Genomic DNA, 56,938 nt, shown 5'->3' with positions numbered 1-56,938 from the left:
TCAAAGGTCGCAGTTGGATGATTTGCTGCGTCGAAGAAGTCAGCTGATTGTAAGTGACCAGTTAGTTTTCCATGCATTTCTGAACCAGCTTCCAAGTCATGCACTTCAAGATTAGTAATATCAAAGGTAATTTTACCACCTGTAATATTTTCACCATTCACTGCAATCATGCCTTCAGTCACTGGAATGATTCCGTTGTGCTGTCCAGTTGGTTTGTAGCCTTTCCATCCGATGGCAGTAGCTGATTTGTCAATTGAAAGTGTAGTGCCTTCTGTAGCTGCTACTTCTTGAGCTTCAGTGGTTTCTACTGTCTCGCCAGATTTGCCACATGCAAATGTCAGCATGGCAGCCGCTAGAATAAATCCTGATAATTTAATAGTTTTCATTGTTGTGAGTTTGTTTTCAAAATTATGTGTATATACATGCAAACTCAAAGTTTGCTAAAAAGTTCAATACTCAAAAGAAAAAGCTAAACTTTGTTTGAGATTGTTTAGAAATAGAAATTTGAAAGACGTAAAGTAACTATGGCATTACTATTAGAGGTAAATGGAAAAAGCCCTTCCCAAGGCGATGGATGTTGGTTGGCACCTAATGCTACTATAGTGGGTGATGTACAGATGGGAGATAATTGTACGGTGTGGTTCAATGCTGTCGTGCGAGGAGATGTCCATGAAATCCGTATAGGAAACGACACAAATATCCAGGATGGCGCAATAATCCACTGTACGTATCAAAAAGCTGGGACTTATATCGGAAATCAGGTTTCTATTGCACACAATGCCATCGTTCATGGCTGCACGATTCATGACCGGGTTTTGATAGGAATGGGAGCGATAGTAATGGATGGAGCCGTAGTTCATTCTGGCGCTGTCATAGCCGCTGGTGCTGTGGTTTTGGCCAATACAATCGTAGAGGCCAATTCGATTTATGCGGGCATGCCTGCTAAAAAAGTAAAAAATACCGGAGCTGAAATGGAAGAAGTAATATCAAGGACTGCCAAGAACTACCCCATGTATGCCAGTTGGTTTGCAAACTAAATTTGACACTTTAAGTGCAAAAAAAATGCAGTTTGCCTTTTAATTTTGTGCTAGAATCATATAAATTGAACTATATTCATTTTTGTAGATTACTTTTTTATGAAAACTATTTTTAAAAAACTGGATAAATCGTCCTATTTATTGCTGCTATTCGCACTGTTTATTCTCTTTAATTTCCTTCTAATTTATTTCATGCCTAAGGATTATGCATTGGACATACGGTTTGCTTATTCAGCCAGTGAGGCATTCGGAGTGCTCAATAGCATGGGGCAAAATCTTCGGAAAAAGTATCTTTTAGTCATTTGGCTGCTGGATACACCTTATCTGGTAGTTTATTTATTGTTGTTGGTTGGGTTGATTCGTAAACTGTGGAAAAATAAAGTCCTGATTTATTTGCCACTTGCTATTGTACTTTTGGATTTTTTTGAAAACCTAATGGTAACTGGTCTATTGCTAAGCTTTCCTTCCGAAAACATGGTCTTAGCATATCTCGCTTCATTTTTCACCACTACTAAATGGGTATGCGTGGCGCTTTGTGTAGTTTTTTTACTTACTGGCCTAGTGAAAAATTATGTGCTTAAAAATCAACCAGATCTGGATCTAAATGGTTGATCTGGCATTTTTTTATTGATAAGCTAACCTCGCTTGCTTTTCTTTTCAGGAAATTTTGACTAGTATTTGAAACGGAGAGAAAACCTCTGATTTTTCACTGATAGTTGAAATTTTATTTATGCACGAAGAATATTTAAAGTGGTTTTCTCCCCATCTGCAGCGGGACGTAGAAATGTTGGTGTTTGGACATGCAGGATACCCTGTGGTGATTTTCCCAACTTCCAAAGGTTCTTTTCACGAAAACCGTGACATGGGTCTGATAAAATCCGCCCAATGGTACATTGACCAAGGACTGATCAAAATTTATTGCCCAATCAGCAATGATGCAGACAGTTTTTACAATAAGAATATCCACCCTCATCAGCGCATCCAAAATCATGTAGCCTATGACAAAATGATTTGCCATGAGATCGTAGAGCGAATCCGGTTAAATACTGCCGTGGCAAAAGTGGTGATGGCTGGCTGTAGTTTTGGAGGGTATCATGCTGCCAATTTTGCGTTTCGGCATCCGGGCTACGTCAGCCACATGTTTAGTATGTCGGGAGCTTTTGACATACGGAACTTCATGGATGGATACCAACATGATGATATCTTTTACAATAATCCTCTGGAATACCTTCCTGGGCTTAATGATCAGGAGCTTTGGAAAATGGACATTGTTCTAGGGACTTCCAATTGGGATATATGCTTCGATGCCAATATCAAACTACATGATACGCTCAGAGCCAAAAATGTAAGCCACTGGTTCGATGTTCGCCAAAACCGACAGCATGATTGGGATGTCTGGAAGGAGATGTTTCCTCATTATCTCAGTAGAATTAAGTTTAACTAGATTAGCTAATAATAAATATTTGATATGAAGAAAATCGGAATACTTTTCGGAATGGAGGACACTTTTCCTCAGGCTTTTATTGACAGAGTTAATCAGAAAGCTGAAAAAGGAATATTCGCTGAAGCAGTGCAGATAGACAAAGTGATTCAAAATCAATTGACAGAATACGCTGTGATTATCGATAGGATTTCTCAGGATGTTCCATTTTATCGGGCGTATTTGAAGAACGCAGCTTTGACAGGTACCGCGGTGATCAACAACCCGTTTTGGTGGAGTGCAGATGATAAATTCTTCAACAATGCCCTCGCAGATACATTAGGTGTACCACTTCCTAAAACGGTGATTCTTCCCTCTGCAAAGCATCCTGATGATACCACTTCCAAATCATTTAGAAATCTCGTGGCTCCATTGGACTGGGAAGGCATCTTTAATTATGTGGGTTTTCCTGCCTATATGAAGCCCTATGCTGGTGGAGGTTGGAAAAATGTCTATAGATTGGAGGATAAGGAAGAATTCTTCAGAACGCACCCAGAGACAGGTCAGCTAGTGATGATGCTCCAAGAGGAAATTGTGTTTGAAGAATATTTCAGAGTGTATTGTCTGGGTGGAAAAGCAGTGAAAATCATGCCTTACGAACCTCGAAATCCACATCATTTGCGCTATGTAGTAGATGGACCACCTGCCTCAAAGAAATTATTGGCAACAGTGAAGGATTACACTTTACGACTTTGTAAAGGACTGGGGTATGATTTCAATACGGTAGAATTTGCTGTGAAGGATGGAGTTCCTTATGCGATTGATTTTGGAAATCCAGCCCCTGATGCAGATGTGAACTCAGTGGGAGCAGAAAACTTTGAATGGGTAGTGGAGGAAGCTGCAAAAATGGCAATAAGCTACGCTAAAGCCCAGAAGCCAGGCAAAATGAACCTAACCTGGGGGACTTTTATGAGGGATTCGGTGACTGATTCCAAGAGGTTTTAAAACTTTTAGCTTAACGATTTACTATGGCTTCATCACTGAAAAAGCTCCCGAAATTCACACTTGGAGTAGAAGAGGAATATCAGATTATAGATCCTGAGACAAGAGATCTACGCTCACACATGTCCAAAATCGTGGAGGGCGGGAAAATCACTCTTAAGGAGCAGGTGAAAGCCGAAATGCATCAGTCTGTGGTAGAGGTAGGGACCAATGTCTGTGAAAATGTGGCACAAGCAAGAGCTGAAGTGGGAAGTCTCCGCAATAAAATCTCTGAGTTGGCGGCAAAGCAGGATTTGGTGGTAGGAGCGGCAAGTACACATCCATTTGCGCGGTGGCAGGATCAGGAGATTACTGATGATCCTCGATATCATGTGATTGTGGATGAATTAAAAGACATCGCTAGATCAAATCTGATTTTTGGACTTCATGTGCATGTGGGAATTGACAGCCGGGAAATCGCCATTCAGCTGATGAATCAGGCTTGTTATTTTCTTCCGCACATTTATGCGTTGACTACAAATTCCCCTTTCTGGGAAGGTAGAAATACGGGCTTTAAAGCATTCAGGGCTAAGATTTTTGCCAAATTCCCGAGGACTGGATTACCGGAATATTTTGATTCGGTACAGTCGTATGATAATTATCTGGAGACTTTGGTGAAAACCAACTGCATAGACAATCCCAAGAAAATATGGTGGGATCTGAGAATTCATCCATTTTTCAGCACGATTGAATTCCGCATTTGTGATATGTGCCTCACGGTTGATGAGACCATTTGTATTGTCGCTTTGATCCAAGCTGTAGTCGCCAAATTGTACAGATTGCTCTTGAGTAATACCAGTTTTAATATTTACAGAATTGCGCTGATCCGCGAAAACAAGTTTCGAGCGGCAAGAAATGGAATTGAGGGTAAACTCATTGATTTTGGAAGGAAAATAGAAGTGCCTACTTCAGAGCTCATTATGGAACTTCTGGACTTTATAGATGATGTGGTGGATGAATTGGATAGTCGTCCAGAAATCGATTATGTGCATCAAATCCTCAAAAATGGCACAGGTGCAGATCAGCAATTGGCGGTTTTTGATCAAACTCAGGATCTGAAAAAAGTCGTTGATATGATCACTTCAAAGTTTACAGAAGGGATTTAAGGGCTTTTATTACCTTTGCGGGCAAATAATAACATTCAGGCAACGTGGGAAAGAAAAAATTGAACTTGGCGATCTTAGATATGTATGATAGCGAGCCAAATCAGGGGATGCGTTGTATCAAAGATATTGTCGCAAGATTCGAGAGTCAGGTGACGTACAAAATATTTGATGTAAGAGGCAAAGCCGAAATACCTGAAATCCGGGATTATGATCTCTTTATTTCCACCGGTGGACCAGGAAATCCAATGGATGGAGATGGGAATTGGGACTTAAAATATTTTGACTTTTTGGATCAAATTTGGATCTGGAACCAAAATTTCAATCACAAAAAACACATTCTATTCATTTGTCATTCCTTTCAGATGGCCTGCAGGCATTTTGGATTGGGGACGCTCACTAAGCGGAAATCTACTTCTTTTGGAGTAATGTCCGTGCATAAGACAGCAGATGGACACAAGGATTCCCTGCTGCAAAACTTAGCTAATCCATTTTGGGCCGTGGACTCTAGAGATTATCAGGTCGTTCAGCCTGATTTGAAGAAATTCAAAGTGCTAGGTGCTAAAATAATAGCGCTGGAAAAAATTAGAGACCATGTGGAATATGAGCGTGCAATCATGGCAATTCGCTTTTCGCCCGAGATGGTCGGGACCCAGTTTCACCCAGAAGCAGATCCGGTGAGTTTTCTAGCTCATTTGAAAAAAGCCGAAGTGAAAGAGAAAATTGTTTCCCTAATTGGAAAGACAAAGTTTCGAAAAATGCTGGAATACATGACAGATGAGGACAAAATCTACAAAACAAATGAGACGTTGATTCCCAATTTTATAGAACAATCAATTCAACAAATAAAAGCTTCTAAAAATCTTACTTTAATTTAAAACACGATGATTGAATCCCGCAGAGCTAAATTCAATAAGGAATTTTCTGAAAAGAACTATCAGAATTTCCTCGCAGACATAGCAGCGGACTTCAATTATGCGCCAACTTTCAGAGTAGCAGAAACTCCGTTTTTCATCCCGAATGAGCTCAAAAAGCAGTTAGAAGAAGCTTGCGCGGAAGTCTGTGACTTCGTAATAAAACCGGACTTCAAAGCGATCACGCAACGTGCAATTGACTTGAATACAGCAGTTCCCAATGAAGACGCACATACCCAGTTTATGGCAATAGACTTCGGGGTCTGCGAGGAAAATGGACAGATCGTACCCAAACTCATAGAGGTTCAAGGTTTCCCCTCCATCTTTAATTTCCAATTCAATCTTTATCAAAAGTTTCAAAATCAGTATCCATTTATCGCTGAGTTAACTCCTTATTTGTCCGGGATGGATGGGGAAGCTTATTTGGAAAAATTCAAAGAAGTAGTGTTCAATGGGCACGATACATCGGAAGTGATTTTGCTGGAGATAGAGCCGGAAAAACAGAATACCAAGATTGACTTTTACTATTGCCGCAGGGATTTGGGAATTTCAGTTGTCTGTGTTACAGATGTGATAAAAGAAGGGAATCAGTTATTTTATAAAGATGAATCTGGAGCCAAAATCCGGATCAAACGGATTTACAATCGGGTGATTTTTGATGAGCTGGATCTTAGAAAGGATTTGAAACTGCAGTTTAGTTTCCAAGATAAATTGGATGTGGAGTGGGCTGGGCATCCAAACTGGTACACCAGAATTTCGAAGTTTATCTTGCCTTACCTGCAAGGGAAGTACTTTATCGAAACCAAGTTGCTGAGTGACTTGGATGAGATTCCAAAGGACCTGGAGAATTATGTCCTGAAGCCTTTGTTTTCCTTTTCGGGCTCGGGAGTGATTTTCAATGTGAAAAAAGCTGATATCGATCAAGTCAAAGACAAGGATCTTTATATCCTACAGAAAAAAGTAGCTTATGCTCCAGTGATTCAATCTCCTGACGGCAAGGTAAAAGTGGAAGTAAGGATTTTGGTATTGTGGCCAGAAAAAGATGAAAAACCGACATTGGTAGGTAATCTGGCTAGACTAAGTCGTGGAGAGATGATCGGAGTGAAATTCAATAAGGACAAAGATTGGGTGGGAGGGTCAATTGGTCTTTTTGAGAGATAATGAAAAGAAAAGACAAACAAAAAAAGGCAGTGATTTCTCTTTGCCTTTTTCTAATTCCGTATTCTATTGTTTCCAAACTGCTGGGTCTTTTCTCCATTCCGAAAGAGACTCTAGGGTATCATCTGTAATATATTTTCTCTGAACGGCCATCGGGAGCATTGCTTCGTAGTGACTTAAACAGATAAGTTTCACTCCGGCGCTGTCGAAGTTTTGCTTTGCCACATCAAATCCGTAGCTGAAAATGGCTACCATCCCCAGTACCTCAAATCCTTCGTCTAGCAAGTCTTGCGTTGCTTTGAGAGAACTTCCCCCTGTAGAGACTAGATCTTCTACCACAACTACCTTTTGACCCGGAACGACCTTTCCTTCTATCATATTCTCCATGCCATGACCTTTTGCCTTGGATCTTACATAGATGAAGGGTAAGTCTAGATCATTTGCCAGCAAAGCTCCCTGAGGGATCCCTGCGGTAGCTACTCCGGCGATAGCTTCCACGGTTGGGAAATAATGCTGAATGCTTCTGATCAATTGTTCTTTGATCATCGTGCGAACCTTTGGAAAAGAAAGTGAGAGCCTGTTGTCACAATAAATCGGTGATTTCCATCCTGATGCCCAGGTAAAGGGTTTTTCAGGCTGAAGTCTGATCGCCTGGATTTCCAATAATTTATCAGCTACTTCAGCAGCTACATTCGCGTCTAAAATTTCCATGAAGCAAAAATAAGAGATAAACTTAGCCCAAGGTTGTAGCAAGTGAAAAAAATATGCACTTTTGACTTATTCCAAACACCCCAAAACCTTTGATTCATCATGAGAATCTTTGTGAATGACAAACCCTTTGATCTGATAAGCTACGAAGAACTGAATCCTTCTAAGTCTTACGAAACAGTCTATTTTCAGATGGAGGAGCTTCCAGCGCATTTGCCTTGGAAGGACGATGTGCTTTTTCATGAGCCTTCTCATGATCTGATCATTAGGTTGCTGTATATGCTTCGCACCAGAAAGCTAAAAGACCTGGATTCGATCACTTTAGTGACCAAGGATAAAGCTGCATTGAAGAAGTTTGTGAAAAGCCGCTTTTCAATAATTAAGGCTGCTGGTGGGGTGGTTACCAAAAAAGATAAAATGCTCCTCATTTTCCGCCTTGGAAAGTGGGATTTTCCCAAAGGGAAATTTGAAAAAGGAGAGACGCCTAAGCAATGCGCCGTACGTGAAGTGGAAGAGGAGTGCGCGGTGACAGTGAAAGCAGGCAAAAAAATCTGCAATACTTGGCATACTTACACTCAGGATAGAAAGAGCATCCTGAAGAAGACCTACTGGTTTGAGATGGATTGTATCAGTGATGCGGATATGACCCCTCAAAAAGAAGAGGGAATAGACGATATCCGATGGTTTTATGAGGCTGATGCAAAAATCGCTTTGATCAATTCTTATCCCTCAATGCGGTTTCTTTTCAAGCAGTTTATAAAAAGTCATCTGAAGCCTCAGACATTGTAAGGCAGAAATTCAGTCACGTCTCCGCCAAAGCGATGAACTTCCCGGATAATAGTAGAGCTGATCGCAGCATACCTCGGTGAGGTAATTAGGAATACCGTCTCCAATTCAGCATTCAGGTACCTATTCATTTGGCTGATCGTGTTCTCATATTCAAAATCAGTAGTATTTCTCAATCCTCTGATCAGAAACTTTGCATCATGTTTTTTGGCAAGGGTAGAAGTAAGCTCGTTATAGACAATGACTTTTACCCCAGCGGTTTTTTCATACACACTTTCCACCTTTTTCACCATATCATCAATCTCAAAATACCTTGATTTCTTGGTGGAGTTATAGCCAATCCCGATGATCACTTCATCAAACAGATTAAGGCTTCTCATCACGATGTCATGATGCCCAAGGGTGTAAGGGTCAAAGGAACCAGGGAAAATGGCGATTTTTTTCATGTCTAATTGTATTTGTTCACGGGCCTTTTGAGAGTTTGTCGTTTAGTCGAATTGCCAATTAGTTTCAAAAAGATTTACTGATTTCAGGTGTTTGAATCCATGCGTGTAGTTTTGATTGGCATGAGGACTGAGAAGGCGGAAATTATAGAAATAGGTTTTGCCCCATTCCTCGGTAATACCACTTTCTACAGTAGCACCAAAAAGACTAATGCGTACGTGATTCCTGTCAAATTTCAGTTGCTCAATAAAGATGAGCGCATACTTCAGGATGTCTTCTTTGGAATCTATGGAAAACAGATTGAAAGCTGCAAGTTCTTGATTGGAAAAGGCCGCTGTATAAATTTGGTTTCCAAAAATGCTGATCAAGATTTCCTGTCCGATCAAGTTAAACCGTTCTTTGAATAGGTAAGACAAAAAGCAGACAGAGCCGTGATGAAAGGTTAATTCTGAAAAACGTGCCTGTAGAGTTTTTTTCATTTTCCCGGCTATCCCTGACACTACTTGCAGGTTATTGCTATCCAGAGGTGTGTTGAAATAGCTTGTATTAGCTTGCTGTTCGCTTGCAAACGCCAAGTACGTAGTTTCTTGACCTGGGTGAAATAAAACTCCCGGAACGAGGCTGAATTCTGGCTGATGTAAGTAAACCGTAGCAGGAATGTCATTTTTCAATAAATGATCTGATACGACCAACTGTTCTAAGGAATTCCTGTCGAAATTCAAATATTCGTGGATACAAATATTTGTCTGATTCTTATCCTTCGCAAAGATGAACAGGGAATCAGGATACAAAAAAAGTGATAGGTTTGATGCATCTTCTACATCAAACCTATCACTTTTGAATACTTTAAGGTTACTTTCCAAAATAGGAGGTTTTATTTCCAGTTACCTTCTGTAGAGGCATCTGTTCTCGAACCTACTTTCAAGGCTTTTTCGTTATTGTTCAGTCTTCTATCCGGATTGATTGGGGCAGGATCTCTAATCTCGAAAACAGAGATTTCATAGGAGTTTCTTTCCACTTTATCTGCGAAGAATTCAAATTGCTTTCCTCCAGAACCTGGAACTACCACTAGTGCATCAAGATTGAAATCAGGGTATTTTCTTTCATTGAACAATGAATCGATCACTGGTACAGATCCCAACGTATCGAATTCTACTGTAACTTCTTCTGCACCGTAATCCAGGATTTTAGTAGTCTCAGTTCGTTGTACAAGCCAGATTTTACCAGTTTGGATGAAGTTCTTTAGTTCAGTCCAGTTCTCAGCATATCTTCCGTTGGAAGCTTGAAATGCGAGTTCTGCATCTCTTAGCATTTGTAATTTTTCAATGATTGCAGCTTCGGTGAGCGCAATTCTTTTTTCTTGCTCAACAACGTCGTCAACACCTTTCCAGAGAAGGTAGCCAAGACCGATTGCCACTACTAAGAAGACCAAGGATAGTACTTTTGATAAATTCATTTGATAAATTTTTAAGAATCTGGGTAAGGTTGAAGGTTATAAATCGTGCTATTTTAGAGAATTATTTCCAAAATTAAAATATCCTCGCAACAATACTAAGTCCTCTAGTGATTTTATTCCCCAAAAGATTTGATGAAGGGCTTCATTAGGCAATGACTGGATTTCATTTAGGCTCATCCATTTGATTTCTTCGATAATTTGAGAATCAGGATAAAGTTCAGGATCCGTTCCTAGTGTTAATTTCCCTCCAATTTTTTCCACGAGAAAGAAATGTTCCATCGCGTGAAGTGGTGCTGCCAGGTATTCGTTAACGAAAAGATAGGCTTTTACTTCTACATTTAGGCCTGTTTCCTCAGAAAACTCCCGCTTTAAGTTTTCCGGAGCGCTAAATCCAAAATGCATTCCGCCACCCGGTACAGACCATAAAATTTTGCCGTTGCCCATTAAATGTTTGATCATCAGGATTTTTTCTCCTTCGATCAGAATGCCATTTACGCGCGACCGGAGTTGATTTCCAAACTTTGCTTCGATTTCCTTGCTGATTTTGTCTTTTGGCATTTACATTCGTTTGTATGAGTAAAGATAAGGAGTCAATGCCGAGGCCTTCGACCTTGCTGAGTAAATATTTCCCATTCGAGCCCACGTCCGGTCAGGCAGCTTTTTTCTCCAAGATGGACTACTTTCTCCTGATGGAGCCAGAGAAAAAGCCAACGTTCGTGTTGCGTGGCTATGCTGGTACGGGAAAGACTTCTGTTATTTCTGCGTTGGTGAAAGCGCTTCCCAAATTGTCCATGCGCTCGCTTTTGCTTGCACCTACAGGACGAGCTGCCAAAGTAATGAGTAACTACTCCGGGCGTGCTGCTTACACCATACATAAGATAATTTACAAGCCAAAAGCTGAAGACGGAAGTTTTGGTGGAGGCTTTATCCTCCAAAAAAATTATTACAAGGACACGGTCTTTATTATAGATGAGTCATCCATGCTTGCAGATGATGGTGGGATGTCTGGCAATTTGCTGGGTGATCTGATCAGTTTTGTATTCCATGGGACGAATAATCGCTTGATCTTGGTAGGAGATACTGCACAACTTCCGCCTGTAGGATCTGAATTTAGTCCGGCGCTCGAAGCTGATTACTTATTGAGGCATTTTAGACTGAATGCTGACTTTATTGAATTGACGGAAGTGATGCGTCAGCGGTTGGAGTCGGGTATTTTATTTAATGCCACCAATCTGAGACATCAGTTGCAGCTTGAAAAGCAGGAGATCCAGATAAGCACCAGTCAATTTAAGGATATGTTCAAAATGACCGGTGAGCGGCTGGAAGATGGGCTAAGGTATGCCTACGATAAGTTTGAAACGGAGAATACCACGATCATCACCCGATCCAATAAAGCTGCGGTGCAGTACAACCTGTACATCCGTCGAACCATACACTTTTTCGAGGATGAAATCAGTTCTGGGGATTTGCTGATGATAGTGAAGAATAATTACACCTACATGGCCGAGTCTGAGAAGGTGAACTTTCTAGCCAATGGAGATATGGCGGAAGTAATGAAAATCCGGAATTTCGAGGAGTTTTATGGTCTTCGATTTGCTACCTTGGAGCTTCGTTTGTTAGATTACCCGGATGAACCTCATTTTGAGGCAAAGGTGATTCTGGATACACTATATTCTCCCAGCCCCTCTTTGACGCGTGAGCAGTACAGAAGCCTGTATCAGCAGGTGTCTGAAGATTATGCGGATGTTGCCAGCAAAGTGGAGCGGAAGGAACTGATCAGGAAGGACCCTTTTCTAAATGCCCTGCAGATAAAGTTTGCTTATGCGCTTACTTGCCATAAAGCCCAAGGGGGACAATGGAAAGCAGTTTTTGTGGATCAGGGATTTTTGCCAGAAAATAAAGTGGATAAAGATTTTACCCGTTGGCTCTATACTGCCATGACTAGAGCTACTGAGGAATTGTATCTTGTGAATTTCGCCCCTACTTTCTTTGTGAAACCAAAAGGGGTGGAGGATTCAGAGTTTTAGATGTGTAGTGAGAGGTGAGTGGTAAGGAGTTTTGAGGTCTGGAGAAGCTGGATTTCCAAAAAAATAAACATAAATATGCGGAATGATGCCAGTAGCCATATTCTCCTATGTTTATTGGCTAGAAGACCGATGACGGATGACCGAAGTAGCCTCAATTCTAATGTTGACCAAATCCTATAATGCTTTAGTCTCAATACTGGCAGAAAAGCGGATTTACATAAGAATAAAAAACTTAAAGCTATGGTCTCTGTGTGTCCTTTGTGCGCTCTGTGGATAAAAATCAGCACATCAAACGCCTTTGGCAAGGTATTTTCGATATAATCTGGAAATAAGGCATCTATTAGGATTGGATTGCGTTATTTTGAAGTTGATACAAAAAATTGAATATTTGAAGACCAAAAAATACTAGCCATGAAAAAATTAGGATTTCTATTAACCGTCTTTGCTTTGGTGTTTGCATTTAATGCCAATGCTCAGGAACAAAGTGGTGCAGCAATCACTTTCAAAGAAAAATCTTTCGATTTTGGAGATATCACTCAGGGAGACAAAGTTTCCCACACCTTTGAGCTTACAAACTCCGGTACAGCTCCGCTTGTAATTTCCAATGTGGCCGTAACCTGTGGTTGTACTGCTACTAGCTGGCCGAAGGAGCCGATAGCTCCGGGTAAATCTTCTGAAATCAAAGTTTCATTCAACTCAGCCGGTAAAATGGGCAAGCAGAATTCTGTGATAAGAATCTACTCCAACGCAGCTGAGCCTATAGAAAAAGTATCACTGATTTCTAACGTACTTCCGAAGACGAAGTAATCGGTTACGAACTAACTTCAAGTGAGGCCTCCTGAGAAATCGGGAGGCTTTTTTTCATTTCTGGAAAAGAACCTGTCCTGAGTAATTTGAGGTTAGTAAAGAGAGCAGAGAAATATCCACGATCTCTTAAACAATGCTATTTTTTGATCCGATCAAAAATCTCTTTGGCTACGATTTTTGCACCTTTTGGGGACCAATGTGAGTCATCGTAGTAGTATATATCTGATTCTTCAGGTAGTTTTCGGGAAAAAATAGTGTGAATATCAATGTTTTGGTATTCTTTTTCAGCATTTTCATAAGTTGAATAAAAAGTAGGTTTTATATAGCGGGCACTGTCTTCTATGTAAGGATAATATAAATCGTACTTATCAGGACTGACGAGTACTATTAATTCAATGTTTTTCTTCTTCAGTAAATCGCTTAATTTATTCAATACACTAATGCTATTCATAGTCATTGATGAATCATTTTTAACTTTCATTTTCCTTAGGTCATTCTTATAAAAAAGTAAGTTATCAGGATTGTTTAAAAATAATTTTGGATTGCTTGACTTTACTTTATAAGTATTGGAAGAAAGTGGCCTGTCCATAAATAAGTAAAGAAAGTTATTCAAAGGCATTTTCAAAGTAGCATCAGAAAAGAACTGTAAATTTTTATTTGGACTTATAGCTATGTTCTCATTTTGGTTGTTTGATAATTGCGGAGTGTTCTTTGATTTGTAAAAATTAATACTTGTAGCCTTAGCATTAAAATCAATGCTTTGGGTTCGGACATTAAAGTCTCTTTCTATAGATTGCAACACTACATATTTTGGTTTCATATGCCCAAAAAAATCAGCATTCATCAAAGATACCAAGGTTTGTATAGGATTCCCTCCAGAAATATCCCTGTCAACATGCACCACTGAAACACCCATGTTTGCAAGGAAATTTTTGTACCCTACATTTTCCTGTTCTGAGAAGGAATCACCAATAATCATTACATCCGTATTTACTATTTCAGAAGCTAAATTGATCTCGGATAAAAGTGTGTACTTCCTAGGTAGATTATATTGGTTGTTAATAACGCTTGATGGAGAAGGATTAGTGTAGAAATATCCCATGCGTGCTAAATCTCCTTCTGCTCCTCTTTGATCATAAACCATTAGATTAAACGCATATAATGCGAGAAACGGAATAATAAAAAAGCATGTGTTTATTATAAACTTCTTCATGATCTAAAATTGAAAATAAATAAACTGCTGCTTGTTTTGTCCAAGCCAGAAGAGTGAAATGATGATAGCAAAATATAGTATCTGCCTTACAGGCCGGCTCCATTTCAATCCTAACTTTTCTAGCGCAAATTGATCTGCACGCGCTCTCCATTCAATTCCCAGAAATACTAAAACAAGAAGAAATAATCTGAATGCAGGACCGATTCCCGGAAATTTTGGCACTGTGAATAGGGAAGGTGAAAAGATTTCAGAGATGTATGTTATGGCGTGTGGGACACTCTCAGCCCTGAAAAATATCCAAGCGAATACAGTCAACCCAAAGGTTAGTACCATCTTCGCAAGTTCTTTTAGAGTTGGGAAATACCTTCCTTCAGCTACTACATTCAAGTTCTTTCTGTTATTCTTGGTCAGTAAGAGAGGTAGAAAATATACTGCATTCAATGCTCCCCATACGATAAATGTCCAATTAGCACCATGCCAAAAGCCGCTTATTATAAAAATAGCAAATGTATTTCTCACCTGCATCCACTTGTTTCCCCGGCTACCACCAAGCGGTATATATACATAGTCTCTGAACCAAGTGGACAATGAAATATGCCACCGTCTCCAAAACTCTGCCATATCTCGGGAGAAATATGGGAAAGCAAAGTTTTGTTTTAAATCAAAACCAAATAAACGAGATGTCCCTATTGCGATATCTGAATAGCCAGAGAAATCTCCATAAATCTGAAATGTGAAAAATATAGCGCCAAAAACTAATGTACTACCTGAGTATTCTGATGAGTTATTGAATATTAAATTTGCAAATTCAGCACAGTTGTCAGCAATGACAATCTTCTTAAATAGCCCCCAAAGTATTTGACGCATTCCATCGACTGCCTTAGTATAGTCGAATTCTCTTTTTTTATAAAACTGAGGTAAAAGGTTTGTAGCTCTTTCTATTGGTCCGGCAACTAACTGCGGAAAAAAACATACAAATGCCGAGAATGCTATGAAGTCTTTGGTGGGTTCTAATTTTCTTCTGTAGATATCTATGGTATAGCTTAAAGTCTGAAAGGTATAGAAGCTTATACCTACAGGAAGAATAATGTTTAGAGAGGTGGCTTGTATAGCTATGCCAAAGAATGAAAAGGTAGATATAAAATTCTCAAGAAAGAAATTGTGATATTTAAAAAAACCAAGAAATCCAAGATTAGTTATTATACTTATCCAAAGTAGAAACTTTCTCTTTGTTTTGTTTTCTTCTGATCCTAGGTGACGTCCTATGGTATAATCTACAAGGGTACTAAAGAGTATCAGGGATAGAAACCTCCAATCCCACCAACCATAGAATAACAAGCTGGCAGATACTAATAAGAAATTTTGTGATTTTAAATTTTTGTTTACTACAAACCAATATAATATAAAAACTATCGGTAGAAATATTGCAAAGTCTATTGAATTAAAAAGCATCTATTGTAAATTCATACTTGTTTGAGTGTTTGTTGTTTTTTTTGAAGTAATAGATTATAATTTCTGGTTAAAACTCGTTGGAAAACCATTCCTGTGACTCTTGATGTCTGAGCTGTTTCTAGTGGCAAAAGCTGTAGATTCAATTATTCCTGAGCCTTCTGCTAAGAAAGTCAGTTCTGATGCGTAAGTGTCCAAAAGTCAGATAATTGGTTGTACAGCTTAAGGAGTTTTACCTTTTCTTTTTCAATTTTGTCCTTACTTCAAGTGTGCAAATATCTGAAATAAATTTGGATTGATTTGAGTATCAGGAATTAGGTTTTAGTTATTCCGAATTATGGATATCCACTTTCTTACCAGTAGCGAGAGAAGTTATGGGTTAAGGTTTCTTTCTACGTGCTGTGGGCAGTGGACTGTTGTCCGTGGACGATTATCCGCTACTATCCAGCCAATTTCTTTAACTAATGGCATCATTGCGGATAATCATATTAGTTATTTCCTTTTTCTTTAAGTCCATTTTAAAAGCTCATCCTGTAGATAATTTACTTCAGAATATGAATTCCAATCAAATGCTGAAAACCAAAAAGCCTCTTGAATTGATTTTCAAGAGGCTTTTAGTGAATAGGAAGTATGAAAAGGCTCAACTAATTCCAAACAGTTTTCAAGCAAATTTTATTCAGCTGACACAAGAACTACTGGAGGAGTATTAGTGGGTGGGTTAATATCAAAAGGTTCGGATGATGATTCCGGCACGGAGACATTTGAGAATAAATTCAATGATGATCTATTTATCTCAGCTGCATTTCTAATTAAGATAGTGACGCGAGGCAAATCTGAACTTGAGCCATCTGTACGGCTATTTACCGCCAATACATCAAAGGCCACAATCCCAAGATTGTCTCCTTGTAAATTCCCTTCGATTGGATCGTAATTAATAGAGATATCACTGTCATACACCACTGCATAGATTGTCTGACCAACCAACATTTTTAAACCCATGGCTCTTAAAGGAATCACATTGGGGATTTCGTCAAGCAAAACTTCCGGATCATCTCCCGAAGAACCTAATCCTGGTCCCGGTGTCAGGTAATTTTGGAGGCCAATAGCAGTGGGGCCTGCGTTTATCCAGCTAGTTGGTATAGAAGTAGGGGCAAACCAGCCTTCATCGCCCACCTGTCCAGAAAAAAGATCCAACCTTCTCCCTACGTTGTCTTGAAAATACTTCAGCGTTTGCCGCTGTCCAATTCTGGCGATTTGATCATTGACATCTGTTTCAGAGAAATTATTGGGTTCGTTTCCATTATCTATACTCTCTTCATCGAGCAGGAGAAACACAATTTCCGAATTGTCTAAGGGCTCGTCATCACCTCCATCCGGGTTGCTGTCATCATCGGTACAGGATATTAAACTAAAAAGAAGCAGAGAGGCTATAAAACCTGATTTCTGTAGAAGGAATTTCATAGGGCGAAAATTTAAGTAAAACGAATATATAACTGTAAAAACGGCTTTTTGTTGTACTGGAGATGAGCTGTTATTGAGTATCCGTAGATAGACGGAAGATAATGGCTTTATGATGGCTTAGAATTACTAAGTGATCCTAAACTCCATAAAAAATATCCACTCAAGCTCTATTTCCCAATTCAGATATCAAATCAAGTTCCGGGAACTTTCGGGAGATCAAGCCTAGCGATAGCGTAAATATCCAACCAGGCTAGGTGTGAAGTATGATCTTATAATCCTTACCAGGCTTTATTAGCTGAACGCTGGTGGCTGTCTGTTCGGATAGCGCTAGTTATTTTCTAATCTCTTCTTATTGGTTTTGCGCACTATTTCTTTCTGAAATTCCCTATTAGTCGGTAGAATATATAAATATGGCTTAATAGAGCCGCCAGTCCATAAGTAACAAACATCAACCAAATAAAGCCCAAGTTATGGTCATAGAGTTTCAGGGAGAAGAACTTTGGAAATGCTGTAAGTAGATCCGCAAATCCAAATAGGTTGAAAATCCACACCAATGGAATGGCATATTTCCACTTATTTTTTAAACTGAACGCCGTTACAATTGCCAAAATAGCCGTTGCAAAATCCCAAATACCCACTTGCATTAGAAAATCAGCTGGAAAACCATCATAAAACTGCTCCTTTGCCATGAAAGAAAGTCCTAAGTATCTAAAGGAATTTAAAAAAACAAAGGGCATTAATGCCTCATAAATGGAGAGGTTCGCTAATCGGGGCTGAATCCACCATTTGAAAGCTAGTAGGAAAGCGGTTGTGCCTGTGATAGCCTGCAAATTGATAATTGCAAAATTGTCCATTTTTTTATTGATTATAAGTTGATTTTTGAAACCCTTTTATAGCATAAATACCTGAAATAATGCTGATCCCTATCCTTATCCAATGCGAAATAATCCAACCATTCAGTTTACTGGTGGCTGTTATAGCGTCATATTTTAATGCCATAAAATCCAGGTTCATAGGCAGATGATAGATGGAAGTCTGAATAATGGTCACAGTTAAACCCCAAAAAACAATTCGCCAATACTTTCGGCTTTCTGATTTTTTATCGCTTTTCAAAAACACAAAAAGACTTCCTAACCAAGCTGGCAAAAGCGTTACTGCTGTTGGAGCTAAAAGCAGCGGAAAATCTATAGCGAAGAATTTCATAAATTCTTTCGGTTCAAGCGATTGCCAATAAATGGCGTGACTTAAACCGATGTTGAGCATATTTCCTGCAAATGCTGCTATGCCAAGGATAGCTATGGTTGATATTGTTTGTCTCATAGTTTTACCTTTTTGGAATGGGTTGTTTATTTAATTGCTTAAATACAAACCTTGGTGCGAATCGGCTCATCATTTTGAGCTGGGTAGAAATCCCTGGTGTAATTTCTACCTTGCTGTTTATATACCCCTTCCAGAATGCTTCGGCTAATTTCTCTGGTGGCATTGGTTTCAAATTATCGTCTTCAGCAATATCTGCTCCGTGTGCCAATGGCGTATCTACCACAGGAGGCAATAGTTCCAATACTTTAATATTGTGAGGCTTTAAGTGAAGTCGTATGCTTCTTGTCCAAAAATGTAAAGCAGATTTTGTAGCAGAATAAACCGGTGCTTGTGCAAATGGGACATAAGCCAAACCCGAAGAAACATTGACAATAACGGCTTCTTTACTTTGCTTTAATTGTGGTAAAAAGTAATGAACCAGACGAATGGGCGAATTGAAGTTTATATCAATTTCAGCAAACTGTTTTGTTAAGTCATTTGCTTCATTGCCTGTGTCAAGCAAATGCATGATGCCTGCATTGTTGATGAGTACATCTATTCCACCTAATTGATCTTGAATATCATCTGCCAACATTCTAACCTCTGCGTCATCAGTTACATCACTTTGAAAAACATGAAGTAGAGGGTTATCAGATTTTGCTTTTTCAAGTTTGGAAAGATTTCTGCCTGTGATAATAACCGTGTTGTTATTTTCCAAAAACTTTTTGGCTAGCGCAAGCCCAATGCCTGAACTTCCACCTGTGATCAATACTTTTTGATTGGATTGTTTCATAGTAACTAATGGATTTAAAGTGAACCTGCATTTAAAAGTTTGGTATGAAACCAAAGCATCAAAGTGGTTGGAATCAATTCTATAGCTATCAGGAAAATAAGAAAAGGAGTTGCGGGATAATTGACCAATGCGGCTGCTCTGACGAGACCACCAATGATAAGGGCTATCATCAAAAATCGAAACAAAGCTGTTTCTGATGGATTCCAAGCCACATAGAAAAACGCCAGCGATGTAGCCATCCAGATGGCTGCCACGTAGCGATGGTTATTGTCAGTCATGGGATCTGTGATGGCAGGATTGAATTTTGCTGTTGTGCCCATATAGCCCGTGGCAGCGGATATTAAGCCATAGATTATCAGGAAAATGCGAATAAATAATAACATAATTAGGTGGTTTTCGGAGTTGGTTTGAGAAAGCAATAGGCTGCAATAAGAATGGGAATGGCGAAGGGGATATGTTGTAAAACATCCGTTGTGCTAGCGTTGGGAACAAAACTGCCCCATACAAACATATCCACCGCAATCACCAAAAAGAGGGTGACTACATGGAAATAACCTGCCAATCTAAATTGACGAAAAGAGATGGCTAATAAAACAAAAATGGGAGGTAGAAAATCACCAATCGCTTTGAAAATGGCGGTGATTTTGGAAAATCGGATCGCAGCTTCCGAATCTGCAATAATGGAAAATGACCCTTCAGCAGCGGCAGGATGCGCAAGCCAAAAAATACCAATACCAATCAGCATTACAGCCGAGACCAAACTGGCCCAGATGCCCGTTTTAATTTGTCTGGGTTGATTTTTACCTAGTAATGTAAATGCCATTCCTCGTCTCTTTTCTTTGTTAGACAAGAGAGGTTGGAATGTGTAAAGACTTTGAAGAACTTATTTTCAGTTTAAATTCAATCTGGTTTTCCAGTTGACGTCTTCCAATAGCTTGACGAGAAAGTTTTTCTTGTCAAAAGTTGTTTTGAAGCTGTGATCCTGATGTAGCTCGGAATATTTCAGTTCTGCATCATCCACCAAAAAATCAGCGTCAGGTTCCAATTGTTCCTTGAAAGTTGAGTACTCTTTTCGGTTAAAAAGCAGGTTTTTGGCATCTATCATGCCATTAGCTGTGGCAAAGGTTACTTTTTTATGACACCTGCAAGGGTTGGCTTTGTTTACCAATCCGCATTTGTTTTGCATAAAATTATACAAGTCTTTTCGGGCTTTGCTCAATTTCATTCTGTAGTTGTCCTTGCTTATTTCCATGATCTCTGAGCCCACATGGTGGTCGGCGCGAAAAATATCGCCGATTATGTAGATAAGCCGCTGCTCTTTGGTCAGGCATAGAAGCATTCCCGAAAGACATTGTAGTCTTACTTCACGTATTTCTTCGCGTCTTTGCTCTTGTTCTTCCATTGAAATAACTACGCTTGGTGCTGCATCCAACATAGTTCCGAGCTCATCAAACTTGGAAGCAAACTGAGCGCTTGGCTTTTTTTGACTGTTCAGAAAATGATTTTTGGCTATTCTATACGCCCAAGTAGTAAAAGAGCTTTCTTGCTTAAACGAGCTTAAACTTGAAATGACTTTTATCAAAGTTTCTTGGGTCAAGTCTTCTGCATCCGAAATATTTCCTGTCAGCTTCCAAGCAAGGTTATAAATAAATGGTTGATGCCTTTCCACAAGAGTTGTTAAAGCGGATTTCTTCCCGTCCAAAATTTGTTGGATGAGTTCTTTGTCAGATTGTTCTGACTGTTTTGTGCTTTTGAATGGGTTCATTAGTACAGTTTTAGATTAGCATTGCCAGGTTGCACCTATTACAATTTGGTGATTTGGAAGCACTTTATTCTGTTTAGCAGGATATTTCTTAAAGCACGGATTTATGTTTTACCGATTTACCTGCTATTGCATATTCTGCCAGGCAAGTCACGACACCATTCATTCATCAGGAACTTGGAATTCCAATCCTGGAAAAGAAGTCAAGGATTCTAGAAACCCACAATCCAAGAAATTGTCCTTGCTGCCAGAAAACCCCCCTTCCAAAACGGATATAGAAAGGCTGGAAAATCTCTCACCGAATGACTTTTTGAACCTGCTGAACAAATTCGAAGAGACTTTTTGACCTATTAGAAATTACAAAAACCCCTAAAATCCTGACTCAATTTCCATAAGAACCTCTCCGGTTCTCCCGATACGCTGCGCTATCGGGACTGGCGGTGCATCAGCGTCCCGCATAGCTATCGGGATCATCGTTCGTGCTACGCACGCGACGAAAACCTAGTTGTTGGCGTTAGTTTTTACTTTACTTTAATAGGTGTAATTGTGTAGCCAAGTTCCGTTAATTGATTGATCAATCCGCATCCGTACATTAAATGACTTAATCCAACCACAATAAAACAATTCTTCTTTTCAATTAAATCTTCAATTTGCTTCATCCACTTGTCGTTTCTATCAGTCAGTATAAGTGCATTTCTACAAGGTGTATTCAATTGGTAATCCATATCCATTTGTGAATACCAATTTGTTTCTTCACAGTCGTTTATATTTTGGGTGCTGATTTTTTCAATGATGTTAGAAAGTCTCCTTTTATGGTTTTTTCGGGGCATTCCTTCTACGTCTTTGTTGATTAATTTTATTTGTTCTTCTGTCGTTTCCAGTCCGTAAAGTTCTATGTTTTGGCCAACGGCCTTCGTGGCTATATAATCATCCAAAGAAAGAGAAGTGTCATCAGCGCTTTTGTTTATACAGACTTGTTGTTTGAAATGTCGGTTAAGAAAAACATACATCTCAGTCGGTGTTATTTTGTTAAAGTCAGTGGGGCTTGTTGCAAAAAGGTTTTTGATGTAGGATAATTCTTCCTTGCTTAAATAATTCTGCCATTGTGTGATTTCGGTTCTACGGTTGATAATATCCTCTGCCGTTTCTCCGGGAATAGTTAAGTTTTCCTTTATCACTAGGTCACTCGATGCCAAGGCTTGATTCACCTTGGTTAATGAGTCAAAAAAAACTTTTCCAAAAGCGTGGTGGGTCCCAAATAAGTAAGAAACGTGATTATTGTTGGAAGAAGTTACCTTAAATAATACCGTGTTGATTGAGTCAGAATTTTTTTTGCTATTTATTTGAGCTACTCCGAATTGAAACGTTAGCAGCAAAACAAAAGTCACAAAATAAATGCGTCTTTTTATTGTATGTTCCATATTACGCTCTGATTATTTTGTTCGTTCAGTAGGCTTAAGTGAGGCTTAGGGGTGCTTCCGTCAAAAATTAATTGCGATGAAAACAATAGCTTTTCATCGTTCCAAAACGCTACCCAATGTGGTGTATAGGGCTCGCTTTGCTGGATAATTGTTTTACGTGTCCCGCTGTCATTTATTAAATCAAAAGACCTCTTCCCCCAATACGAAAGCAGTAACTCTCCACTGGAATAGTCTGCGTCAAACACCTGATTTCTGTTCATTGGTGCATTTTCCACAGTAGGATCAATGAGGTCATTCCATTGTTTAAGAATATCTCCATTTTGTTGTACCAAATAGCAGGAGTTATCACCTAAGAGCAGGATTTGATTATTCTCAACTGCTCGAATTCTAGTTATTGGATTGTCAAATTCAAAGTACTTAATAGGTTGCTCTCCTTTTTTTAGACTATATATTTCCGGGTATTTTCCAAAAACCATTTGTTCGTCGGAAAGCATAAAAAAACCACCTTCTCCGATTCTGTAATCATCTTTGAACCAATCCCAAATAACCTTTGGTTGCGAACCAATTGTTGATTTTAAAACCCTTATTTGAAATTCATCAGATGCCTGCAAAAATTTCCTTTCTATAATGTAGATTTCATTTTGGTTATTATAAAGCATATAGTCACTTGCAGCATATTCAGATTGGATAAGTACTTTAGGTTCAGAACCTCTTTTCCAAATCATTACACAAGCATAATGATTAGGGTCTTTTATTGGGTTTATATATGACCAAAGGACATTCTCGCCAATAGTAATCATATTTCCCGTTGGGTGTGCAAATGCAAACGATGTGAGGAAAAGCAGAACCGTGCCTAATATTGTGGTTTTGATATTTCGTGTTTTCATTTTTTCAAATTAACGCCAACGAGTTAGCTAAGAAACGTGGGGATTTCGAAGTACATTTCTGTCCGCCTGTGACGAACTAAACTACGAAGTTCTATGCTTGATTTCAGTACGTTTCTCCCCATGTTTTCTTAGGTTTTGTTGGGCTTAGTTTTTTTCTTTTTCAAGTTTTATCATTTTCCCCCACTTATAATACTCCTCTGGGAAGTCAATATCGGTTAGTCTTACTTTCTTGATTTCAGAAGAGATAGCTTCAATAGTTTTATCATCTAAAGAAAGTCCATTAATGCTTTCCACTTTTGTAACTGTTAACGAACCATTTCTGAATACGTAGACACCTATCCAAACCAATTCTGTTGAATCGGGGAAATACTTGAATACTAAATTGGAAAGAATAAGGTCTAAATCTTGGTTTTGATTAGTTCTGTAAGTGTCAATGCTTGGTGAGTAATCAGAGTAGGAAATTGAATACGAATCTGATTTCTTCTTTAGAGTTTCGAACTCTCCAGAGCTTGTGTTTTTTTCATGCTGAAATAGTTCTCCCCTTGTAATGTCAAAAACAAGTAATTCATTATTGGTTGTCAGCACATAAAAGTAGTTGTCATGCAGGAATGATTCATATTCCCAAACAATGTGGGACACGGTTTCTTTCAAATTCATCATTTGAATATTCAAATCATCAAATTTCAGGCTATTGATGACTTTACCTTTTTCATAGAAAGTAATAGCAACTTTGTTTGAGTAATCCACTAAAAACCAATCATTTATTTGAACATGATAAGTTGCATCTTCTGAGAAATAATTTTCAAAACGAAGAAAAAAATCAAGCGTGTAAAGTATTGAGGAATCGGAGTTGTTAATTACCTCTACTTTTCCAAATTCGCTGTACCTGGAATAGGGTAAGTTGATTATTGTAATACCTTTCTTATGAAGATGAATCTCATTCCTTAAATTTTCTTTTGGCTGATCTGCCAAACAAGGTAATGAGATTAAGGTGAACAATATGTAGAGTAATCTCTTCATTTTAAATTAAGCCCAACTTATTTATTTGCGCCATTTTGTGGCGTTTATCTACTGATTTTGGGTGGCTATGCGCCACAAATCACCATAGTTTATGGCGTTTATTTTTCTATAAATCATCGAAAGGGGATTTGATTTGTCCCAATGACTTGGTGGAAACATGCGTATAGATCTCTGTGGTCTTACTGCTCTTGTGACCTAGTAATTCTTGAATATATCGCAGGTCTGTACCACTTTCTAGTAAATGGGTAGCATAGGAGTGCCGCAGCCAATGTAGGGTGGGTTTCTTCTTCATCCCAACTTTTTTTACAGCCTGATTAAGTACATTCTCCAAGCTCTTAGGGGAATAAGTATGTCCTGCCTTTGCACCTTCAAACAAATAGGTGAGGGGCATTTCTAATTTATAGTATTCCCGGAGCATGTCTATGACCTTCTTACTAATCGGAACTATCCGGTCTTTGGCTCCTTTTCCATCATTCACCCGTAGCAGCCCCCTTTTCGATTCCACATCTTCAAGCCTGAGGTTTATCAACTCACTTCGTCTCAATCCACAAGCATAGATGAGGCTGAGCATTGTTCTGTGCTTTATATTTTTGTGTGCTAAGAGTATGTCTTTCACCTCTTCTTTGCTGAGTACATGGGGAAGCTGTTTTGGCTTTTTCGGCCGTTCGATCCCTTCAGGTTCCAGCTTGCGTTTTTGCTTGTTAGAAAAATACAACTTCACTGCATTGATGACTTGGGACTGAAAGCTAACTGAGTATTTTCTCCTAAGAATATAATTTTGATGGAAGTTCTCCAAATCTTCCGTGATAATTTCTACAGGCTTTTTATTATTTGTAAATCGAAAGAACAGGCTCAAGCTCTGGCTATAGGTCTTTATGGTCGATTCTGCATAGCGTTTGTTTTGCATCCATGCTACAAACTTTCCGATTTCTTGCGCTAGATCGCTAGCTAGTTCGGGTAGTGTGGTAGGTAATTGTTCCTGTTTAATTTGGTCAAAACCTGAATAATCTAGCCAGACCTTCCCTTTGAAGTGAGTTAGAAGTTGATCTAAAATGTCTTCTGAGTAAGGAATGAGCCAAGCTTTCTTTTCCGAACTCCATTTTGCCTTGGAAAGGGTTTTGACTAGTTCTATTAGCTCTCGATCATAGCCAAACTGGAGTAAAACCACTCCTTTCTTTTTCCAAATGGCAGATGTGACAGTAATTGTTTTCATGGTGAAAAAATAGACTGTAAAATAAAAGAATATTTAGGTAATACCTAAAGTAGTTTCAGAATTATTGAAGCTTATGAAAGAGGGTTTTACTGCAGTTTCACATCAAAATAAGCAACTCGTTTTTTCTTGTTCTGATTATGAACCCGAATTGTTCAAATTGGGTTTTCCTGATCAAACACACTATTTCATGGCAAGAACAGCGGAACGCAAAGTGACCATGGGGCAGGTCTTCAAGACGATTATCTGGCCCCGTAGAAAGCACTTATTTTTAGGTCTCTTTTTAATTATCATCTCCCGTCTGGCTAGTTTGGTACTGCCCGGAGCCAGTAAAATCCTCATCGATGAGGTAATTCCATCCAATGATCTCACCATGCTCAAGTGGCTGATCGGTGGGGTGGTCCTGGCCATCGTGGTGCAGTCCACCACTTCCTATGCGCTGACGCAAATCCTGAGTGTAGAAGCCCAGAACCTGATTTCCAAGCTTAGGTCTCAGGTTCAGGCACATATCATCAAGCTTCCTATCCGCTTCTTTGACAATGCGAAAACCGGTGAGCTGGTTTCCAGAATCATGACCGATGTGGAAGGCGTTCGGAATTTGGTAGGAACAGGTTTCGCGCAAATGATAGGAGGGATCCTCACGGCAGTAATTTCACTTTTTTTGTTGATCAGCATCAGTCCGATGATGACACTTTATGTGCTGCTTCCGGTAGTGATCTTTGGCTTGGTTTCCTTAAAGGCTTTTGGGCGCATTCGTCCCATTTTCCGCGAACGCGGTAAAATCAATGCGCAGGTAACAGGAAGACTGACCGAAACGCTGGGAGGAATCCGAGTGATCAAAGGCTTCAATGCCGAGCAGCAGGAGATCAATACGTTTGCCAAAGGTGTAGATGAGCTGTTTCAGAATGTAAAAGCGAGTTTGACAGCGACAAGTTTTGTGACCTCTGCAGGAGCTTTGCTTTTGGGCTTGGCTTCTGCCGGTATCATGGGAATGGGTGGCTACATGATCATGCAAGGGGATATGACCTTTGGTGATTTCCTTGCGTTCACACTTTACTTAGGTTTTATGATTGCGCCGATCGTGCAGATGTCCAACATTGGATCTCAGCTCACCGAAGCTTTTGCAGGTTTGGATCGGACAGAGGAAATTATGAATACGCCGCTGGAGTCTGATGATCACACCAGAACTTTGGCTTTAAAGGAATTTAGAGGCGATATAAAATTTGAGGATGTATCCTTTGCCTATGAGGAAAATAAAGACGTAATCAAAGGGGTGAGTTTCCATGCTCCGGCGGGTTCGGTAACTGCTTTGGTAGGAACTTCCGGTTCAGGGAAAACAACCATAGCGGGACTCGCAGCTACTTTTTTGAACCCTGATTCCGGTAAAATCACCTTAGATGGAAATGATTTACAGCTAGTGACTTTGGAGTCCTTTCGATCTAGGCTTGGCGTTGTTTTGCAGGACGATTTCCTGTTTGAGGGTACGATCCGGGAGAATATCCTTTTTCCCAGACCCAATGCCAGCGAGGAGGATTTGCAAAATGCCGTAGTGGCAGCCCATGTGCAGGAGTTCACGGATAGATTTGAAGATGGGCTGGATACCCTGATCGGAGAAAGAGGAGTGAAGCTCTCAGGAGGGCAAAGGCAGCGTATTGCGATTGCCAGGGCGATTTTGGCGGATCCTAGGATTTTGATTTTGGATGAGGCGACTTCTAATTTGGATACGGAATCAGAGACCTTGATTCAGGCCAGTTTGAAGGAGTTGATGAAGGGTAGAACTACATTCGTGATCGCCCATAGATTGAGTACCATTCGCCAGGCAGATCAGATATTGGTGGTGGAAAAAGGCAATATCGTAGAGCGAGGTAAGCACGATGAGTTGATTACTTTGGAAGGAAGGTATTATCAGTTATATACTTATCAGTCGAGGATTTAGGTAGTTATCGTCATTGCGAACGACGCAGGAGTGTGGCAATCCCTCTTAATCTGTTTATGGTGTGAAAAATTACGACTGCTCTAATGAGTGAGGTAGAAAAGTAAAATCCTTGTTAAATTAGAAAATGGAAATAAGGTTTATAACCAAAGAAGAAAGTACTAAGGATAGGCAGGAAGAGTTCTTGAAACTTAGTCCAGCAGAGCGAGTTATGTCATTTTTTGAGCTTTCCAGAAGGATTTTAAGGTTTCCAACGAATGCTACTGCTGATTCAAAACAGAAGAATTTTGTGTTAAGGAAAAAGGGAGATGGGATTTGAGTGGAAGGAAAATATTGACCAATTTATTTTTTTGGCGAATGAGAATGGTGTCAGAATGTTAATGGTGGGTGGAGGTGCTGTGAATTTCCATGGATACCAAAGACATTCTGCAGACGTTGATTTTTGGATAGAAACTACTGATGAAAATTTACAAAATCTGGCCAAGGTCTTTACTGAAATGGGCTATGAAATCGAGCAATTTCCTGATGCTGTAAAAGACCAGATCCAAAATATTTCCGTTAAATTTTCTCCGGCGGATTTAGATCTCGAGTTGATTACAAGGTTTGAAATTGGTAAAAGTTTCGATGAAGCATTTCAGGAAGCTATTTCAGTTGAGATTTCAGGACATCCGGTTTTAAGATGGAAAGTGCTAAGCTGGGATGACTTATTGGAAAGTAAAAGAAGAGCGGCTAGACCGAAAGATTTGTTGGATATTCAGCAACTCAGATCTCTGATAAAATAGCTTTAAAAATATAGATTGCGTATGAAAAAATCATTTTTCTATGCTTGAATTTGGGGTACGAAAATCCGAAACCCGCAATCAATAATTCCCAATTCCTACATCCCCTTTATCATCTCCACCACCTGAGCAATGTGCTCCGCTTGGTAGAAGTTCTCATGTTTTACTTCGTGTTCGATTCTTTCGTGCTCCCAGGTGATGTGAAAAGGAATATGAATGGCATGCCCGCCAAGTGCTAATACTGGCAATACGTCTGATTTCAGGCTATTTCCCATCATCAGAAATTCATTTGGTGCTACATCGAGGTGACGGATCAGTTTCGCGAAATCTGCTTCTTTCTTCTCGCTCATAATTTCAATGTGGTGGAAATAATGATCCAGTCCCGACTTCTTCAGTTTTCGTTCTTGATCTACTAAATCCCCCTTGGTGGCCATTACAAGGCGGAAATTTCCTTTTAGCTCTTGTAAAACCTCCTCAACTCCCGATAAGATCTCCACGGGTTTGTCCAGCATGTCCCTACCTATTTCAAGGATTTTGTCAATGGACTGAATGGATATTTTATTCTCGGAAATGCGCATGGCAGCTTCTACCATCGAAAGCATAAATCCTTTTATCCCGTAACCGTAAAGTTCCAAATTCCTGACTTCGGTAAGGTAAAGTTCTTTAAGGGCTGTGTGCTGAGGCACAAAATCGACCATTAAGGAGGTGAATTCCTCTTCAGCTTCCCGAAAAAAGGGCTCATTCACCCAAAGCGTATCGTCTGCATCGAAGGCTATTACTTTGATCATTTGTCAGAATTAAAAGATTGAAAGATTGTAAAATTTAAAGATTAGTTCAGGAGTGGTAAAGTTGCAAAGTGGTAAGGGTTTAAAGTTGTAACAATTGGCATCAGGTTGACCACTTGATAAACGAGAGTCTCGAAATCGAAGCCTTTTTACATGTGTTTCTAAATTACACTTCGATCCCGTACATCTGTCGGGAAGCTCAGGGTGACAAACTAACTCAGGCATAAAACTTCCAACCTCCAACTTCCAAACTTCCTACTTCAAATCTTCCATCCAATCCAACAACACATCTCTCCAACCAGCTACTGGGCCTTTTCCCAGCCCAAAACCAAAGCCATGGCCACCTTTGGGATAGATGTGTAGAGATGCAGGGACGTTGTGCGCGTTCAAAGCATCGTAATAAAGGAAACTGTTTTCTATAGGAACTCCTCCATCATCCTGCGCATGAACCAAGAATGTGGGAGGTGTTTCAGCGGTTACGTTCAGTTCACCTGAGAAGCGATCGATTAATTCCTGGCTCGCATTTTCCCCGATTAGGTTTCTTCTGGAACCTGAATGCGCGCTTGCATCTCTGAAAGAAATCACCGGATAAACTAAAATAGAAAAATCAGGTCTAGCTGAAAGTGCGTCTATAGCATCTTTTGGTCTGTCCACTTCATGGTCATACTGGGTACTGGCGGTAGAGGCCAGATGTCCCCCCGCAGAAAATCCCATTACCCCTATCTTCGCAGGATCGATAAGCCAGTCCTCGGCATAATGCCTAGCAAGTCGAATGGCGCGCTGAGCATCCTGCAACGGAACCTCCTTGGCATCAGTGAGAGATTTGGAATCCGGCAGCCTATATTTTACAACTATTCCAACGATGCCTTTTGTATTCAGCCACTTGGCGAAGTCCCGACCTTCCCAGTCATAAGCCAAAATATGATATCCACCTCCAGGGAAAATCACAACTGCCTGACCAGTTCTTACTTGCTTACTTGGTAGAAAAACTTCGATCTGCGGAATCTGCACATTTTCTATCCGGATAATTCCCTCTTCCACAGCTTTTTCTTCCAACCCTAAGTCATTCTGAAGGGGAGGAGTTCCTTCCCAAAGGTTGAGGACGATTTCTTGAGCATTTACGATCATGCTTATCATGATTAGGCTTAATACTAAAAGTGGCTTTTTCATGTGTTTATAATTTGATTTTTTAAGGTCACATGGAATCTTCGCAAGCAATATAATCATCCCTCTGTGTGTTGCTTCGGGTCATGCTCGATTTCATCTGTTTAAAATTGTTTTTTAATGGTCATCCCGATAGCTATCGGAAGAAATCTCGCATCAAGGAAGATCATCTTTTTGTATCTTTTCGTCAATATGCTCGATTTCATAGATTATGTTTTAGGCGTGAAAATCAAAAACTTTAGTCATAGGAGCCCATCTCCAGTTTTCTGGTGTTCCGGGCAAATTGGTTTGGTAGTTTGATAGAAATTTCTCCCATTCCTGCACAGCTGGATTGGCGAGGTCCATTTTAGCCTTTTTCTCGAAAGTGAATTCTTCATCTGTCACCATCAGCATGGTCAATCTGTTTTCCCAGCGATAAATAGTCATTTGTAGAACTCCTGCATCACGAATGCTCTTAATGATCTCAGGCGCCACGGCTTTGTGACAGGCATCATAGCCTATCTTGGCTTCCTCACTGTCCTTAAGGTCGCAGATCAATACAAAGGTTTGGGTTTTCATGTTTCTATTTTTCTCAATTAGTTCAAAATCTTTACTAGTTCAAGTCTAATGATTTGGACTTATGATAATGCAGTCTATAGACTGCATTTAAGTCTGCACAAGCCTGCCTGACTGCAGACAGGTCTGAAGACTTGCGCGACAAATGCCTTATTTACCGATTGAATAATCTTATAATTTTCCAATCTTCCAATTATCCAATCCTTTCAACCTTCCAACTTTGCTACTTTCTTAACTCTTAGGCTAAACAACAACACCATCACAAAACATACAAGCGGAAGTATAAAGGAGAAGTTTACTTCAGGAACTCCCAAAATCAAGGTATCGTCGTAGGCAGCTCCACCGATATCCATGATCATTCCTTGAAGCGTTGGCATAATGGCCCCACCCACAATCGCCATCACAAGATAGGCTGCGGCAAACTTGGAATCCTCGCCCAATCCATCCAAAGCTATCCCGTAAATAGTAGGGAACATTAGGGACATAGCGAAAGAAATGGCTACTAAGGAATACAAACCTGTCATTCCTGGAAGGAAAATAGCTCCTGCAGTGAATATAATTGCAAGTACAGAAAAGATGCTTAGTAGCTTGGTCGGTGAGATGTAGCGAAGCAAAAAGGTACAAACCCAGCGTCCGATTAAGAATATCACCAATGCAGCGTACCCATAATTCACAGCATCAGCGTTGGAGATGCCCAGCACTTCCGCGTATTGATAGATGTAGGTCCACACCATGATTTGAGCGCCCACATAGAACATTTGCGCAAGCGTACCTTCTACGAAATTTCTGTTTTTCAGCAGTCGACCCATCGTAGCTTTGAATTCTACCTTACCGGTTTCCTTGTTTTCCGGCATTTTCACCAGTGCGATGATTACCAGGATCGCAATGACAACAAGGCCTAGCATCACATATGGATCTCTAATCACCATCAGATCGGCGGTACGGATCACAGCTTTTGCAGATTCATCCAGTGAGGAGAAAATAATATTTCCATACTCATCGGTTGCATTCGATTGAAGTGCATTCAATATGAATTGCTTTGCTACAAACAATCCAGCCAAGGCTCCCATCGGGTTAAATGCCTGCGCCAAGTTTAATCGCTGTGTAGCTGTAGCTTCAGGTCCCATGGATAGAATGTAGGGATTGGCGGTGGTTTCTAAGAACGCCAAACCAAAGGTCAGAATGTAAAGTGAAGCCAGGAAAAAGCCGTAACTCTCCCAAGCTGCTGCTGGATAAAATAGTAATGCTCCAAAACCATAAAGTCCCAAACCAAGTAGGATTCCAGTTTTGTAAGAATACTTTTTGATAAAAAAGGCTGCTGGCAAAGCCATGGTAAAATAGCCTCCGTAAAAAGCCATTTGTACCCAGGAAGCCTGCGTGTTATTGAGTTCAAGGACTCTCTTGAACGCCGCCACCATGGGATTGGTGATGTCATTTGCGAAACCCCATAGCGCAAAAAGCGAGGTAATGAGAATAAATGGGAGTAGGAGGTTTTTTGGGACTAATGCAGGTTTTTGGGTCATGGTTGTTTTTATAAAGATCGGTCAAGATGGGTATATCCGCCATCCACGAACAGGTGCTGTCCGGTGATATGTCTGGCTTGGGCTGAAAGTAGGAAAATGGTCATGGAAGCGATTTCTTCCGGGGTAGTCATCCGTTTTCCCAGGGGGATTTTTGCAGTAATGGATTCTAGTTTGGCTTTTGGATCATCAAAAGTATTGATCCAGTTTTCGTAGAGTGGGGTATAAACTTCCGCTGGAATGACGGCATTCACGGTGATTTCGTAGGGAAGGAGTTCTACTGCCCATTCTCTGGTGAGAGAGAGCTGAGCTCCTTTGGCTGCGGTGTAGCCTGAAGTTCCTCCCTGTCCGGTAACGGCAGTTTTGCTGCTGATATTCACTATGCTTCCTTTGGCTTTTTTCAAATGAGGCAGGGCAAAATGTGCCAAATGGTAGTAGTGATTCAGGTTTTTAGCTACAGATTTTTCAAAAGCATCCGGGCTCCCGTTTTCCAAGCCTACACTGTCATTTGCTCCTGCGTTATTCACTAACCCATCAATTCTCCCGTATTTCTCCAGGGTGAGTTGGACTACTTTTTCAGAATCAATAGCTTCGAAAAGTCGGATAGGGATCTGACAGGCTTCGCCCAAAGCGAGGATTTCGGCTCCTTCTTTTTCCGAAGGATCAATCATCACGGGAATGCCTCCCTCGGCTATCAATCCTCTGGAAATCGCGCCTCCGATGCCTTTGGCTCCTCCGGAAATCAGGATGACTTTATTGGTTAGGTTTAGGTTCATTTTATAGTAATTTCTTTTGTTCTATTCTTGCTTTAGCTTCTTTCAATGCTTGGTGAAGCTTTGCTTCTAATTCACTTTTTGCAGGCAATTCGGTCCAGTACTCGGAGACCATAATACCATCCTTTCCCATTTCTAGCAATTCTATCTGTTCATTGCTTTTTTCTGCGCATAAGATTAATCCAATTGGAGGATTTTCACCTTCCTGCTTTTCGTACTTATTGAGCCACTTTAGATAAAGTTCCATTTGCCCTTTGTAGGCGGGTTTGAATTTGTTGAGTTTTAACTCTACAGCGATCAGGCGCTTTAATTTTCTGTGGAAAAACAACAAATCGATATAAAAATCCACACCATCTAGTATGATTCGCTTCTGTCTTTCTACAAAAGCAAAGCCTTTTCCCAGTTCTAAAATAAAATGCTCTAATTCTTTGAGAATTGCCCCTTCTATATCGTTTTCTAAGTATCCTTCTTTTAGCCCTAGAAAATCCAAAAAATAAGGATCCTTGAAAGTAGATTGTATTTCCGAATCAGTTTCTGATAACTGTATTTGAGCTATTTCTTTGCGTTCAAAAGCCTTTCTTTCTATTTGGTTTCTTAATTGTCTTTTACTCCAATTTGATTCAGCGGATTGTAAGCAATAGAACATCCGGGCTTGATGGTTTTTAATAGGAATCAGGATTGTAAAATGAGACCAGCTTAATTGTCGTGCCAGTGGTGCGACAATTTGAAAATCCGGGAAAATCTCGGCAAACTGCATCATTCTTCTCAAATTCTTTTCCTGAAAAGACTTGCCGTGGGCATTTGACAATTGAACAGCTATTTTAGGAATAATCTCTTTACCATATTCAGCTCGCTGATTTTCGAGAATGTGCTTATTTATTCTATTGCCAACCTGCCAATAAACAAGCGTAAGCGTACTGTTAATTTGGGCAGTGATTTCCCTTTTACCATTTTCAATGATACTAGCCAAATCTTGAAAAAGCAGTTTATCGATGTCTTTCATATATTCTAGCTCCTGGCTTTTTACTGAGATTTGCATAATGAATATTATTACCTCAATTGTCGTGACAGTGGCACGACAATTCGATAATCTCGAAATACTTTCACAATCTGAATCACTCAGTTTTTTACTTCTCAACAATAGGGAATAATTCCATTTCAATTCGTCCCCAAGCTGGGGGCTAAATGGCAATGTATTATTTAATTCTATCTTAAATTGGAAATTCGATCCTTGTTTAATTCTAATAGGTTAGGTTTTGGAAATTTGGTTGGCAACAAATCAATTTTAAATGGTAACTCCATACTACTTAAGTCCTCAATTTTCAGATCCAAAAGATTATTTGAACTGCAATAATTGTATGTCAACTTAAGATATCTTCTTATTACCATAAGTGGTAAAAACTTATCTCTTGTATTCATCCATTCTATTAAATCTTTCTTACCCTTTGAACTATTACAAGAACAGCAGGCGAAGATGAGATTTTCAGCATCATCAAGCCCACCAAACTTTTTTGGAAAAATATGATCTAAAGCTAGACTTTCTTCAGAACCGCAGTAATTTCAAATAGTCCCAGTTTTGAGTTTGATCTTTTCATCATCAAAAATTGACTTCATATTCATAGTACCGTCTTTGAGCCCTTTGAATAATTTTGCTCTAATCATGTAATTAACCATTGCATATTTTTCCTGCTTTTTATCAATTGCAGAATGCGCCATAGCTAAATTAGCATAGGAGTAAAAGATCAATTCTCGAACAGTTTCATATTTTTTTTCTGCCATAGTCAAGAGCTTTTTTTACACTGTTACCCCATAAAACTCCGCCGCAGTATTTCCCATAATTCCTTCTTTCTCTGTTTTGGAAAGTCTATCTGTAAATCGCTCAATTATCTCCAAAACTTGTTCGTATTCTCCAGCAATCTTGCACACTGGCCAATCACTTCCAAACATTAGGCGTTTTGGGCCAAATAGTTCAAGAGCCACATCGAGATAAACTTGCAGATCTTTTGTTGTCCAGTTTTTCCAATCAGCCTCGGTGATGATGCCTGACAACTTACAGAAAATATAGTCTCGCTCTGCGAGAGGAGCCATTTCCTTTTTCCATTCGCGCCAAATGCCCAGTTTGATGTTTGGCTTGGCAATGTGGTCAATTACAAAAGCCTGCTCGGGAGCTTTTTTCACAAATTGTAAAGCTGCTTCCAACTGATTGTGGAAAATCAGAATATCGTAGGTATAACCACGCTTCCCAAGTTTCTCAATGCCTCTGATAAATTCCTTGCGCAGCATATAATCCACAGGCTTTGCCTGCAAAATCTCACGGTAACCTTTGAGTTTTTTTTGCGAAGCAAACTGATCCAAATCCTTGTCTAACTCATCAGAACCAAGGTCTGCCCATCCAACTACGGCTTTTATCTGCTCATGTTCTTGCGCCAGATCACATAAGAAAGCTGTTTCCCGAATGCTCTCATCAGCCTGCACAGCCACGCAACCATCAATCTGATGTTCCTTTAAAATTGGGTTCAGATCATCCGGAAGAAAGTTTTCCTGGATCACCTTCATGTCATCGGTGATCCAGGAGTGTTTTTCAGGATTGTATTTCCAAAAGTGCTGGTGGGAATCCAGTCTCATGCTTCAGGATCGTTGATTGCTGTCTGTTTTGATTCGCCTAGTCCTTCGATTCCAAGTTCAACCACATCACCTTCTTTCAAATAAGTAGGAGGGGTAAGGCCAAGTCCCACGCCAGCTGGAGTACCGGTGGAAATTACATCTCCAGGCAATAAAGTCATGTATTGGCTCAGGTGCTCGATCAATTCTGGGATGTCAAAAACCAGATCAGAAGTATTGCTGTCCTGAAGCATTTTGCCGTTTAGTTTCAGCCAAAGTCTTAAGTTATGAGGATCTTCGATCTCAGTTTTGGTAACCAAAACTGGCCCAAGAGGAGCGAAGTTGTCAGCACTTTTGCCCTTCACCCACTGACCACCATGATGTAATTGGAAATCACGCTCACTCACGTCATTGTGGACGCAATATCCAGCAACATATTCCATCGCATTTTCTTTGCTCACATATTTCGCTCGTTTGCCGATAACTACTGCCAGTTCCACTTCCCAGTCCGTTTTCACAGAGTTCTTAGGAATCAAAATGTTGTCAAAAGGCCCACAAAGAGAAGAAGTAGCCTTCATGAAAATGATAGGGACCTCCGGAACTGCCATGCCAGATTCTATCGCATGTTTACGGTAATTCAAACCAATGCAAACAATTTTAGATGGTCTGGCAATCGGCGAACCCAAGCGCGAATCAGCGGGGATTTCATTCAAGTTTTCCTCATTTGCCTCAAGCCATTCTTCCAGTCGTGCAAGTCCATTGTTAGTAAAAAATTCCTCATTCCAGTCTTCCTTGAAGCCTGAGCAATCTAAATATTTGCCCGTTGCACTTTGGATTCCTGGTTGTTCTTTGCCGGCTTCGCCGAATCGTATAAGTTTCATTTTTAAGTATTAAGTAGTTAGTATCAAGTATTAAGACTTTAGATTCAAGACACAAGATATAAGAGTCAAGATGTTAGAAGTCAAAATTTATAATTAAGCTCAATCAATGCATTGAACTCATAAATCGTATTTCTTAATTCGTAAATCCGCTTACATTTTCAATCCCAAGAAACCTCCGTCAATCGGAATATTAGTTCCTGTGATAAAGCTACCTGCGTCCGAACTCACAAAATAGGCAAGTTCTGCGATTTCTGCTGGTGTAGCCATTCTTCCAATCGGTTGAGTAGCGGCGAGTTTTTCAAACATCTCCTTCTCCTGTCCCGGATAGTTTTTTGCCAAAAAGCCATCCACAAACGGAGTATGCACCCGTCCCGGCGAAAGACAATTGCAGCGAATGCCATCAGCCACATAATCCCGCGCAATGCTCAGGGTCATGGAAAGGGCCGCTCCCTTGGTCATGCTGTACGCAAAACGGTCTGGAATTCCTATGGTAGCAGCCACAGAAGCCATGTTCAAAATGGATCCGCCTCCATTTTCTTTCAGTTTGGGAAGTGCCGCCTTGGTGCAGTTATACATGCCTTTCACATTCACTTGGAATACCCGGTCAAAATCTTCCGGGCTGGTGTTTTCCACCTTTCCGATATGAGAAACACCGGCATTATTGATCAGCGTGTCTATTTTTCCGGGAATGGAGTTAATTAATTTCTCTGTTTCGGTAGGGTCAGCCACGCTTCCGCAAAGAAAGGTCACATCGAAACCTTTGTCCCGCTCTTCCTGAGCTACTTTTTCTCCGATTTCGGGATTGATATCGATGAAGTAAACTTTGGTTTCTTTGGCAGCAAAAAGCTGAACCATGGCGAGTCCTATTCCAGATGCCCCTCCTGTAATAAGTACTGTTTTATATTTCATAGATTATAATTTGTCTTTTAAAGGCCATAACCTGTCCCGTGACGAAGGAAACGGGATGGAATCTCGCTTGGGAGATAATCATCCCTTTGGGTGTCGCTTCCGACATGCTCGATTTCATAACTAAAGCAAAATGGAAATTAGGGTGTTTGACCTAAATCCCCAAACTAATTTCCATAGATTATAATTTAACTGTTTCGCCGGTTTTTACTGATTCATCGCAAGCAAAAGCGATTTTCAGGCTATTCAGCGCATCTTCCAAGTGTTCGGCTAGGTGGATGTCTTCTAGAATTGTTTTTAGAAAATACAGCTGCTCCCGATTGCAAAGCTCCTGATGATTCGGCTCGTCGGCAAGATCTATCCATTCATCTAGCTGTGTAAACTTGTTTTCAGAATCAATAGAAGCGTGGTGTACTCTAATGGATTCGGTTTTGGTGTGGGAATCCACATGGTCAGATTGACCACTTGCTCCGGCATCTTTGGCTGTGATGGAAACCGCGCCTTTTGGGCCAAACACATCTTTTACGAAAAAAGCTGTTTCGCTCACCATTGGTCCCCAACCGGCCTCGTACCAGCCTACAGAGCCATCTGCGAAACGAATCTGGAGTTGTCCATAGTTGTAATTGTCTTCTGAAATGTCTTCAGTGAGTCTTGCTCCGATTGCTGAAACCGAGACTGGTTTGGATCGTGTCATCTGGCACATTACGTCTATGTAATGCACTCCGCAATCCACAATCGGACTTAGGCTTTTCATCAAATTGCGATGCACATCCCACATGTAGCCTTGGCTTTGCTGGTTCAGGTTCATGCGCATCACGAGTGGTTTGCCTAGCTTTTCAGCTTCTGAGATAAATCGGATCCAGGAAGGGTGATGCCTGAGAATATAACCTACAACAACTTTTTTATCTACCTCTTTAGCTTTGGAAATGATTCGCTCGCATCCTGCGATAGAATCTGCCAGTGGTTTTTCGATGAACACATGGCAGCCGGCTTCCAATGCTTTCAAAGCAAAATCCTCATGCGTATCCGGATAGGTGGAGATGCAGACAGCTTCAGGTTTGGTTTGGGATAAAGCCTTGTCGAAATCTTTAAAAAGCGGATAATTTGCCTGAAGTTGCTCGTTTAGTTTGCTTTTGGAATCACCTCTGGACACAAGACCGCAGATTTCGAATTCTGGGAAATTGTGGTATGCTGTGGCGTGCGCGATTCCCATATTTCCGCAGCCTACGACAAGGATTTTGATGGGTTGTTTAAGATTGGACATTTTGGGAGTAATCTGATTTTAGCCCGTTAGTGGGATATTCTGGAAATTTCATCTTTTGAAAAGTGGATGATTTCTACTTTCAAAGCTATTGGTTTTAGTGGTTCATCAGTCCCATCCCGCTTCACCCGGACGATTTGTTCTATCACACTCATACCTTTTATCACATGTCCAAATATCGTGTAATCTCCATCGAGTCTAGGAATACCATCAGGATTTTGGACAATATAGAATTGACATCTCGCTGATAGTTTCCCCGGATTATCATCCCGCCCAGATCCCACAGCACCATATACGTGTTTCAGTTCTGGGACAAATTCAGGTTCCAACAGATATTCCGGATCGTTAAATCCTTCTTCTGTGTCTGGGCAACCTCCTTGGGCCACAAAGTTTGGAATGACACGATTAAAGGTCAAGGAATCCCAATAGCCAGCATTTGCAAGTTCTATGAAGCTGGCTTTATGATTTGGAGTTCGATCATCCAGCGCGATCAAAATCTCTCCATAACGGGTGATAATTTGTCCAACAGGTATGTCCTCACTGGATGTTTGAGCGAAGGTTTTGCTTTGGGAAATGAATAAAAAGCTGATTAATAGTATTGTAAGTAGTTGCATTGATCTGGATATGAAAAAGCCTCGTATATCGATCAAAAAAGAAAAAGTAATTGCCATTTCGTTTGGATAGGAATATGAAATAAAGATTTTTTGCATACGCATCACTTAAAAGTAACAAAATGAATCAAATTTCCTCCCAGTCTGAAAGTGAATTGGAGAGGCTTTTGGCACTGAGTAATCTAGGAATAGATTATTATGAGCCAAAGCAAGGGTTAAATTTTCTGACGGAGTTAGCAGCTAAAATTTGTGGAACAGAGATATCTCTGGTAAATCTTATTGATTCTTTCACCCAATGGAGTGTGTCATCTTATGGAATAGAGATTTCGCAGATGCCGCGAGAAGAATCCGTTTGCCAATTCACTATACTAAATGATCCAAATGAAGGCCTTGAAGTAGAAGACCTAAGTGCTGATGAACGCTTTAAAAACAAGTTTTATGTGAAGGATGCTCCGAATCTACGCTACTATATGGGAGTGCCCTTGACCTCTCCAGAAGGGTACAACCTTGGCGCTTTGTGCGTAATGGATAGCCAGATGATGCATCTTTCTGAGGATGTTAAGGAGATCTTGCGTTTGATAGCCAGACAAGTGGTAGACAGGTTACGGGTCAATAATCTGGTGGCTAGCCTGAAGAATAAACTAAAGGAGTCTGAATTAAATCAGAAAAAATTGGCACATGATATTAGAGGGCCGATAGGGGGAGTGATCGGATTGGCAGATTTGATTCTTGACGAGGAGGTAACAGCTGATCCTGAGGAAATAATGGAGTATGCGGAAATGATCAAATTCAGCAGTTTGTCCTTGCTGGATCTGTCCAAAGATATTCTCACCAAGGACTTCGATGGTAATTCTCAACGAAGCCGTGAATTGAAAGAGGGGGAAACTAATCTAGTGAAACTCAAAGACACGATTCTTCATCTGCTTACCCCACAGGTGACAGTAAAAAAAATAGACTTCAACATATTTCTAGACCAGGAAAACCAATTTGAGTCTTTTTCCAAATTATATATTCTTCAGATTTTAGGTAATCTACTTTCTAATTCTATCAAATTCACGCATGAGGGTGGTGAGATAAATGTTCATATGAAATTGAATCGTAAGGAGTTAGATCTGACTTTAGAACTAATTGTGGAAGACAATGGGAAAGGAATGACTCGTGATAAGATTCAAGAAATACTAGAAGATGGTACATCCACTGATCACGGAACTAAAGGAGAAATTGGCTTTGGGTTAGGCTTGAACCTGGTCAGACAATTGGTAAATCAACAAAACGGAACGATTGAAATTGATTCCAAATTAGGCGAAGGCACCAAGTTTACTATACATCTGAAGGTGAACTAATGCTTAAAGCGGCTTTTTGGTTGTTAACCGGATTGGCGTACATGGACAAAAAGCTTTTTATTAAGAATTCATTGCTGGTATTTACTTTCTCAGTTAGTCTTTTTTCAAAAGACTCCTTTTCCGCTTTGGTGTAAAAGTTGACATATTCTTCGTCCCCATAGAGTAGGTCATGCGCGATGTAATTGCTAGGCCAAAGTTTATATCCCGCCCAGATTTTCTGATCTATGCACTCGGCAAGTCTGCTGAGTTTATCAGGTTGACTGAGTTCCATTTCAGAAATCGTCTTTATTTCCTTGTCGAGAATTCCGTTTACCTGAAGGTGGATTCTTTTTTTGGTACCCATTATTCCTCTGAGAAGGTTCAAAAAATCCTCGTTTTCACCCTTTACATATTTTTCATCCCTGGACTTTGCTAACCACTCAGGCATTTTCAAAATATCCGTAGGATCATATTCGTAGGAAATCGAGATCGGGACAACATTGATTTTTTCAAAATACCCAAATGGATTAGAGCCTTCTTCCGCCAAGGTCAGCATTTTTAGCACGCCTCGATGAGTAGCGTCATTTCCATCTTTGGTGCGGCCTTCACGCTGAGCTGTCCATACAGACCTGTTTTCTGATAACAATGACTTTTTGATGTATGCAGAAGCTAGCTGTGAACTTTCCAATAATGCCCTTCCCTGAAGCCCACGCTTGATCGCAAAGTTTCTGTTGAGTCTGGAAAGGGTATGTAAAAATGGTTTTTGGATCAAATTATCTCCAATAGCGGAAGTAGTAAGCACCAGCCCATTTTCATAAAGACAGGCATTTAATAATGAGGTGTCTAAAATAATATCCCTGTGATTTGAGATAAATAGGTAAGCTGTGTTGGATTTTAATTGCTCAAATCCGCCTGTACTCAATCCTTCCGAGCTTTTCTTCAATACCTTCTGAACTCCAGGGTAAATGAAATTGACCTGAAAGTCCCGAAGCGAATGAGTGTGCACCATTAAATCTTTCCAATGCTCCTTAGAATCAGAAGGGAAAGTGAAACTCATCATAGCCTCCAGCATGGGGTCATCTACAATCTTGCGGATTGCAGCGTTGGCTTCTGCGTCATAAAAAGGCCTGATAGAATCAAATTGCGACATAATAATCTCTTGGGTGATCTGCAAAAAGCAAATTTTAGCTTAGAAATCTAAGGTAATTTATATTGGTCAAAGTTAATAATTTGTAAAACTATCTACTAAGGTGCTTGTCTATGAACAGCAAATGGTATGGAAGTGCGTTGGTCCAATACTCCCAAGTGTGAGCTCCTGGACGCTCTGTATATTCATGTTCGGTGCCATTTTCTAAAAGGAGTTGGTGCATTTGTCTGTTGGTTTCCAGTAAGAAATCATCTACGCCGCAGTCCATAAGCAAGGCAATTCCATTCTCTTTCATTTTATCCACTAGTCCTACTGCAGTATAGGTGCTAAAAGGAGAATCGTATTGCAAATCCTCGCCCAGCATTTCTTTCTTTTGATCTTGACGAAGCTTGGAGAAATCTTCTGAAACTTTCCACAAGCGGGTATCGATGTTCATCACACCGCTCATGCTTGTAGCAGCTATAAATAGCTCAGGATGCTTTGCACTTAGCATAATAGCTCCATGTCCTCCCATAGAAAGGCCGGTGATCGCTCTGGATTCCTTATTGGCTAAAGTCTTATAGGTTTTGTCGATGTGGGGAATCAATTCAGCTGTAATATAAGTCTCGTATTGTACCGAATCCATCACTGGACTATCGTAGTAATAACTAGCTGGTCCAACGCCGGGAGTGACGATAATCAAGTCGTATTCCTCAGCCATACGGTTGATAAGGCCGGGTTCGGTTACTTTTTGATGCCAATCGCTAAATGCTCCACTTCCTCCATGAAGTAGGTATAGTGTGGCAAATTGCTTGTTGCCATCGTAAGTAGAAGGCATTGTGACTGCAGCTTTCAGGGTTTTATCCATGGCTTTGCTGAAGACTTCGATGGTATCGACTTTCGCTTGCGCAAAAAGTATGTTTGGAGCGATGAAAAGTAAAATCAGAAACTTCTTCATGTGAAAGGGCTTTTCGGGTTTGAGTTAAGATACATAATAAGCATATAAGGAATAATGTAATTCCTAAGGGCTAAAATAAAAAAGACCTCCCAGTTTCCTGAGAGGTCTTAGTGCGGATAGAGGGACTCGAACCCCCATGCCTCGCGGCGCTAGATCCTAAGTCTAGTGCGTCTACCAATTTCGCCACATCCGCAGCTGTTTTCAATTGGGATGCAATGTTAGTAATTCTTAATCGGAAATAATACCAAAAGCCAGCATAAGATGCTCAGAATAGGCTTGGGATCACAGAACTGATTCATTTTCAACAGCTTTATTTTTTACTTTTTCTAGGGGATTTACCTTTCCTAAAATTTCTAGCTAATTTTTGGAAAAGCAGGAACTATTGTAGCTTCATTATGATTGAACGTTCATTCAGTCAATTATGGAGAATTTATTAGACAAGAAGCAAAGCATCATTGAGAGTGCACTCGAACTGGTGCATGCAAATGGATTTCATGGATGTCCGGTGAGTCAGGTAGCCAAAAATGCCAGTGTAGCTGCTGGTACCATTTATACTTACTTTGAAAATAAGGAAGATTTGATCGTGGGAATTTATGATTATGCGGCTGAAAAAATCACTTCTTATATGTCTGAAAGAGATGACGCTTCTTTGGACTTTGAAACCAGGTTTTTCAATTATTGGCACAACTTCACAGAATTCTACGAGCAACATCCGGCAATTCATGGATTTTATGACCAGTTTCTGAATTCCCCTTTTAATTCAGAGGAAGTCCAAAATAAGCCTAATAGGTGGCATGAATGGGCTCACAGGTTTTTTCAGTCAGGAATGGACGAGGGGGCGATTCGCGAGACTAATCCGGTGGTTTTATCCATTTTGGTCAATACGAATATCAATTCAACAGTTAAAATCAAAAAGAATTTTAAGACCAAACTCGCTAAGAAGAACGTGAATCTGGAAGAAATATCCCACCTGATCTGGGCTGGGATCAAAAATGCTGAACCCAAAAACCTTTTTTAATTCTTTACCAACTAATTATTAATTACATGTTTAAAAAACGTTTACTGTTACTCGGCCTGAGTTTACTACTCATGACCAAAGCCGCCTACAGTCAAGAAGAAAGCACAGTGCCTCGAGGCGAGTTGACTTTGGATCAGGTGATAGAATTTGCGCTGGTGCAGAGTCCAATTATACGGCAAGCACAACTAGATGAGGAAATAGGGGACAGAGATATCAAGTCAAATTTGGCCGCGTGGTACCCTCAAATCACTGCATCGGCAGCTGGAGCATACAACATCAAACTTCAGCAGCAGATTATCGGGGACCAACTGATCACGTTTGGACAGAAGTATAACTCCAATGTTTTATTGGAAGCAAATCAGACCTTGTTTAACAGAGATCAGCTTTTTGCATCCAAATCCTCAACGTATTACCGACAGCAACTTCAGCAGGTGACTGAGAATGCCAAAATCAATACTGTCGTGGATGTCAGCAAGGCATTTTATTCTATTCTCCTTTCTGAGGAGCAGCTTAATATCCTTGATCAAAACTTGGATCGTCTGGAAAAGCAATACAAAGATGCGTATAGCAGATTTGAAGCAGGATTAGTTGACAAAACGGATTACCAGCGAGCATCGATTGCCTTGACCAATGTAAAAAGTGACCGCAATCGTGTCGCCAATTCTTTTGAGGCTAAATACGATTACCTGAAGCAGTTGATGGGTTATCCGGATAGTCTGGATTTTACCGTTGATTTTGATCTTCAGGCAGAGGCAAGTAATGTAGTCCAGGATGTCGCGGATCCTCTGATGCTGGAAAACAGAGTGGAGTACCGCTTATTAAAAACTCAGCAGACGCTAAATGAAATTCAGACCAGTTACGAAAAGTGGAACTACCTACCTGAACTGTCTGCCTATTACCGATACAATTGGAATTACTTCAATAACAATTTCTCAGATCTATACAGGGCTGCTTATCCAATTTCTTCAGTGGGAGTAAACCTTGCAATCCCGATTTTTCAGGGAGGAAAAAGAATTCATCGGGTGAAAGCAGCGGAACTTCAGGTAGAGCGTGGTAATGTAGAAATCGAAAACCTGGGCAATCAAATTCAGACGGAATATTCCACAGCACTGGCAGATTACAACAGTAGCGTGTATGAATGGCAGCTGATCAGAGAAAATATGGTGATGGCAGAGGAAGTTTATAACATCATCAAAATGCAATACGATGAAGGGATCAAAGCTTACGTGGAACTTGTCGTAGCGGAGACAGACCTTCAAACCGCCCAGATTAATCATATCAATGCTTTTTATCAGGTCTTGGAAGACAAGCTTGACTTAGAAAAAGCTTTAGGCACTATTAACTAATTCGAATCCCCTTTAAATTTTATACGATATGAACTTATCATACAAACTTGTAGCTTTTTCGGCCTTGATTTTAGCAGGGTTTTCTTGTGGACAAAAAGAGCAAGCGGCACAGCAAGCACCACCACCAACTGTGGTCACTACTTATACTTTGGTGAAAAAGTCCGTGACAGGACTTGATGAATATCCAGCTACCCTAGTTCCTCTCAATGAAGTAGAAATCCGACCTCAGATTGGTGGATACATCACTAATATTTATGTTCAGGATGGACAGGAAGTAAAGAAGGGACAGAAGCTTTACGAAATAGACCGAAGCAAATACGCAGCTTCAAGACAGCAAGCGCAGGCATTGGTGGAAAGTGCTGAAGCTAATCTGGCGAGATTGGAAAAAGACTACGAACGATACAAAAGACTGGATGAGCAGGATGCTATCGCAAAGCAAACGCTTGATCATGCACAAACTGAGGTTCTAAACGGTAAAGCCCAACTTAGCTCAGCTAAGGCACAGCTGGAGTCAGCCTCTACGGATTTTGGGTATTCTGTATTGATTGCTCCGTTTGACGGAACTGTAGGGATTTCCCAAGTGAGATTGGGTACACAGGTTTCTCCGGGAGCGCCTTTGCTAAATACACTTTCTTCCAATGATCCTATGTCTTTGAATTTTGTAATCAACGAACGTGAGATACCAAGATTCAACAAAATGCTGAAGTCTGAAGATAACCCAGATTCCTTGTTTAGAATCAAGTTCAGTGATGGATCTGTATATCCGCACAATGGCAAATTCACTACCATCGACAGAGCAGTAGGAAGACAGTCTGGTACAATTAATCTTCGTGTGCAATTCCCCAATCCTGAACGTGACCTCATCGCTGGGATGACTGTGAATCTTATGGTACTGAATCAGGACATTGGAGAACAAGTGGTAATTCCTTACAAAGCTGTGACTGAGCAGATGGGCGAATATTTTGTGTATGTAGTCCAGCCTGACAATACAGTGAAGCAGCAAAATGTGCAGTTGGGGTCACAGATCGGAGAGGGAATCGTGGTGAGAAGTGGCTTGGAGGAAGGTGCCAAAATAGTGGTTACCGGCATTCAAAAACTTCGTGAAGGAGCTCAGATCACCGAGCAAAATGCAGCTCAATAAATCGTTTTTTAATAAGACTTGATTAATTACTAATGATATCAGACGTATTTATAAAACGGCCAGTAACTGCAATGGTGATTTCGATCGTCATCGTGCTGGTCGGTGTTTTAGCAATATTAAATCTCCCCGTTACGCAGTATCCTGACATCACGCCTCCGGTAGTCTCAGTGTCAGCCAACTACACGGGTGCAGATGCAAAGACGGTGGAGCAGACAGTAGCGACACCAATTGAAACCCAAGTGAATGGTACGCCTGGGATGGCTTACATTTCCTCGAATAACACCAGTACAGGTCAGATGCAGATGAACGTCACCTTTGAAGTTGGGACGGACATCAACATTGCTACACTGGATGTGCAAAACAGGGTATCCATCGCCGAGCCATCTCTTCCGGAGGCTGTACGTCGATTGGGTGTGACCGTGAGAAAGAGAAATCCATCCATTATGATGGTATTGAGTATTACTTCACCAGAAGGAACTCATGACTCTAAATTCCTTTCCAACTATGCCAATATCTTCATCAAGGATGCACTACTTCGTGTAAACGGCGTAGGTGATATCACTGCCATTGGCCAGGATTTCAGTATGCGGGTATGGCTGAAGCCAGATAAACTTGCTCAATACGGAATTACGGCCCGTGAAGTGACTGCGGCCATTCAAGAACAAAACTTACAAGTCGCAGCAGGTACAGTGGGAAGTATGCCTCAGTACGATACGCAAGCTTTTGAATATCCGATAACTGTCAATGGCCGATTGGAAAGAGCTGAGGAATTCGATGACATCGTATTAAGAACAAATCCTCAGGACGGTTCTTTGGTGTATCTGAAAGATGTAGCCAGAATCGAATTAGGTCAGTTTGACTACGGTAGATATTCTACCTTGGATGGTGAAGAAGCAGCGATTTTACTTGTTTATCAGGCTCCTGGAAGTAATGCCTTAGAAACGGCTGAAGGTGTGTATGCAGCTTTGAATGAGTTGCAAAAGAGTTTCCCTACAGACATGAAATATACAGTTCCTTTTGAATCTGTATCTGTAGTGGAAGTATCTATCAATGAGGTGATGCACACGTTCGTGGAGGCATTGATTCTTGTGATTATTGTGGTGTTCTTATTCTTGCAGAGCTGGAGAGCAACATTGGTTCCTGTTCTTGCAATTCCGGTTTCTATTATCGGTACGTTTATTTTCTTCCCTTTACTCGGATTTACGATTAATACGCTGACACTATTTGGTTTTGTACTAGCCATTGGTATTGTTGTGGATGATGCGATCGTGGTGGTGGAAGCTGTGCAGCATTACATAGATTCCAAGAAGATTTCTGCGAAAGAAGCAACCCGTCTGGCGATGAAAGATATCACAGCTCCGGTTATTGCGATTGCCTTGATTTTGGCAGCAGTATTTATTCCGGTAGGATTTATCCCAGGTATCGTGGGTAGAATGTACCAGCAGTTTGCAATCACCATTGCAATTTCTGTTTTGCTATCAGCATTTGTAGCCTTGAGTTTGACTCCTGCATTGTGTGTTCTTCTCCTTAAACCATCTGAAGTAAATGAAAATGGTAAAGGGCTTAATAAGTTCTTCTACAAATTCAATTTGTGGTTTGAGCGTACCACGGGCAGCTATACCAACGGTGTAAGAGCTAGTATCAAAAGAGCACCACTGGTATTGATTTTACTCGTGTGTATTTTCGCGGGTACCTTTGGTCTTTTCCAAACCAAACCAACCGGCTTCTTACCTACCGAGGATGAAGGAAGACTTTACGTTACACTTCAGTTGCCGGAAGGTGCTGCGAGTAACAGAACTCAGGCTGTGATGCAGAAGATGAATGCTATTTTGGACGAAACAGAAGGTATCAATCACGTGACCGGTATCGGTGGATTGAACGTGATCAACTTCTCATTCAAGCCAAATGCCGCGACTTTCTTCGTGCAGATGGATCCTTGGGATGATAGAAAAGATCCTTCACTTCAGCTTGGAGGAATGTTGGCAACTCTGAACCAAAAGTTTGCAGCTATTACCGAAGGAAGTATAGTGGTGGTGCCGCCACCGGCGATCCCAGGTTTGGGTAGTACTGGTGGTTTCAGCTTTATGCTGGAGCAGCGTTCGGCAATTGGAGATATCAAAGAGTTTGAAGGTGCGCTGGGGCAATTCCTTGTAGCTGCAAATCAACGTCCAGAAATTGCAATGGCGTATAGCTTCTTTACGGCAAAAACCCCAGGATATCATGTGACCGTGGACAGGGAGAAAGCCAAGAAATTGGGAGTTCCGCTTACAGAGATCTTTACTACCATGTCAAATTACATGGGAAGTTCCTATGTGAATGACTTTACCAGATACGGCCGAAACTTCCGGGTAGTGGCACAAGCAGATACAGCTTATCGTGCTGGAATAAACAATCTGGAGCAGTACTATGTAAAGAGTTCTGGGGGAGAAGCTGTTCCACTAAGTGCATTGATTAGTTATGAAGTGGTGGAAAATGCTCCGGTGATTTCGCACTACAACTTGTTCCGATCTGCAGAAGTCAATGGTAATGCAGCTCCGGGTTATAGTTCCGGGCAAGCACTGGCAGCTTTGGAAGAAGTTGCAGCAGAGACCTTGCCAGCAGGTTATGGTTATGATTTCTCAGGCCTGAGTAGGGAAGAGCTTTCTTCAGGAAGTAGCACTATCCTGATTTTTGCCTTGGCAATTGTGTTGGTTTCCTTGCTTTTGGCAGCCTTGTACGAAAGCTGGTCAGTACCATTTTCAGTTTTATTGGCTTTACCACTGGGAGCATTTGGGGCAATCATCGCACTTCACTTCCTGCCGAAGTTGGATAATAATATTTATGCGCAGATTGGTTTGATTACGTTGATAGGTTTGGCTGCGAAAAACGCCATTTTGATCGTGGAATTCGCTAAGGAACGTGTGGATGTGGGAATGCCACTACTTCAGGCCACTTTGGAAGCTGTGAAATTGAGACTTCGTCCGATTATCATGACTTCTCTTGCCTTTATCCTCGGTGTAGTTCCTTTGGCTATTTCCAATGGAGCTGGAGCAGTAGCAAGACAGACGATTGGTTTTACGGTGATTGGAGGGATGCTTGCAGCTACCTTCTTAGCGATCTTCTTTGTGCCTGTCTTGTATGTGGTGATTACTAAAATCGCCTATGGTAAAAAGGGCTTGGCTGAGTTAGAAGCCAATTATGATCCAAGCAAGCATGAGAATCATTAAGTAGTACAGTGGTTTTTTAATTCAAATGCCCCCAGAAAGTGATGAGCTTGATGGGGGCATTTTTTTTAACCGCTGTGGGCACCGAGGGTAACACGGAGGCCGCAATAGTTCGGTTGGCCCATCAACCAGCGTTAAGCTTCTTCTCCAGAAGCCGCATCAAAGATGCCACTACTTTTAGTAATCACTGTTCCTAGCAATTTGTAATTCTGAGGTTAAATAGGAGGATTTTTAGTCCTTGTTAAATCAAAAGATGGTTGTACTTGGATTACAAATCCAACGATAGAGCTTCGAGATTGTAAATCTCTAAGAGCAATGGTCTTAATGTTTCGCTGGCTTCACCAGCTAAGGTTATGCTGCTTCTCCAGAAGCTGCGTCAAAGAGAACTCTGCTAGAAATCTCAAACTTGGATAACTAATAATTCTCTGAACTTTTTGGAATTGAAAATAGTCTATCGTAATATTGCAATGAATCAATAGAGAGATATGGGACTTACCAAAACTGAAATATTCTCAGAGCAACAAAACGAGGTTGCTGTTTTCGCGAAAGCATTTGCTCACCCGTCCAGAGTAGCGATTCTTCAGCATTTGTTCAAAATGGATACCTGTGTATGCGGCGACTTGGTGATAGAGATAGGTTTGGCTCAACCTACCATTTCCCAGCATTTGAAAGAGCTGAAGCAGTTGGGCTTGATCAAGGGAAATATAGAAGGTACAAGTGTCTGCTATTGTATTGATCTGGAAAATTGGAATAAAATGAAGAAGGTTCTGAATGAATTCTTCGATCAGGATATAGCGGAAAAAGGAAATTGCTGCTAGTTAAAATTTAGAGACTAATCACATCAAATAATCTTAGTTATGAAATTGTCAGAAGTAAAATCAGTATTGGAAAAGCTGGGAACAATTGCTTTTCAACTACCAACTGGGCAATTGGTGCCTACTCACTTTCACGTCACTGAAGTGGGGAAAATCAGCAAGCATTTCATTGATTGTGGAGGAACTGTGAGAAATGAGTATATCGCCAATTTCCAACTTTGGAATGCGGATGATTACAATCACAGACTTCATCCAGAGAAGTTGCTCAATATTATTGAGCTTTCTGAGAAAGTCCTTGAAATGGAAGACTTAGAAGTAGAAGTGGAATATCAGGCAGAGACAATCGGGAAATTCGGGTTGGATTTCGACGGAGTTAATTTTCAGTTGACCAGCAAGCAAACTGATTGTTTGGCAAAGGACAAATGCGGAATTCCCGAGCAAAAGCCAAAAATAAGACTATCGACTTTACAGATCACTGATTCTTCTTGTACTCCAGGTTCTGGTTGTTGTTAATCCATCCTCAATACATTTTTATGAACACGGAGAAAATCAAATTGCTGCCAGCTTTGGCACAAACCATAGAGAAAGCCAAATCGCTTTCCATTCCAGATGAAAGAAAGGAAGTTCTGCAGGTGCTTATAGATTACATTCAGGCAAAAGTGGATGCCAGGGAAGAGCTTAATCTGAACTTCATCTGTACGCATAATTCCAGAAGAAGTCAGTTTTCTCAGATCTGGGCTCAGACGGCTGCGGATTTATATTCCATTCCGGCCCACTGCTTCTCGGGTGGGGTGGAGGTAACAGCTTTCAATGAAAGAGCTGTGGAATCGATCAAGAGAAGTGGATTTCGGGTAAGCAAAAAAGGCGAAGTGAATCCTGTTTATTTTGTGTTTCACTCTGACGATGCAGATCCGATCAGTGCTTTTTCCAAGCTTTTCGACGATGCTATCAATAAGGCTGATCGCTTTGCGGCCGTGATGACCTGCGCTCATGCAGATGAAAATTGTCCTTTTATTCCGGGGACAGAAAGCAGAATTCCAGTGAGATATGAAGATCCAAAAGCTTTTGACGATACCCCAGAGGAAGGCAGCAAATACGATGAACGATCCCTGCAAATTGCCTCTGAGATGCTTTACGTGTTTTCCAAAATCTCTTAAAAATTAACCATGGCTTCCAAAAAGCTAAGTTTCCTTGATCAATACCTCACTTTATGGATCTTCCTCGCAATGGCCGTGGGAGTGGGGATTGGTTATTTTTTTCCTTCCAGCTCCACGTTTGTCAATTCCTTTAGCGTAGGATCTACCAATATCCCTATTGCCATAGGATTGATTCTGATGATGTATCCACCGCTGGCAAAAGTCGATTACAAGCAATTGCCGAAGGTCTTTAGGAATGTGAAGATCCTATCTGTTTCCTTGGTTTTAAACTGGATCATTGGTCCGGTATTGATGTTTGCCTTGGCAATCATTTTCCTTCATGACTATCCAGAATATATGGTGGGATTGATTTTGATAGGTTTGGCGAGATGTATCGCGATGGTGCTGGTGTGGAATGATCTTGCAGAGGGAAGCAGTGAATATGGAGCTGGTTTGGTGGCGTTGAACAGCATTTTTCAGGTTTTCGCTTATAGCTTTTATGCCTGGATATTTATCACCGTTCTTCCTCCTTACTTCGGTTTTGAAGGAGCCATCATTGATATTTCCATTGGGACTATTGCCGAAAGTGTAGCCATTTACCTGGGGATTCCATTTTTGATGGGAATTCTGAGCCGGGTTATTTTGGTTCGGGCAAAAGGGGAGGAATGGTACAAAAACACCTTTATTCCAGCGATTTCACCGATGACTTTGGTGGCATTGCTTTTCACTATAGTTGTGATGTTTTCCTTGAAAGGTGAACTCATCGTGCAGATTCCTATGGATGTGGTGAGGATAGCTATTCCGATGCTAATTTACTTCGCACTGATGTTTGTGATTGGCTTCTTTATGACCAAAGCAATGGGTGGAACTTACGATAAGTCTGCGGCAGTAGCATTTACCGCGGCAGGCAACAACTTTGAATTGGCGATAGCAGTAGCAATTGCCGTGTTCGGCTTGAATTCCGGACAGGCATTCACAGGAGTGATTGGGCCATTGGTAGAGGTGCCAGCCCTGATCTTGCTAGTTCGAGTGTCATTTTGGCTGAAGGATAAATACTTCGCAAGGGTGAAAAGCAGAGGTGCTTGAGGCAAGAGTAAAACTGGCGCTTTTCACTCTTAGCTACCTTTCCTATGTGTTTTGAGGGGATTCAAAACATGTGACCTAATTTTCACTTAAGCCAATGAAGTTTTCAATTATGATTTCTGTCTTCTAGGATAATTTGACCAAATGACTAAAACTGCCACGAGGCTCAAAGAAGTCAACATCCCAAGAATTGTCAGTTGTCGGTTTTTTAGACTTTCTGAAAAAAAGTCTGTCATAGATGCGAGTAGAATAAAAACACCCACAATCCAAGCAAAACCTGCAATGATCAATTGGTTTTTGGTAGGATAAAAAGATTTCGATTTACCGACTTCCATAAGCTTTCTTTTTTAGTTTTAGTTAAACATAATGTTTTTTAAACTAAAAATCAATATGCTAGCTGATTTGTGTTTTTGAAAAACAAGAAGTTGTGGCCATATGTGGAATTTCGAGTTTTTTGCCTTACATCAAATTGATTCTAAAATTAACCCTAGCCTGAGTTTCCTCTGCAAAATAATGTAGAGATTTATTTCTACCTTTTTTAAGTCAACACTTCCAAGTAGTTGTCACGATGGACTACCCGGAACTCTGTACCTGGATACGCCTCTTCAAAGCCTAGCGGCAGCTTGGTCCGTCGTTCAGGGTTCCATTTTGCTTCAAATGCAAGTAATTTTCCATCTCGCTCTTCCAGCCAGTCCAGCTCTTTGCCAGTAGTAGTCCGCCAAAAGTAAACGTTAGTAGGGATTCTGTGATAGCTCAGATACTTCATCCGTTCTGAGATTATAAAATTTTCCCAAAGAGCTCCTTTATCTGTCCTTAGCTCAAGGGAATTGAAATTATTGATTATAGCATTGCGTACCCCGTTATCCCAAAAGTATATTTTTCGGCTCTTTTTGAGTTCCCGCCGCATATTCCTACTAAATGAGTTCAACCGAAAGATCACAAAGGCTTTTTCCAACAAGTCAATGTACTTTTCCGCGGTCTCCTTATCTATTCCAATTGTATTTCCCAAGTCGTTGAATGTGACCTCAGAACCTACTTGCAGGGCCAGCGCCAATAACAGCTTTTGTAAAATGGTAGGCATGCGAACATCCGCCAAACTCAAAATATCTTTGTAAAGATAACTGTTGGTGATTTCCTGAAGTGCCTCCTGTGCTTCGCTCGGATGATTGATTACCTCTGGATAAAAGCCAAAGATCAGCCTCTGCTCCAAGAGCCGTTTCTCTTCCCTAAGTGAAGTATGCAAGCAAAGTTCTTCTGTAGAAATTGGGTAAAGTTGGAACTCTCGTTTCCGACCAGTCAAGGGCTCTTTGATTGAATTGGCAAGGTCTAAAGCTGATGAACCTGACGCTAGGACTTGAACTTCAGGAAATTCATCTGCCAAAATTTTCAAGGTAAGCCCAATGTTCAGGACTCGTTGGGCTTCGTCTATTACGACCAATTTATACTTTCCTATAAGTGTCTTCAGCGCTGAAGTTGTAACTTCAAAAAGACTTTGCCTATCATCTGGATTATCACAATTCAACCATAATACCTTGTCGTTAGGGTAATCTAAGACTTGCTTCATCAGCGTGGTCTTTCCCACCTGCCGAGGGCCAATTATTACCAAGAGCTTTCCTTGGTGAATTCTTTTTCGTAATTCTATTTCTATTTGACGAGAAATCATAGGTCAAAAATATGTATATTTTCGACTATAACCGAAAATATACATGTAAATTCTCGATCATAACCGAAAATATACATGTAAATTCTCGATAATTAGGGTTTAAAGAGTTATTTCCAAAACCCATTCGATTCTGTTAGAATTACAGGAACATCATCTGTAATCAAAATCGTCTGCTCGTGCTGGGTGACGAATCCACCTTTATTTCCTACCAAAGTCCAACCGTCATTTTGCTCTACAGCATAAGTTGAATTGGTAGAGATAAAAGTCTCAACGGCTACCGTCGTATTTTTCTTAAAGCGTTCTCTGTTACTTCTGACTCTGTAATTTAAAATATCCGAAGGCTCTTCATGTAAACTTCTTCCAACGCCATGACCGGCTAAATTTTTAATGACTTTGAACCCTGATTTTCTAGCCTCAGTTTCTATCAAATAGCCAATGTCGGCGATTTTCACTCCGCCCTTAATAGCATTTATGGCTTTGTATAGGATGTTTTTGGAAGCATCTACCAGCGGCTGATGATTATGAATGTCTTTTCCCAAGACAAAAGAGCCTCCGTTATCCGACCAAAAACCATTCAGCTCGGCAGAGACATCTATATTAATTAAATCGCCCTCTTTCAATATGATTTTTTCAGAAGGGATACCATGTGCTGCAACTTGATTGACACTGATACAAGAATATCCTGGGAATTTATACGTTTCGTAAGGTGCTGATTTAGCTCCATAACTTTTCAGAATTTCACCTCCGTATTCGTCAAGTTCCTTAGTGGACATGCCGACTTTGGCATATTCAGTCATTAGTCTGAGCGTAGTTCCCACTACTTCCGAGATGCGCTTCATTCCGATTAATTCGGATTCTTTGGTAATTGACATGCGTTATCCTGGTTTTTTGAGATAATTCAACTGCTAGAACTAAATTCTATATTCTTTTGGTTCATCTGATCAGGAAAGAAATCCTACCTAGTAAAAAAGCCGACAATTAGTTGCCGGCTTCTATAGTGTTAATTAACCATTAGCGCTCTCTGTGTCACACTCTGCGAACTCTGCGGTAAAAATCACTTCCAGAAATCAGCATTATCAATGCCAGCATCCTTAGCTATAAACACCGGATCTTTGCCTTCTTTTTTCTGTCTTTGATAATCTTTCAACGCTTTGAAAGCTGGCTTTCGAAGAAGAATAATTGCAATAATATTCAGCCATGCCATTAGACCTACTCCGATATCACCCATAGTCCACGCCATCTCAGCTGTTTTGATCGTTCCGTAGAATGTAGCTCCCAATATAGCAAGCCTAAGCACCCAAATACTCCATTTGTTATGCGACTTTCTAATCAAATAACTCAGGTTAGTCTCTGCGATGTAATAATAAGCCATGATCGTAGTGAAGGCAAAAAAAAGCAATGATACTGCGACAAATCCAGCGCCTAGAGAAGGGAACTGGGAAGCCACGGCAAACTGTGTGTACTCCGGACCAAATGCTACTCCAGGAAGGTTTTCTACTATAAATCCACCATCAGGATTGACTACATTAAATTGTCCGGTGAATAAGATCATCAAGGCAGTAGCTGTACAAACGAAAAGTGTATCTACATACACTGAAAAAGACTGTACCAAGCCTTGCTTTACCGGATGGCTTACCTCCGCTGCAGCAGCTGCGTGCGGAGCGGTTCCTTGTCCAGCTTCGTTGGAATAAATCCCTCTTTTCACACCCCAGGCGATAGCCATACCGAATACTCCACTGAATGCTGCTTCCATGTTGAAAGCAGATTTTAATATCAATGCAAATACTGCTGGTACTTCTGTGATGTTGATCGCAATGATGATCACAGCCATGAGGATATAAGCACCTGCCATAAATGGAATGACTACTTCGGCGACTTTACTGATTCTTTTTACTCCCCCCAAAATAATCAGAGCCATACAGGAAGTGATGATAATGCCAGTCCACATCACAGGCACATCAAATGCGTTGTTCATACTCAGCGCTATACTGTTACTCTGTACGCCTGGCATAAATACTGCAGTTGCCAGAATAGTAGCGAAAGCGAAGACCATTGCGTACCATTTTTTCCCAATGCCTTTTTCTATGTAATAAGCCGGTCCGCCTCGGTATTCTCCGTCATTGACCTCTTTGTAGATTTGTCCTAGGGTGGATTCAACAAAAGCTGAAGATGCCCCGAGAAATGCGATAACCCACATCCAGAATATGGCTCCAGGGCCGCCCATGGCTATTGCTGTGGCGACACCGGCGATATTACCTGTTCCTACCCGGCCTGAGATCGCGATTGCGAATGCCTGAAAAGAGGAGACACCTTCTTTGGATGATTCTCCTTTGAAAAGGAGCTGCACCATTTCTTTTAAATAGGTGACTTGAAGGAATTTGGTGGTAAAGGAAAAATATACTCCGGCGGCTAAGCAAAGAAAGATCAATGCATTACTCCAAACAACCGCGTTAATGGCTTCTACTATTTCTTTCATTTTTTATTGGTAAACTTCTAATTCTAATACGATTTGTTGATGTTGGGTTTATTTTGAACCCGAAGAAAGCAAAAAATAAGCGATTATAGCAGAAGATTCATTTTAAATGGTGCTAATAGTTGATCAAATGCCTTTTAAAATTGGGTGAAGTCCAATTTAGCTTACTTTTTATTCAGCGTATCGATAAATATACCAGCTGGTTGGAAATAGCGATTTCGAATAAGGTTGGTTTCAAAAGCAATGTCTTTTACCCAGTTAACAGGTTAGATTTTTCAGGAATTTTACTCTTATTGACGGGTAGTTTTTTCAGTAGGAAAGGATTTCTTTCTGAAATAGTAGTTTTCTCCATCCAAAATAACCTGGTTTTCCATGGATTTACCTATCCTAGATTTAGTGGTTTTTTTAGTTTATATGGCGGCAATCGTGCTGTTTGGGATTTCCTTTTCCTTTAAGAAAAGAACAGCGT

At 40.6% G+C, this 56,938-nt stretch carries 60 protein-coding genes, 1 tRNA gene and 1 pseudogene (2 of these 62 cut by a window edge); 23 read left to right on the top strand and 39 right to left on the bottom strand.

Annotation, left to right across the window (positions count from 1 at the left end; genetic code table 11):
- A protein-coding gene (locus tag BM386_RS09760; RefSeq protein ID WP_091693162.1) for a YceI family protein crosses the window boundary here: on the bottom strand, positions 1-386 show its 5' portion. The gene continues 337 nt to the left of window position 1, outside the view; 386 of the gene's 723 nt are visible here — the first part of the coding sequence; the start codon lies at positions 384-386; its stop codon lies beyond the left edge, outside the window.
- Positions 387-524: 138 nt separating this feature from the next.
- Between BM386_RS09760 and BM386_RS09755 the strand changes: the two genes are divergently transcribed.
- The 7 genes from BM386_RS09755 (at position 525) to BM386_RS09725 (ending at position 6,676) form a co-directional block, all read left to right on the top strand.
- Positions 525-1,037 carry a gamma carbonic anhydrase family protein gene (locus tag BM386_RS09755; protein WP_091693159.1) on the top strand — a complete coding sequence of 171 codons (513 nt, stop codon included), beginning with the start codon at positions 525-527 and terminating at the stop codon, positions 1,035-1,037.
- A gap of 99 nt (positions 1,038-1,136) precedes the next feature.
- Positions 1,137-1,649: a hypothetical protein gene (locus BM386_RS09750; RefSeq protein ID WP_091693157.1), complete on the top strand. Its 513-nt coding sequence runs from the start codon at positions 1,137-1,139 to the stop codon at positions 1,647-1,649.
- 118 nt (positions 1,650-1,767) lie between these two features.
- A complete protein-coding gene (locus tag BM386_RS09745) occupies positions 1,768-2,481 on the top strand; it encodes an alpha/beta hydrolase-fold protein (RefSeq protein ID WP_091693154.1) in 714 nt (237 codons plus the stop codon).
- Between the two features lie 24 nt (positions 2,482-2,505).
- On the top strand, positions 2,506-3,462 hold the full coding sequence (locus BM386_RS09740) for an ATP-grasp domain-containing protein (protein WP_091693152.1): 957 nt from the start codon (positions 2,506-2,508) through the stop codon (positions 3,460-3,462).
- A 23-nt stretch (positions 3,463-3,485) separates the two neighbouring features.
- Positions 3,486-4,604 carry a carboxylate-amine ligase gene (locus BM386_RS09735; protein ID WP_211482899.1) on the top strand — a complete coding sequence of 373 codons (1,119 nt, stop codon included), beginning with the start codon at positions 3,486-3,488 and terminating at the stop codon, positions 4,602-4,604.
- Positions 4,605-4,648: 44 nt separating this feature from the next.
- Positions 4,649-5,479 (top strand): type 1 glutamine amidotransferase, encoded by an 831-nt coding sequence (locus BM386_RS09730; RefSeq protein ID WP_342029141.1) that lies wholly within the window; start codon positions 4,649-4,651, stop codon positions 5,477-5,479.
- 6 nt (positions 5,480-5,485) lie between these two features.
- The gene (locus BM386_RS09725; protein WP_091693149.1) at positions 5,486-6,676 is read left to right on the top strand and encodes a hypothetical protein; all 1,191 of its coding nucleotides are present in this window, start codon (positions 5,486-5,488) and stop codon (positions 6,674-6,676) included.
- Between the two features lie 63 nt (positions 6,677-6,739).
- On the opposite strand, the gene pyrE is transcribed toward BM386_RS09725, so the two are convergent.
- A complete protein-coding gene (gene pyrE / locus BM386_RS09720; protein WP_091693146.1) occupies positions 6,740-7,384 on the bottom strand; it encodes an orotate phosphoribosyltransferase in 645 nt (214 codons plus the stop codon).
- A 99-nt stretch (positions 7,385-7,483) separates the two neighbouring features.
- Between pyrE and BM386_RS09715 the strand changes: the two genes are divergently transcribed.
- Positions 7,484-8,170 (top strand): NUDIX hydrolase, encoded by a 687-nt coding sequence (locus BM386_RS09715; RefSeq protein ID WP_091693144.1) that lies wholly within the window; start codon positions 7,484-7,486, stop codon positions 8,168-8,170.
- Here BM386_RS09715 and coaD read toward each other — a convergent pair.
- From coaD to BM386_RS09695, 4 genes are read right to left on the bottom strand one after another with little or no spacing between them, the layout of a single operon-like run.
- Positions 8,158-8,613, bottom strand: a complete 456-nt coding sequence (coaD, locus tag BM386_RS09710; protein ID WP_091693141.1) for a pantetheine-phosphate adenylyltransferase — start codon at positions 8,611-8,613, stop codon at positions 8,158-8,160. The two genes, BM386_RS09715 and coaD, sit on opposite strands and share 13 nt — an antisense overlap.
- A gap of 42 nt (positions 8,614-8,655) precedes the next feature.
- A complete protein-coding gene (locus BM386_RS09705; protein WP_170857071.1) occupies positions 8,656-9,474 on the bottom strand; it encodes a DUF3822 family protein in 819 nt (272 codons plus the stop codon).
- 11 nt (positions 9,475-9,485) lie between these two features.
- Entirely contained in the window at positions 9,486-10,067 is a 582-nt protein-coding gene (locus BM386_RS09700) for a hypothetical protein (RefSeq protein ID WP_091693135.1), read from the bottom strand.
- A 48-nt stretch (positions 10,068-10,115) separates the two neighbouring features.
- On the bottom strand, positions 10,116-10,625 hold the full coding sequence (locus BM386_RS09695) for an NUDIX domain-containing protein (RefSeq protein WP_091693132.1): 510 nt from the start codon (positions 10,623-10,625) through the stop codon (positions 10,116-10,118).
- 14 nt (positions 10,626-10,639) lie between these two features.
- On the opposite strand from BM386_RS09695, the gene BM386_RS09690 reads away from it, so the two are divergent.
- The gene (locus BM386_RS09690; RefSeq protein ID WP_091693129.1) at positions 10,640-12,094 is read left to right on the top strand and encodes an ATP-dependent DNA helicase; all 1,455 of its coding nucleotides are present in this window, start codon (positions 10,640-10,642) and stop codon (positions 12,092-12,094) included.
- A 411-nt stretch (positions 12,095-12,505) separates the two neighbouring features.
- A complete protein-coding gene (locus tag BM386_RS09685) occupies positions 12,506-12,901 on the top strand; it encodes a DUF1573 domain-containing protein (protein ID WP_091693126.1) in 396 nt (131 codons plus the stop codon).
- Positions 12,902-13,037: 136 nt separating this feature from the next.
- Here the strand turns inward: BM386_RS09685 and BM386_RS09680 are convergent, their stop codons facing one another.
- The 9 genes from BM386_RS09680 to BM386_RS09635 all read right to left on the bottom strand — a co-directional run bounded on the left by BM386_RS09680 (position 13,038) and on the right by BM386_RS09635 (position 20,881).
- Positions 13,038-14,114 carry an alginate O-acetyltransferase AlgX-related protein gene (locus BM386_RS09680; RefSeq protein WP_091693124.1) on the bottom strand — a complete coding sequence of 359 codons (1,077 nt, stop codon included), beginning with the start codon at positions 14,112-14,114 and terminating at the stop codon, positions 13,038-13,040.
- A gap of 3 nt (positions 14,115-14,117) precedes the next feature.
- The gene (locus BM386_RS09675; protein WP_091693121.1) at positions 14,118-15,566 is read right to left on the bottom strand and encodes an MBOAT family O-acyltransferase; all 1,449 of its coding nucleotides are present in this window, start codon (positions 15,564-15,566) and stop codon (positions 14,118-14,120) included.
- Positions 15,567-16,235: 669 nt separating this feature from the next.
- Positions 16,236-17,024: a hypothetical protein gene (locus BM386_RS09665; protein ID WP_091693116.1), complete on the bottom strand. Its 789-nt coding sequence runs from the start codon at positions 17,022-17,024 to the stop codon at positions 16,236-16,238.
- Positions 17,025-17,389: 365 nt separating this feature from the next.
- Positions 17,390-17,878, bottom strand: coding sequence for a hypothetical protein (locus BM386_RS09660; RefSeq protein WP_091693113.1), 489 nt, complete (start codon positions 17,876-17,878; stop codon positions 17,390-17,392).
- A gap of 4 nt (positions 17,879-17,882) precedes the next feature.
- A complete protein-coding gene (locus BM386_RS09655; RefSeq protein ID WP_091693111.1) occupies positions 17,883-18,344 on the bottom strand; it encodes a hypothetical protein in 462 nt (153 codons plus the stop codon).
- Between the two features lie 4 nt (positions 18,345-18,348).
- Positions 18,349-19,116 (bottom strand): SDR family oxidoreductase, encoded by a 768-nt coding sequence (locus tag BM386_RS09650; RefSeq protein WP_091693108.1) that lies wholly within the window; start codon positions 19,114-19,116, stop codon positions 18,349-18,351.
- Between the two features lie 14 nt (positions 19,117-19,130).
- Entirely contained in the window at positions 19,131-19,499 is a 369-nt protein-coding gene (locus tag BM386_RS09645; protein WP_091693105.1) for a DUF4345 family protein, read from the bottom strand.
- A 2-nt stretch (positions 19,500-19,501) separates the two neighbouring features.
- Complete coding sequence (locus BM386_RS09640; protein WP_091693102.1) at positions 19,502-19,939, bottom strand: hypothetical protein; 438 nt, start codon at positions 19,937-19,939, stop codon at positions 19,502-19,504.
- 66 nt (positions 19,940-20,005) lie between these two features.
- Positions 20,006-20,881: an RNA polymerase sigma factor gene (locus BM386_RS09635; protein WP_091693099.1), complete on the bottom strand. Its 876-nt coding sequence runs from the start codon at positions 20,879-20,881 to the stop codon at positions 20,006-20,008.
- 103 nt (positions 20,882-20,984) lie between these two features.
- Here BM386_RS09635 and BM386_RS09630 point away from each other — a divergent pair, with 103 nt between their 5' ends.
- Entirely contained in the window at positions 20,985-21,224 is a 240-nt protein-coding gene (locus tag BM386_RS09630; RefSeq protein WP_091693097.1) for a hypothetical protein, read from the top strand.
- Between the two features lie 175 nt (positions 21,225-21,399).
- Here the strand turns inward: BM386_RS09630 and BM386_RS09625 are convergent, their stop codons facing one another.
- The 4 genes from BM386_RS09625 to xerA all read right to left on the bottom strand — a co-directional run bounded on the left by BM386_RS09625 (position 21,400) and on the right by xerA (position 25,419).
- Positions 21,400-22,299, bottom strand: a complete 900-nt coding sequence (locus tag BM386_RS09625; RefSeq protein ID WP_091693094.1) for a TraB/GumN family protein — start codon at positions 22,297-22,299, stop codon at positions 21,400-21,402.
- Entirely contained in the window at positions 22,284-23,186 is a 903-nt protein-coding gene (locus tag BM386_RS09620; protein WP_091693091.1) for a hypothetical protein, read from the bottom strand. The genes BM386_RS09625 and BM386_RS09620 overlap by 16 nt, the downstream gene beginning before the upstream one ends.
- Positions 23,187-23,330: 144 nt before the next feature.
- Positions 23,331-24,206 carry a hypothetical protein gene (locus tag BM386_RS09615; protein WP_091693089.1) on the bottom strand — a complete coding sequence of 292 codons (876 nt, stop codon included), beginning with the start codon at positions 24,204-24,206 and terminating at the stop codon, positions 23,331-23,333.
- A gap of 106 nt (positions 24,207-24,312) precedes the next feature.
- Positions 24,313-25,419: a site-specific tyrosine recombinase/integron integrase gene (gene xerA, locus BM386_RS09610; protein WP_091693086.1), complete on the bottom strand. Its 1,107-nt coding sequence runs from the start codon at positions 25,417-25,419 to the stop codon at positions 24,313-24,315.
- 187 nt (positions 25,420-25,606) lie between these two features.
- On the opposite strand from xerA, the gene BM386_RS09605 reads away from it, so the two are divergent.
- A complete protein-coding gene (locus BM386_RS09605; protein WP_091694432.1) occupies positions 25,607-27,352 on the top strand; it encodes an ABC transporter ATP-binding protein in 1,746 nt (581 codons plus the stop codon).
- A 305-nt stretch (positions 27,353-27,657) separates the two neighbouring features.
- On the top strand, positions 27,658-28,131 hold the full coding sequence (locus BM386_RS09595; RefSeq protein ID WP_091693079.1) for a caspase family protein: 474 nt from the start codon (positions 27,658-27,660) through the stop codon (positions 28,129-28,131).
- 95 nt (positions 28,132-28,226) lie between these two features.
- Here BM386_RS09595 and BM386_RS09590 read toward each other — a convergent pair whose 3' ends face one another.
- From BM386_RS09590 to BM386_RS09530, 13 genes and pseudogenes are all read right to left on the bottom strand, one after another.
- The gene (locus tag BM386_RS09590) at positions 28,227-28,916 is read right to left on the bottom strand and encodes an HAD family hydrolase (RefSeq protein WP_091693076.1); all 690 of its coding nucleotides are present in this window, start codon (positions 28,914-28,916) and stop codon (positions 28,227-28,229) included.
- 252 nt (positions 28,917-29,168) lie between these two features.
- Complete coding sequence (locus BM386_RS09585) at positions 29,169-30,083, bottom strand: alpha/beta hydrolase (protein ID WP_091693074.1); 915 nt, start codon at positions 30,081-30,083, stop codon at positions 29,169-29,171.
- 210 nt (positions 30,084-30,293) lie between these two features.
- Positions 30,294-30,635 (bottom strand): L-rhamnose mutarotase, encoded by a 342-nt coding sequence (locus BM386_RS09580; RefSeq protein ID WP_091693072.1) that lies wholly within the window; start codon positions 30,633-30,635, stop codon positions 30,294-30,296.
- A gap of 203 nt (positions 30,636-30,838) precedes the next feature.
- A complete protein-coding gene (gene fucP / locus BM386_RS09575) occupies positions 30,839-32,155 on the bottom strand; it encodes an L-fucose:H+ symporter permease (RefSeq protein ID WP_091693071.1) in 1,317 nt (438 codons plus the stop codon).
- Positions 32,156-32,163: 8 nt separating this feature from the next.
- Entirely contained in the window at positions 32,164-32,928 is a 765-nt protein-coding gene (locus tag BM386_RS09570) for an L-fucose dehydrogenase (RefSeq protein WP_091693069.1), read from the bottom strand.
- 1 nt (position 32,929) lies between these two features.
- Positions 32,930-33,964, bottom strand: coding sequence for a PDDEXK nuclease domain-containing protein (locus tag BM386_RS09565; protein ID WP_244545496.1), 1,035 nt, complete (start codon positions 33,962-33,964; stop codon positions 32,930-32,932).
- A gap of 167 nt (positions 33,965-34,131) precedes the next feature.
- Positions 34,132-34,470 (bottom strand): annotated as a pseudogene (locus BM386_RS24125) (HNH endonuclease); the annotation flags it as partial.
- A gap of 15 nt (positions 34,471-34,485) precedes the next feature.
- Entirely contained in the window at positions 34,486-34,704 is a 219-nt protein-coding gene (locus BM386_RS09555; protein WP_091693068.1) for a hypothetical protein, read from the bottom strand.
- Positions 34,705-34,719: 15 nt separating this feature from the next.
- Positions 34,720-35,550, bottom strand: coding sequence for an amidohydrolase family protein (locus tag BM386_RS09550; protein ID WP_091693066.1), 831 nt, complete (start codon positions 35,548-35,550; stop codon positions 34,720-34,722).
- Entirely contained in the window at positions 35,547-36,407 is an 861-nt protein-coding gene (locus BM386_RS09545; RefSeq protein WP_091693064.1) for a fumarylacetoacetate hydrolase family protein, read from the bottom strand. Before BM386_RS09545 ends, BM386_RS09550 begins: the two co-directional genes overlap by 4 nt.
- 150 nt (positions 36,408-36,557) lie before the next feature.
- Positions 36,558-37,316: an SDR family NAD(P)-dependent oxidoreductase gene (locus BM386_RS09540; RefSeq protein WP_091693062.1), complete on the bottom strand. Its 759-nt coding sequence runs from the start codon at positions 37,314-37,316 to the stop codon at positions 36,558-36,560.
- Positions 37,317-37,494: 178 nt separating this feature from the next.
- Positions 37,495-38,577 (bottom strand): Gfo/Idh/MocA family protein, encoded by a 1,083-nt coding sequence (locus tag BM386_RS09535; protein WP_091693060.1) that lies wholly within the window; start codon positions 38,575-38,577, stop codon positions 37,495-37,497.
- 26 nt (positions 38,578-38,603) lie between these two features.
- On the bottom strand, positions 38,604-39,188 hold the full coding sequence (locus tag BM386_RS09530; protein ID WP_091694424.1) for a peptidylprolyl isomerase: 585 nt from the start codon (positions 39,186-39,188) through the stop codon (positions 38,604-38,606).
- A 119-nt stretch (positions 39,189-39,307) separates the two neighbouring features.
- Here BM386_RS09530 and BM386_RS09525 point away from each other — a divergent pair, with 119 nt between their 5' ends.
- The gene (locus BM386_RS09525) at positions 39,308-40,528 is read left to right on the top strand and encodes a GAF domain-containing sensor histidine kinase (protein WP_091693058.1); all 1,221 of its coding nucleotides are present in this window, start codon (positions 39,308-39,310) and stop codon (positions 40,526-40,528) included.
- On the opposite strand, the gene BM386_RS09520 is transcribed toward BM386_RS09525, so the two are convergent.
- The 3 genes from BM386_RS09520 to BM386_RS09510 all read right to left on the bottom strand — a co-directional run bounded on the left by BM386_RS09520 (position 40,506) and on the right by BM386_RS09510 (position 42,784).
- On the bottom strand, positions 40,506-41,657 hold the full coding sequence (locus BM386_RS09520; protein WP_091693056.1) for a 1-acyl-sn-glycerol-3-phosphate acyltransferase: 1,152 nt from the start codon (positions 41,655-41,657) through the stop codon (positions 40,506-40,508). The genes BM386_RS09525 and BM386_RS09520 overlap by 23 nt on opposite strands.
- Positions 41,658-41,745: 88 nt before the next feature.
- Entirely contained in the window at positions 41,746-42,591 is an 846-nt protein-coding gene (locus tag BM386_RS09515; RefSeq protein ID WP_091693055.1) for an alpha/beta hydrolase, read from the bottom strand.
- A gap of 111 nt (positions 42,592-42,702) precedes the next feature.
- A tRNA-Leu gene (locus BM386_RS09510) sits at positions 42,703-42,784 on the bottom strand.
- A 228-nt stretch (positions 42,785-43,012) separates the two neighbouring features.
- On the opposite strand from BM386_RS09510, the gene BM386_RS09505 reads away from it, so the two are divergent.
- The 8 genes from BM386_RS09505 to arsB all read left to right on the top strand — a co-directional run bounded on the left by BM386_RS09505 (position 43,013) and on the right by arsB (position 52,336).
- Positions 43,013-43,609 (top strand): TetR/AcrR family transcriptional regulator, encoded by a 597-nt coding sequence (locus BM386_RS09505; protein ID WP_091693053.1) that lies wholly within the window; start codon positions 43,013-43,015, stop codon positions 43,607-43,609.
- A 26-nt stretch (positions 43,610-43,635) separates the two neighbouring features.
- On the top strand, positions 43,636-44,955 hold the full coding sequence (locus tag BM386_RS09500; protein WP_091693052.1) for a TolC family protein: 1,320 nt from the start codon (positions 43,636-43,638) through the stop codon (positions 44,953-44,955).
- Positions 44,956-44,983: 28 nt separating this feature from the next.
- Positions 44,984-46,096, top strand: coding sequence for an efflux RND transporter periplasmic adaptor subunit (locus BM386_RS09495; RefSeq protein WP_091693050.1), 1,113 nt, complete (start codon positions 44,984-44,986; stop codon positions 46,094-46,096).
- Between the two features lie 32 nt (positions 46,097-46,128).
- Complete coding sequence (locus BM386_RS09490) at positions 46,129-49,302, top strand: efflux RND transporter permease subunit (protein WP_091693049.1); 3,174 nt, start codon at positions 46,129-46,131, stop codon at positions 49,300-49,302.
- A gap of 482 nt (positions 49,303-49,784) precedes the next feature.
- Positions 49,785-50,117: an ArsR/SmtB family transcription factor gene (locus tag BM386_RS09485; protein ID WP_091693047.1), complete on the top strand. Its 333-nt coding sequence runs from the start codon at positions 49,785-49,787 to the stop codon at positions 50,115-50,117.
- A gap of 39 nt (positions 50,118-50,156) precedes the next feature.
- Positions 50,157-50,627 carry a DUF6428 family protein gene (locus BM386_RS09480; protein ID WP_091693046.1) on the top strand — a complete coding sequence of 157 codons (471 nt, stop codon included), beginning with the start codon at positions 50,157-50,159 and terminating at the stop codon, positions 50,625-50,627.
- Between the two features lie 20 nt (positions 50,628-50,647).
- A complete protein-coding gene (locus BM386_RS09475) occupies positions 50,648-51,271 on the top strand; it encodes a low molecular weight phosphatase family protein (RefSeq protein WP_091694422.1) in 624 nt (207 codons plus the stop codon).
- Between the two features lie 9 nt (positions 51,272-51,280).
- Complete coding sequence (gene arsB / locus BM386_RS09470; RefSeq protein WP_091693044.1) at positions 51,281-52,336, top strand: ACR3 family arsenite efflux transporter; 1,056 nt, start codon at positions 51,281-51,283, stop codon at positions 52,334-52,336.
- A 107-nt stretch (positions 52,337-52,443) separates the two neighbouring features.
- Here the strand turns inward: arsB and BM386_RS09465 are convergent, their stop codons facing one another.
- The 4 genes from BM386_RS09465 to BM386_RS09450 all read right to left on the bottom strand — a co-directional run bounded on the left by BM386_RS09465 (position 52,444) and on the right by BM386_RS09450 (position 56,472).
- Entirely contained in the window at positions 52,444-52,668 is a 225-nt protein-coding gene (locus BM386_RS09465) for a hypothetical protein (RefSeq protein WP_091693042.1), read from the bottom strand.
- A 203-nt stretch (positions 52,669-52,871) separates the two neighbouring features.
- Positions 52,872-53,996, bottom strand: a complete 1,125-nt coding sequence (locus BM386_RS09460) for an ATP-binding protein (RefSeq protein WP_091693041.1) — start codon at positions 53,994-53,996, stop codon at positions 52,872-52,874.
- 107 nt (positions 53,997-54,103) lie between these two features.
- Complete coding sequence (map, locus tag BM386_RS09455; RefSeq protein ID WP_091693039.1) at positions 54,104-54,868, bottom strand: type I methionyl aminopeptidase; 765 nt, start codon at positions 54,866-54,868, stop codon at positions 54,104-54,106.
- Between the two features lie 182 nt (positions 54,869-55,050).
- A complete protein-coding gene (locus BM386_RS09450; protein ID WP_091693038.1) occupies positions 55,051-56,472 on the bottom strand; it encodes an alanine/glycine:cation symporter family protein in 1,422 nt (473 codons plus the stop codon).
- A gap of 369 nt (positions 56,473-56,841) precedes the next feature.
- On the opposite strand from BM386_RS09450, the gene BM386_RS09445 reads away from it, so the two are divergent.
- Positions 56,842-56,938 carry the 5' portion of a sodium:solute symporter family protein gene (locus BM386_RS09445; protein WP_091693036.1) on the top strand. It continues 1,388 nt past the right edge of the window, so the window shows 97 of its 1,485 coding nt (coding positions 1-97); the start codon lies at positions 56,842-56,844; the stop codon falls past the right edge of the window.

Source organism: Algoriphagus locisalis (genome assembly GCF_900116615.1).
GTDB classification, from domain to species: domain Bacteria; phylum Bacteroidota; class Bacteroidia; order Cytophagales; family Cyclobacteriaceae; genus Algoriphagus; species Algoriphagus locisalis.
Note: the sequence above shows the minus strand (reverse complement) of the source record. Positions and strands in the feature narration are given on the sequence as shown.

Excerpts from the sequence above, each read along its gene's own strand:
- xerA (WP_091693086.1), bottom strand. The coding sequence starts at position 25,419 with ATGAAAACAATTACTGTCACATCTGCCATTTGGAAAAAGAAAGGAGTG.
- BM386_RS09645 (WP_091693105.1), bottom strand. The coding sequence starts at position 19,499 with ATGTTATTATTTATTCGCATTTTCCTGATAATCTATGGCTTAATATCC.
- BM386_RS09650 (WP_091693108.1), bottom strand. The coding sequence starts at position 19,116 with ATGAAACAATCCAATCAAAAAGTATTGATCACAGGTGGAAGTTCAGGC.
- BM386_RS09585 (WP_091693074.1), bottom strand. The coding sequence starts at position 30,083 with ATGAAAAAGCCACTTTTAGTATTAAGCCTAATCATGATAAGCATGATC.
- coaD (WP_091693141.1), bottom strand. The coding sequence starts at position 8,613 with ATGAAAAAAATCGCCATTTTCCCTGGTTCCTTTGACCCTTACACCCTT.
- BM386_RS09725 (WP_091693149.1), top strand. The coding sequence starts at position 5,486 with ATGATTGAATCCCGCAGAGCTAAATTCAATAAGGAATTTTCTGAAAAG.
- BM386_RS09630 (WP_091693097.1), top strand. The coding sequence starts at position 20,985 with ATGTTTTACCGATTTACCTGCTATTGCATATTCTGCCAGGCAAGTCAC.
- BM386_RS09475 (WP_091694422.1), top strand. The coding sequence starts at position 50,648 with ATGAACACGGAGAAAATCAAATTGCTGCCAGCTTTGGCACAAACCATA.
- BM386_RS09460 (WP_091693041.1), bottom strand. The coding sequence starts at position 53,996 with ATGATTTCTCGTCAAATAGAAATAGAATTACGAAAAAGAATTCACCAA.
- BM386_RS09500 (WP_091693052.1), top strand. The coding sequence starts at position 43,636 with ATGTTTAAAAAACGTTTACTGTTACTCGGCCTGAGTTTACTACTCATG.
- map (WP_091693039.1), bottom strand. The coding sequence starts at position 54,868 with ATGTCAATTACCAAAGAATCCGAATTAATCGGAATGAAGCGCATCTCG.
- BM386_RS09665 (WP_091693116.1), bottom strand. The coding sequence starts at position 17,024 with ATGAAATTCCTTCTACAGAAATCAGGTTTTATAGCCTCTCTGCTTCTT.
- BM386_RS09490 (WP_091693049.1), top strand. The coding sequence starts at position 46,129 with ATGATATCAGACGTATTTATAAAACGGCCAGTAACTGCAATGGTGATT.
- BM386_RS09570 (WP_091693069.1), bottom strand. The coding sequence starts at position 32,928 with ATGAACCTAAACCTAACCAATAAAGTCATCCTGATTTCCGGAGGAGCC.
- BM386_RS09605 (WP_091694432.1), top strand. The coding sequence starts at position 25,607 with ATGGCAAGAACAGCGGAACGCAAAGTGACCATGGGGCAGGTCTTCAAG.
- BM386_RS09515 (WP_091693055.1), bottom strand. The coding sequence starts at position 42,591 with ATGAAGAAGTTTCTGATTTTACTTTTCATCGCTCCAAACATACTTTTT.
- BM386_RS09545 (WP_091693064.1), bottom strand. The coding sequence starts at position 36,407 with ATGAAACTTATACGATTCGGCGAAGCCGGCAAAGAACAACCAGGAATC.
- pyrE (WP_091693146.1), bottom strand. The coding sequence starts at position 7,384 with ATGGAAATTTTAGACGCGAATGTAGCTGCTGAAGTAGCTGATAAATTA.
- BM386_RS09715 (WP_091693144.1), top strand. The coding sequence starts at position 7,484 with ATGAGAATCTTTGTGAATGACAAACCCTTTGATCTGATAAGCTACGAA.
- BM386_RS09580 (WP_091693072.1), bottom strand. The coding sequence starts at position 30,635 with ATGAAAACCCAAACCTTTGTATTGATCTGCGACCTTAAGGACAGTGAG.
- BM386_RS09480 (WP_091693046.1), top strand. The coding sequence starts at position 50,157 with ATGAAATTGTCAGAAGTAAAATCAGTATTGGAAAAGCTGGGAACAATT.
- BM386_RS09750 (WP_091693157.1), top strand. The coding sequence starts at position 1,137 with ATGAAAACTATTTTTAAAAAACTGGATAAATCGTCCTATTTATTGCTG.
- BM386_RS09625 (WP_091693094.1), bottom strand. The coding sequence starts at position 22,299 with ATGGAACATACAATAAAAAGACGCATTTATTTTGTGACTTTTGTTTTG.
- BM386_RS09520 (WP_091693056.1), bottom strand. The coding sequence starts at position 41,657 with ATGTCGCAATTTGATTCTATCAGGCCTTTTTATGACGCAGAAGCCAAC.
- BM386_RS09675 (WP_091693121.1), bottom strand. The coding sequence starts at position 15,566 with ATGCTTTTTAATTCAATAGACTTTGCAATATTTCTACCGATAGTTTTT.
- BM386_RS09615 (WP_091693089.1), bottom strand. The coding sequence starts at position 24,206 with ATGAAGAGATTACTCTACATATTGTTCACCTTAATCTCATTACCTTGT.
- fucP (WP_091693071.1), bottom strand. The coding sequence starts at position 32,155 with ATGACCCAAAAACCTGCATTAGTCCCAAAAAACCTCCTACTCCCATTT.
- BM386_RS09680 (WP_091693124.1), bottom strand. The coding sequence starts at position 14,114 with ATGAAGAAGTTTATAATAAACACATGCTTTTTTATTATTCCGTTTCTC.
- BM386_RS09590 (WP_091693076.1), bottom strand. The coding sequence starts at position 28,916 with ATGATCAAAGTAATAGCCTTCGATGCAGACGATACGCTTTGGGTGAAT.
- BM386_RS09755 (WP_091693159.1), top strand. The coding sequence starts at position 525 with ATGGCATTACTATTAGAGGTAAATGGAAAAAGCCCTTCCCAAGGCGAT.
- BM386_RS09450 (WP_091693038.1), bottom strand. The coding sequence starts at position 56,472 with ATGAAAGAAATAGTAGAAGCCATTAACGCGGTTGTTTGGAGTAATGCA.
- BM386_RS09690 (WP_091693129.1), top strand. The coding sequence starts at position 10,640 with ATGAGTAAAGATAAGGAGTCAATGCCGAGGCCTTCGACCTTGCTGAGT.
- BM386_RS09565 (WP_244545496.1), bottom strand. The coding sequence starts at position 33,964 with ATGCAAATCTCAGTAAAAAGCCAGGAGCTAGAATATATGAAAGACATC.
- arsB (WP_091693044.1), top strand. The coding sequence starts at position 51,281 with ATGGCTTCCAAAAAGCTAAGTTTCCTTGATCAATACCTCACTTTATGG.
- BM386_RS09745 (WP_091693154.1), top strand. The coding sequence starts at position 1,768 with ATGCACGAAGAATATTTAAAGTGGTTTTCTCCCCATCTGCAGCGGGAC.
- BM386_RS09595 (WP_091693079.1), top strand. The coding sequence starts at position 27,658 with ATGGGATTTGAGTGGAAGGAAAATATTGACCAATTTATTTTTTTGGCG.
- BM386_RS09555 (WP_091693068.1), bottom strand. The coding sequence starts at position 34,704 with ATGGCAGAAAAAAAATATGAAACTGTTCGAGAATTGATCTTTTACTCC.
- BM386_RS09640 (WP_091693102.1), bottom strand. The coding sequence starts at position 19,939 with ATGGCATTTACATTACTAGGTAAAAATCAACCCAGACAAATTAAAACG.
- BM386_RS09740 (WP_091693152.1), top strand. The coding sequence starts at position 2,506 with ATGAAGAAAATCGGAATACTTTTCGGAATGGAGGACACTTTTCCTCAG.
- BM386_RS09540 (WP_091693062.1), bottom strand. The coding sequence starts at position 37,316 with ATGAAATATAAAACAGTACTTATTACAGGAGGGGCATCTGGAATAGGA.
- BM386_RS09485 (WP_091693047.1), top strand. The coding sequence starts at position 49,785 with ATGGGACTTACCAAAACTGAAATATTCTCAGAGCAACAAAACGAGGTT.
- BM386_RS09735 (WP_211482899.1), top strand. The coding sequence starts at position 3,486 with ATGGCTTCATCACTGAAAAAGCTCCCGAAATTCACACTTGGAGTAGAA.
- BM386_RS09465 (WP_091693042.1), bottom strand. The coding sequence starts at position 52,668 with ATGGAAGTCGGTAAATCGAAATCTTTTTATCCTACCAAAAACCAATTG.
- BM386_RS09530 (WP_091694424.1), bottom strand. The coding sequence starts at position 39,188 with ATGCAACTACTTACAATACTATTAATCAGCTTTTTATTCATTTCCCAA.
- BM386_RS09685 (WP_091693126.1), top strand. The coding sequence starts at position 12,506 with ATGAAAAAATTAGGATTTCTATTAACCGTCTTTGCTTTGGTGTTTGCA.
- BM386_RS09695 (WP_091693132.1), bottom strand. The coding sequence starts at position 10,625 with ATGCCAAAAGACAAAATCAGCAAGGAAATCGAAGCAAAGTTTGGAAAT.
- BM386_RS09660 (WP_091693113.1), bottom strand. The coding sequence starts at position 17,878 with ATGGACAATTTTGCAATTATCAATTTGCAGGCTATCACAGGCACAACC.
- BM386_RS09505 (WP_091693053.1), top strand. The coding sequence starts at position 43,013 with ATGGAGAATTTATTAGACAAGAAGCAAAGCATCATTGAGAGTGCACTC.
- BM386_RS09535 (WP_091693060.1), bottom strand. The coding sequence starts at position 38,577 with ATGTCCAATCTTAAACAACCCATCAAAATCCTTGTCGTAGGCTGCGGA.
- BM386_RS09635 (WP_091693099.1), bottom strand. The coding sequence starts at position 20,881 with ATGAACCCATTCAAAAGCACAAAACAGTCAGAACAATCTGACAAAGAA.
- BM386_RS09620 (WP_091693091.1), bottom strand. The coding sequence starts at position 23,186 with ATGAAAACACGAAATATCAAAACCACAATATTAGGCACGGTTCTGCTT.
- BM386_RS09550 (WP_091693066.1), bottom strand. The coding sequence starts at position 35,550 with ATGAGACTGGATTCCCACCAGCACTTTTGGAAATACAATCCTGAAAAA.
- BM386_RS09525 (WP_091693058.1), top strand. The coding sequence starts at position 39,308 with ATGAATCAAATTTCCTCCCAGTCTGAAAGTGAATTGGAGAGGCTTTTG.
- BM386_RS09495 (WP_091693050.1), top strand. The coding sequence starts at position 44,984 with ATGAACTTATCATACAAACTTGTAGCTTTTTCGGCCTTGATTTTAGCA.
- BM386_RS09700 (WP_091693135.1), bottom strand. The coding sequence starts at position 10,067 with ATGAATTTATCAAAAGTACTATCCTTGGTCTTCTTAGTAGTGGCAATC.
- BM386_RS09655 (WP_091693111.1), bottom strand. The coding sequence starts at position 18,344 with ATGAGACAAACAATATCAACCATAGCTATCCTTGGCATAGCAGCATTT.